Source organism: Bacillus sp. TH17 (genome assembly GCF_016651125.1).
GTDB lineage: Bacteria > Bacillota > Bacilli > Bacillales > Bacillaceae_G > Bacillus_A > Bacillus_A mycoides.
Map to the genome: position 1 here is coordinate 749,726 of NZ_JAEKEN010000001.1, position 57,671 is coordinate 807,396.

A 57,671-nucleotide genomic window follows, 5' to 3' on the forward strand; every position below is an offset into this window, starting at 1 on the left:
GTTAGTATCACAAGATAATTATTTGCAAGTTGAAACAAAATCTTTGCTAAAGCGTTTTTGCGGCGCAGCGTTTAAGCCATTACTTGTTAATTTTTTAAAAGAGGAAAAATTGTCTTCAGAAGATATTAACGAACTGAAACGCATTTTAGATGAAAAGACCGAGGAGAATAAGAGGAAGGATAGATAACAATGATAGACACGCTTATAAATGTATACCTTCCTCATTTTTTTGATTGGCTTATAGAAACGTCACTTATGGCTAGCATATTAGTTGGATTTATCTTATGTATAAAAGTTCTATTTAGAAATAAGTTAACGCCGAGATGGCAATATATGCTGTGGATCGTATTAATGATAAGACTTCTTTTACCATGGTCACCAGATAGCTCTTATAGTATTTATTCATTACTTTCCTATAGTTCTAGTGTATCGGAAGTTATTCCAAAAAATATGCCGTCTACTGAGAGTATAGTGAACATAGAAACCAATCATACAGTGGAATTGGAATCAAATTCTGAAACTGTGACAAAAAATGGTGAACCTGAAGTAAACGCGAGTGCGGAACAACAGACTACATTTTCTTTATACAAACTTGCTCTATATGTTTGGCTAGCTGGGGTAATCGTATTAGCAGTCATAACGTTTATTACAAATAGACGTTTATATTCTTACATAAAGAAACAAGCGGATATTACGGATGAACAGGTCGTTACAGTGTTTAATCGCTGTAAGCAGTCTATGAAAATGAAGAAGGCAGTTTCATTACGTCTAGCAGAAAAGATTGCGAGCCCAACTGTTTTCAGTTTCTTTCGGCCGAAAGTATTACTATCAAAAAAACATATGAAAGTATTAAATGAGCAACAATTACAATATGTCTTTTACCATGAGTTAGCTCATATTAAGAGAAACGACGTAGCTGTAAATTGGATTATGTACAGTTTGCTCCTATTAAATTGGTTCAATCCGATTCTTTGGTACGCCTATTTCTGTATGCGAGAAGATCAAGAATTAGCCTGTGATGCATATGCGCTTACTTTTATAGATAAAGAGGAGCAAATTGCATACGGTCATACAATTATTACTCTTTTAGAACATTATTCCTATCAAGCACCAAGCCTAGCAAATTTAAGTAGAAATAAACGAACACTGAAAAGGAGAATCGTTATGATTAAAAAGTTCCAAAAGAAATCTTATCGTCTTTCTTTACTTGGAATCATTGCTATAGCAGCTATAGCAGGCGGATTCTTATTAAATGCAAGGATAACTGAGGGGGATGAAAGACAGAAAGAAAAAGTTGTAGAAAAAAAGCAATCTAAAGCGGCTTTTGAAAAAGCGATAGAAACAGTATTAGGTACACCGGAGAATGCAAGTAGAGAATGGGGGATGTCAATAAAGTCATATAAAAGGAATACAGATTTTTTGTATTTGGCAGAAAAGAATTTTACAAAAGAAGAATTTGAGCAGTATGTTCAATTATTTAAGGAAGCGCAAGAAATTCATAAAAAAGCAATGGTTAAGAAAAATGTGCCTGAGAATTATGATGGAGATACAAAGGAATATAAACCTGAACGCTTGAAGAAAGCTGATCAAGAAAGACTAGCTACTATTGAGAAGACATTAAAACCGCTTAGAGATAAGCTGGAGAAGTCTTTAACATATACTATAGAAGAAGCGAAAGATCATGTACCATTTCAAATTAAGCAGCCGACTTATATGACTGAAGGTTATGAGTTAAAAAGAGAATGGGCTGATTCATATTTTGGAAGAGATGTAGAATTAGTTATTAAATCAGAATATACAAAAGGGAAATATGGTTTTACAATTTATCAGTCAAGAATGTATGTAGGTGGTAATAAGGATCCACTACACTACATGATGCCTGGAGAAGAGAATCTAGAAAGTTATAGTTTAGATGGGAAAGGAATGGTATATAATAAATCTTCTCATGGAGAGGGTAAGTTAAGAGGCCTCAAAATGTTTGTACCAGCACAAGGTAAGAATAGTGAGTATCAAATTGTCATAGTGAATGATATTTTTACAAGAGATACAAAGATATACGAAGAGATAATCGATGATGAGCTAACTAAGAAAGAGATGGAGAAAATATTACTTTCTATGTCAAAATAAAAGACAGTGTTCTTAAACTTTTGGTTTTAAGAACACTGTCTATTTAATTAGATTTCTAGTGTGATCTAGCCAGCAATTGTTATGAATATATTCTTGCTTTCCATACAAGTATACTTTTTGATACACTATGGACAGTATGATATAACTTGACTGGAATTTTTTTATACTGGGGATAATAAAAAAGAGAACTTGTATAGAATGTAAGCGTGTGGTAATATCAAAGATGTACTGATTGACTATATTATCCAATTGGTCATTTTTGGAGGTGAAGATGTGGCGATAGATCGAAAACGTTCTATTATTGAAGCTGCAACAAAGTCTTTTTCAGCGTTCGGTTATAAAGCAACAACGATGGATCAAGTAGCGAAGTTAGCGAATGTAGGAAAAGGAACGATTTATACTTTTTTCAAAAATAAAGAAGAGCTATTTGGTGAAATTATTTCTAATTTAATTACAGAAATGAAGCAAGTTGCAGAAAATGCAATTCGTTCAGATATTTCATTTTTTGAAAATGTACATAGAGCATTATATAGCATATTAGAATTTAGAAAAGAACATCAGCTCATGATTAAACTAATTCAAGAAGAGCGTGATATGGGAACGAAAGAAGTACAAGAAGTGATGCAACAAGTAGATGTGGAAATCGTTTCTGTTATTCAATCGTATTTAGAAATTGCGATTGAAAAGGGTGAAATTAGCAAATGTGATCCAGAAATTACAGCGTTTATTATGCTTCGCCTATACGTATCACTTATTTTTGATTGGGAAAAAAATCATGAACCGTTAGAAAAAGAAAAAATATCGGAATTATTCGAACTTTATTTACTAAAAGGATTGTCAAATTAAGATAATCCTTTTAATATTATAAAAAATGACTAATTGAACAAATTGGTCAATCGTATAAGGAGGATGGTTAAATATAATCATGTAGATGAAAATGTGCATAGTATAAATTCGGGGATAAGGCATATGTATGAACAGATATAGCCTTTTTATTTGGGTAAAAATGACTAAAAATACATTTTGGTCATTTTTGAAAAGGGGGATAAATTATGAAATGGCATAAGTTGCTTAGTAAAGAATTTGCAGAGATTATAAAAAGTAAAAAAATATTAATCCCAATCATTGCGGTTTTATTTGTACCGATTTTATATGCAGGTATGTTTTTATGGGCCTTTTGGGATCCGTATAAACAGTTAGATGATTTGCCAGTGGCGGTAGTCAATTTAGATAAAGGTGCAGTATTTGATGGGAAACCAATTGAGGTCGGAAAAGGGCTCGTTGATAACTTAAAAGATAATACAAGTTTCAAATGGGAATTTGTAAGTGAAAAAGAAGCGAAAGAGGGAATGGAAGGCAGAAAGTATTACATGTTAGTACGTATTCCAGATGACTTCTCAAGTAACGCTACAACGTTATTAAAAGACGATCCGAAACCATTGAACTTAGAATATATTCCAAATGAAAGTTTAAACTTCTTATCTTCACAAATTGGCGGAACAGCCATTGAAAAAATTAAAGGTGAAGTATCAAGTACGTTAACGAAAACATATGCAGAGAAAATGTTTGATTCCATTAAAGACGTCTCAAAAGGATTAGCAGATGGAGCGGACGGAGCGAATAAGTTACATGATGGAGCTAGTGAGTTGCATGATGGATCAGGTAAAGTGACGGATGGACTCCATACACTTCAAGGGAAATCTGGAGAGATGAAAGATGGAGTTGGGAAATTAGCAGATGGATCTAATAAATTACAAGATGGATCCGAGAAAGTAACAGCAGGTTTAAATACATTAAATAGCAAAACGGGTGAGATGCAGATAGGTATAGGGAAATTACAAGATGGATCCGAGAAAGTAACAGCAGGCTTAAATACGTTAAATAGTAAAACAGGTGAGATGCAGACAGGTATAGGGAAATTACAAGATGGATCTCAGAAAGTAACGGCAGGTTTGAATACATTAGTAAGTAAAACAGGTGAATTAAAAACAGGAACGAATGAATTATCAACTGGCATGGAAAAACTTGCCGAAGGACAAAGTAAATTAGAGGGAGTTTCTCAAAACATTGAAAAGGGTTTGCAAGAGTTAAATAGTACAGTGAAAAATTCTGTTGCAGGCTTAGAGGAAATGCAGTCGAAAGTTCCTACTATATTAAATACGGTAAATCAGAAAATAGATGGTGCTGGAGAAAATATAAGTCAGTTAAATGAAGTCGCTCAATCAACAGCAGGGGATGCAAAAACTGCAGCGCAAGATGTTGCAAATTTACAAAAACAAATCGAGAGTTTACCAAAAGAATATCAAGAGCAGTTACAACCATATATAACAAATGCGGCAAAAAGTACAGCGACGGTTCAGCAGAAAGCTGCCGGAGTAGCAGGTGGAACAAATAAATTAAATGAAGAAGTAAAACAATTAAAAGGCGAAATACATCAAACAACAAGTGATGCGCAAAACAAATTACCGAATACAGCGGGATTGAAATCTTTAACGGATGGTATTGAGAAATTAGCCAGTGGACAAAAAGGATTTGTTGAAAATTTCCAAGGATTTGGTAAGAATTTAAATGCAGCAAAAGAAGGCGCAAATAAATTTAAAAACGAATCCGGTCAATTAATTGATGCGATAAATCAATTAGCAGATGGCTCGGGTCAAGTAACAGGTGGCTTAGACACATTATCTGCAGGAGCAAATCAAATGTCAGGCGGAATAAATCAATTGGCAGATGGATCAAACCAAGTAACAGGCGGTTTAGGCACATTATCTGTAGGAGCAAGTCAAATGACAGGCGGAATAACGCAATTAGCAGATGGCTCAAGTCAAGTAACAACTGGCTTAGGTACTCTAAATGGTGGCCTAAATAAAATGTCCACTGGCTCAACCCAGCTAATCGACGGAGTAAATAAACTAGCAGATGGATCAGGAAAAGTGACAGATGGCCTCGTAAAAGTAAATGATGGTTCAGGTGAACTTGCTGAGAAACTTGGCGAAGGGGCAGAGAAAACTGGTGAAGTGAAAGGAACGGATAAAACGTATGATATGTTTGCAAGCCCTGTAAAAGTGAAGACGGAGAAAATGGCGGAAGTTCCAAACTACGGAACAGGATTCACACCGTATTTCTTATCACTCGGTTTATTCGTTGGGGCATTACTATTATCTATCGTATACCCATTACGCGATACAGTCGGCGTTCCGAAATCAGGATTCAGCTGGTTTATTAGTAAGTTTGGTGTTTTACTATCAGTCGGTATTATTCAAGCAATAGTAGCAGATGTCATATTACTGTTCTGGTTAGGTGTAGAAGTACAAAGTATTCCATACTTTATACTCTTTAGTATTGTTACGAGCTTAGCGTTTATTTCATTAATTCAATGTTTAGTAACAGCATTCGGTGATGCAGGGCGTTTCATCGCAATCATCACATTAATTATTCAGCTTACAACAAGTGCTGGAACATTCCCGCTAGAGTTGATTCCGAAGTATTTACAACCATTTAATGCTTGGTTACCGATGACATATTCTGTATCAGGATTGAAAGCAGTCGTATCAAGCGGAGACTTTAACTTCATGTGGCAAAATATTGGGATACTCATGATCTTTATCGTTGTATTATCACTTGGAACAATTGCTTCATTAACGTGGATGCACAAACGACAATTTAAAAATATTGCTGAAAATCAATCGATTGAAGCTTAAATAAGACCAATAAAAAAAGGCACCGAAATGGTGCCTTTTTTATTGGTCTTGTTTTATTGGTTGAGAAAATTCATTTGTTTTTCTATTTTTACGGAACAAGTATATAACAATACTTATAAGAATAATTGTAGCTACAATCCAAACAAATGGACCATATCTTTCAGCAAAAGTATATAGTTTCATGTTACTGGCAATGTCCTCTTTTGTTTTTCCTATTAGAATTTCTGAGCCACTATACCCTTCAAGTGTATCTCCTTTTTTTATACCAAAAATAAGAGTATCTGATTTGTTTTCTATTCCTGTATATCGGTATCCCTTACCTTTAATTGTTAATTGAGTATCATCCTTTTTTAGTGAGTAATCTTCGGTGGAAATATCTTTTCCTAACAGTGTAATTGGCTCCATTGAAAAACGGATTTCTTTTAATGCAGGAAGAGCCTCATTGTTTAGTAAGAGCTGCTTTGCAATATGCTGCTCGGTATCAATGTTTTTCCAATTTGCTTTTCGTCGTTTATATGTATTAATTTCAAGAAGTGCAAATTCTTTATTTTGAAGTTTTTCCTCTGTAATAGGTTGTGTAGTAGTTAATGTTCCTTTTAATAAAATCACACCGTCTTTTGCAGATTGAAATGAAGAGACTTCCTTCGTTTCTTTTAATGTATTGATAGCACCTCTATAATCTTCTTTTCCTAAAAGAACAGCTCCTGTATGTACGGTTAAAATAAGATATAGGATGCTTAATACTATAATAGCTTTTTTCACTATGTACCCTCCAAAGTATGTATAAATGGATTATAACATAATTTACCATATGGAATTGTTAATTTGAATAATAAGTTACAAATATAAGGGTGATAAATAAATTAAAAAAGTGTGGATGAGAGGAGTAAAAGTGAAAAGGAATTACAACAATTTGCAGAGAAACATAGAATAGAGGAGTTGATACGATGAAAGGAAATCTTACTTATTATTTTATCTTAAATCCGCTAATCATCTTTCTTGTTTACGCCCTTTCACCTATCTTGTTTCATAAAGAAAAATATATAAATATGAAAGATGCACTAGGAATACTTTTAGTTTACTATGTGCTAATTAGCGGGTATTACCTTATGGATGTTGTAAGTAAAAGAATGAAGAAAAATAGTAAGGACAAACAATAAAGTTTTATTACATAAAAACTGATGGAGGACAACAAAATGACCGAAAGCCAAATGAAATTTCGTGATACGACCATTCGCAATTTTTTCGATAAAGAGGATCGTTTAAAATCGATTCCAGGTCAAAAGAAGAAAAAACTAGTATTGTTAGAGTATTTAGTGAGCAAGTTAAACGCTGAAAATCAATATACAGAAAAAGAAATTAATACATTCATAAAACAATATCATGATGATTCTTGTACGATTAGACGAGAATTCATAGTGCATGGATTTATGGATCGTGAGGATAATATGTACCATATAAACGGGAGAGAAGTGTGGACGAAGTGGGAGGAGTTATAAGTGTAATAAGGAAGGGGAATTTTCTTGCAAGTTAGTAGTCTTATACAGGAAGAGATTTCGGGAAAACCATCGATTATTGGGATATTCACTTCACCAACACTACAATTCAAAAGGATGAAGAATCAAAGAAATATATTTTTCCCGTTAGCTCTTTTAATTGTGCTTATTATAATTTCAAGTGCCTTAATGTCTTGGAATTCTTTAAATAATCCTGCACTCAGTATGTTTCATGATAAAACGGGATTTACTGTTCCGAAATACATAACTTTCTTTACTACATTTGGATTTTCAGCAGTCAGCGGAATCATAGCTATACTTTTTGCACCTATATTCTATAAGAACATTATGATTTTCTTTGGAGTTGATATTAACTATAAAGAAACATTCCCGATAATCATTTATGCTTCGTTTGTATTAAGGATAGGGATGATTTTAAACGGATTAATTGCATTTTCTCTAAGTGGGTATGAGATATCTTATACAGGTTTAGGTGCAATAGCGACAGATAATATGATCTTGCATACAATTGCTCAAAGAATAGATATATTTAATATTTGGTATTACGTTTTATTAGGAATAGGTTTAAAAACGATAACGAATTTAAATAAAGACAAACTTATCCCTCTTATTATTGTACTTTTCGTTTTCACTAGTGTATTAGCGAGCATGGCTGGGTTTATGCAGGAAATAGCTAAACCGTAAGGATAGGTGGGAGTCGGGCTGCCCGTAAAAGCCCGATTGGTGAGGGCTAATAATCAGTGGGGGATGAATAAAATCCCCACTGATTATGAATCCGTGCTAGTTTTGCATTTTCTCTGTAGTAAGTCTATGAATTCTTCAATATTTGAACTTGTAATGTATCCCACCGTTATATATTCATCTTCATAATAAAATATTATTTTTTTATCAAAGATTCTTCTCTTCGTTTCTATAGATACAATTTTTTCATACTCAAATTCGAAAATTAATGTATTTTTATATTGGCTAAAAAAGAGAATTCTTCTATTAGTAGCAAGTAGCATGCCCGGATACGGAACTTTATGCGTAATAATATAGCCAGTAAGTGAACAATTTAAAGTAGATATAATAACTTCGTCTTTATGTAATAGTTGTTTTGCAGCTGTTAAAATTGGATTCATTTTATGCATTCCTTTTATATAGATGTAAGGATATTGTATCAAAAGTGAAAAGATTCTCAATATGTAATGTTGCATATTGAGCGTTTTAGAGATTCTTAGTTTGATAGTTCCAATATTATTTTTAAAAGAAAAAGGTACGAGGTGATTCGGTGATACGATTAGCAAAAGAGGTTGATGCGGAATCAATTATGGATATTAGAAAAGAAATTATATTATCAGAAACTACTACAAAGTTTTTTATATCATCTCCAAATAAATTACCAAATGATATTGATTCAGAAAGAGAAAAGATACAGACAAGTAGTGAAAAAGGCAACCTTTATATAGTTTACGAGGTAGATAGTAAGGTGGTTGGCTTTCTGGTTTTCAAACGATATGAACTAGAACGGTTACGACATGCAGGCACAATGGGAATGGGGATTAGGGAGGCGTATTGTAATCAAGGCATTGGTACGAAACTAATTGAATTTCTTATTAGCTGGGCTAAAGGGAAGAAAGGTTTAGAGAAAATTTGCTTAGGTGTAGTTTCTATTAATGATAGAGCAATTCAAGTGTACAAACGTATTGGCTTTGTAGAAGAAGGAAGGCAAAGAAAGCAAATTAAATATGAAGATGGATCATATGGAGACGACGTATTGATGGCTTTTTATATTGAATAGAATTCTTATTAATTAAGAAGGTATATATACGTTATGGTATGTAAACCTTTTTTTATATGCATATTGTGAAATTCTAAAAGTAGTGTGTAATTCCCTGCCATTAACAGACTTTTCCCTATGTATAATATTAATATAGTAAAATCATAAGAACCTATATTGCAGTTTCCAATAATATACTATATAATCAGGATAAGAAAACGTTTTCATGCAAAGGGGGAAATTTCGTGTCGACTATCGAGGACGTGGCGAAATTAGCGGGGTTATCAAGGACAACGGTTTCTAGGGTGATCAATAATCATCCATATGTTTCAGATGAGAAGAAGAAAAGGGTTCAATTAGCAATGAAGCATTTAGGCTTCGTTCCTAATTCTGCGGCGAGAAGGCTTCGTAAACAAAAAACAGAAACAATTGCGGTGCTTGTTCCAAGGATTACAAATCCTTTTTTTAGTAGATTTATTGAAGCAATTGAGATTGCTGCTTCTGAACATAAATATAAACTGATTATTTGTCAAACAAGATATTTACCGGAAAAAGAGATGGAGTATTTACAATTATTATCTACGAAACAAGTAGATGGGATTATTCTATGTTCACTAGAAAATCCATGGGAGAATGTGGAGCCATACTTGCAACACGGTCCAATCGTGTTATGTAATGAATATATTGAGGAAGCAAATGTTCCAACAGTGAAGTTCGATCATGCACAGGGTGCATACATAGCTGCCAATCATGTATTAGAACAAGGATATCGTAATCTGATTTTTTGCCGTGGCAACGAAACGAAAGTAGTGAGCCAACAGCGAAAAATGGGCTTTTTACGCGCTATTACTGAAAAGAGTAGAGAAGTGGAAGCGATCGATTTTCTTGAAAACGCTTTCTCTTGGGATGATGGAAAACGAATATTCAATGAAGTATTAAAGGACAAAAAAAATCCTACCGCGATTTTGGCAGGAGGCGACGAGGTTGCAGCTGGAATTATCTCAGAGGCGAAACGCCATGGTTGGAGTATTCCAGAAGATCTCGCTGTGATCGGTTTTGATAATCAAATTTTGGCGCAGATTACAGAGCCAGGTATTACGACAATTGAACAACCAATCGACGAGATGGCCCGAAAAGTTGTCGACTTAATGATGGATAAAATCCATACGAAAAATTATCGACAAAAAGAATTGTATGAGTTTGAACTGGAGCTCTTGGTGAAAGGTTCAACGATGAAGGATACGATGTTATTAGCCTAGTAGACTATGTCTGCTAGGTTTTTTTATGTTTACAAACTACTATTCTTCGTGAACGCAATCGTCACATTTGTTATGGTATGCTTCGTGCTGCTCATCAATTTCCTTCCCGCAATGAGCACAAGTTTTCGTCGGTAAATTTCGGAAAAACTCCATTGGTTGATCGATCATGTCAATCCCTCCATTTCCATTTCTTACTATCATTGTATTAGTACAAAAAACAAAAGTCAACAACTGTTTTATAACAAAAGTGAAAATTAATGAAAAAGTTTAGGAAATGGATTATAGTTAACAATGTAGGATGTAAGTAAAAAACTTTCTCAAGTACGGAAAAAAACGGCATTCCTACGCGGTTTTAGAAAGGATGGATACATATGAAGATGACTGTTGTCGGCTTTTGGGGCGGCTTTCCAGAAGCGGGAGAAGCAACGTCGGGGTATTTGTTTGAACACGATGGTTTTCGTTTACTTGTAGACTGTGGCAGTGGTGTACTAGCACAGCTTCAAAAATATATAACACCATCTCATATAGATGCAGTTGTACTGTCACACTATCATCATGATCATGTTGCAGACATTGGGGTGCTGCAATATGCAAGATTAATTACGAGTGTGACAAAAGGACAACTACCGGAGTTACCAATATACGGTCATTCGTTTGATGAGAATGGATTCCATTCTTTAACGCATGAACCGCATACGAAAGGAATCGCGTACAATCCAAAAGAAACACTTCAAATTGGACCGTTCTCCATTTCATTCTTAAAAACTGTTCATCCTGTTACATGCTTTGCGATGCGTATTATAGCTGGCGATGATGTTGTTGTATACAGTGCAGATTCAAGTTATATTCCTGAATTTATTCCGTTCACAAAAGATGCTGATCTTTTCATTTGTGAATGTAATATGTATGCACATCAAGAGGCTGCAAAAGCAGGGCATATGAATAGTACAGAAGTAGCAAGTATTGCGAAAGATGCAAATGTAAAAGAACTTTTATTAACGCACTTACCGCATACAGGCAACCCATCTGATTTAGTAACAGAAGCAAAACAAATTTTCAGTGGCCATATTACGCTAGCGCATAGTGGCTACGTATGGAATTCATGAGGTGATACGATGTTATTTATTGATAATAAAGGGATTACAGATCCTAGAATAAACTTAGCAATTGAAGAATATTGTGTGAAGAATTTAGATATTAACGAAACATATTTACTGTTCTACATTAACAAACCTTCCATTATCATTGGTAAAAACCAAAACACAGTAGAAGAAATTAATGCAGATTACGTAAAAGAACAAGGAATTCATGTCGTTCGTCGTCTATCAGGCGGAGGCGCAGTATATCATGATTTAGGAAACTTAAACTTCAGCTTTATTACGAAAGATGATGGAGATAGTTTCAGCAACTTTAAAAAATTCACAGAACCTGTAACGAAAGCGCTTGGTAAATTAGGCGTAAATGCAGAACTAAGTGGTCGTAACGACATTTTAGCTGAAGGTAGAAAAATTTCAGGTAACGCGCAGTTCTCAACGAAAGGTCGTATGTTCAGTCACGGTACGTTACTATTTGACTCTGAAATCGATCACGTCGTATCAGCACTAAAAGTGAAAATGGATAAAATTCAATCAAAAGGAATTAAATCAATCCGTAGCCGCGTTGCGAATATTACAGAGTTCTTAAACGAAAAAATGACGACAGAAGAGTTTAGACAACTTCTTCTAGAAACAATTTTCGAAGGTGAGACAGAAATTCCAACGTACGAATTAACAGAAAATGATTGGAAAGAAATCCATAAACTTTCTGAAGAGCGCTACCAAAATTGGGACTGGAACTACGGAAAATCTCCGAAGTTCAACTTACAACATTCACACCGCTTCCCAGTTGGACAAGTTGACGTTCGTCTTGAAGTGAAAAAAGGAACAGTAACAGAATGTAAAATTTACGGTGACTTCTTCGGATCACTAGATGTTCATGACATTGAAGAGCGTCTAACAGGCGTACAATTTGATAAAGATGCATTCACTGTAGCTTTAGAAGGCGTAGATATCGCGCGCTATTTCGGTAATATTACAACAGAAGATTTCTTACATTTATTCTTCTAAAGAAGAAGCCATCCCAAAATACCTTTTGGGATGGCTTTTTTTATTATGAATTCATTTACCGTTAAAAGCGTCCCTAAAAACATCTACTAGCAGGACATTCTTTTATTATAAAGGAAGTATATATAATTAAAGGAGGATGATCGAAATGAAAAGGATAATACACTTTATATTATTGATCAGCTTCGTTATTGGAATGACAGCTTGTAACGATGAAACTTCTTCAAACCGTACGACTTTGTCTATTGGAAAGCCAGCGAAGGATAATGTCATATATTATACGCATACAAATAACAAACAAAAAATAAATGATATACAAACTATGTTTCAAAATAAGAAATGGAGAAGAAATGAAACGTTTAGTAAAACGCCAGATTTCGTCTTGTCGATAGATGAGGACAATAAAGGATTGCCGACATTATATGTTACAGTCTACTTGCATGAAAATGGAGCGGACGCTCTCAATTTGTATGGAGAGTATACGGCTTTAAATAAAGAGGAAGTTGAAAAACTTAGAGAGAAGATGAGTGCATATTATCCTACAATGATTTTAGCTATGGTTTAACTATATGTTTGTACCTGTTTTTTTTACATATAATTCTCGTATCTTACTAAAGTATTCTGGAAGAAAGTGGTTTATGTATATTCGATTAATAGAATATCACTTGCTACTTTAATTTTCTTTTAATATAATTAATTTAGAATTTTTAAATATTCTAAATTTTATAAAGGTGGGGTTTGTGTGAATCTCGTTCAATCTTTGGCTGAAACGGCAAAAAAGAAGGGGGATAAACCGGCGTACATATTTATGGATCAGTCGGTCTCTTATGACCAATTAAACAAAGTGGTCACTAGGTTTTCTAGTAATTTAGCAAAAATGGGCGTTGGAAAAGGGGACAATGTCGCATTAGCTGTAGGCAATTCACCACATTTTTTAGTAGGTTTATACGGAACGATGAAAGCCGGAGCAACTGTCATTCCGATTAATCCAATTTATACAGCAGACGAAATACATTACATATTACAAAATGGAGATGTAAAAACAATCATTGTACTCGACGTCCTTCTACCTGTTATACAATCTCTTACAACAAGACTTCCTTCACTTGAAAATATCATCATATGCGAAACCTCATCAGATTTTACTCATACAGAAACGGAAAAAATGAAAACGTTTACTAGTTTTATAGGAACTGGAGATATAACTTACGAAGGTCCTGAACTAGATGAAGAAGATGTAGCTGTTATTTTATACACTTCAGGTACAACTGGAAAGCCAAAAGGCGCTATGTTAACACATAAAAACCTATATAGTAACGCAAGCGATGTTGCGTCATATTTACAATATACTGCGGATGATCGCGTCGTTGCGGCATTGCCGATGTTCCATGTGTTCTGTTTAACGGTTGCAGTAAATGCGCCGATTGTGAACGGGGCAACGATTTTAATGGTACCGAGGTTTAGTCCGAAAGAAGTATTCCGTATTTGTCGTACGTATGAACCAACGATTTTTGCAGGTGTGCCGACGATGTACAATTACTTATATTTATTTGAAGAAGCAAGCGCAGAAGATGTAAAGACGCTTCGTCTCTGTATTTCAGGTGGTGCGTCAATGCCTGTTGCCCTTCTGCAAAACTTTGAAAAACGTTTTGATGTGATTGTTTCAGAAGGATACGGCTTATCAGAAGCATCACCAGTTACTTGTTTTAATCCATTAGATCGTCCTCGTAAACCAGGTTCGATTGGTACAAATATTTGGCACGTAGAAAATAAAATTGTGAATGAACTTGGGGAAGAAGTACCTGTCGGTGCAGTTGGGGAGCTAATTGTTCGCGGACCTAACGTTATGAAGGGTTACTATAATGCGCCAGAAGATACAGCTGCGACACTTAAAGACGGCTGGCTATATACAGGTGACTTAGCGAAAATGGATGAAGAAGGTTACTTCTATATCGTCGATCGCAAAAAAGATATCGTCCTAGTTGGTGGTTATAACGTATACCCTCGTGAAGTAGAAGAAGTATTATATACTCACGAATCTGTGGCTGAAGTTGTCGTAATTGGTGTACCGGATGAAAACTTAGGAGAAGCAGTGCGAGCTTACGTCGTTCTGAAGCAAACGAACGTAACAGAAGAGGAGCTTACGCATTACTGCACGCTGCATTTAGCGAAATACAAAGTGCCAAAGAGCATTGAGTTTTTAACAGAATTGCCGAAGAATACAACTGGTAAGTTGTTACGAAGAGCTTTGAGAGAGAAGGCATTGCAAGTATAAAAATAAAGATATCCATCACTATGACTACATGTATAGAGATGGATATCTTTTTGTCCCAAAAAAGCTGGATTAGTTTGGATGGACAAAATTCTTACTTATTAAAGTTTCACGTTATTTTTTAGAATTGGTTAAGCTATAAGCCCATATATTTAAACCGTAATATGACTAATAAGGAGGAGATATACGTGGAGCAGAAGGAATTACGCTTACGGAAAGTGCAATATCTTATTTGTGACATTATGGATGAAATGAATATGGAGAGGGAAAAGAAGAACTTAGAAACATTGCAAAAGGTAATTGATTACCTTTCAGGGGCGATAGGTGATTTAGTTGATCCATCAAGCTCGTATTCTATTGATTATTTGGAAAGAAAAGTTCACACGGCGCATTATTTACTTTTTAAAAATGAGCGGAAGGCGTACTTATGTAGGAAATAGTATTATTAATTTTATTTGATATTGATAATCATTATCACTATGATAGTTATGTTGGGTATATTCATATAAAAAGAGATGTCGTATTGATAATGATTAAGAAAAAATATGTTAATGCGTTCGTTATAGCAGCAACTTTAGCAGTTCCACTAAGTGGTTTCAATGCGCCAATTGCAAAAGCAGATGTGATTGAAATGAAGGCAGCTAGTAAATTTGCAGATGGTACATATGACGTTATTTTAAAAACTTATAAAGATCAAACGAATGAAACATCTGTTGCTTCTACGTATTTAAAAAATGCAAAAGTAACAATTCAAGGTGATAAAAAAATCGTTACGTTAACAGTTCAAGATAGTAGCTATTTCCAGTATCTTAAAGTAGAAGATACTAATAAAGTGGGGACATTCCATGATGTGAAAGTGATCTCTGAAGATAAAACAAATAATGGTACGAAAGTTGTTCAATTTGAAATCGATGAGTTCTCGAAAAAATATAATATGCAAATGCATATATTAATTCCAGCAATTAAATATGATCATAAATATCAAGTGCAGTTTGAAATCGATGCGAGTGCAATTGAAAAGAAATCTAAGTTCTCAGATGTACCGACTTGGGCACAAGAGTCAGTTCAATATTTAGTAGACAAAGAGGCAGTACACGGTAAGCCAGATGGTACATTTGCACCAGCTGAAAATATCGATCGTGGTTCAGCAGCAAAAATATTAGCTACTGTTTTAGGATTAGAAATTAATAAAGATGCGAAGCCATCATTCCGCGATGCTCAAAATCATTGGGCTACACCTTACATCGCAGCAGTTGAAAAAGCGGGCATTGTAAAAGGTGATGATAAGGGTAACTTTAATCCGAGCGGGCTAATTAACCGTGCATCAATGGCTTCTATGCTTGTGAATGCATATAAATTAGAAAGAAATGAAAATATTAAACTACCAAAAGAATTTGCTGATTTAAAAGATCATTGGGGTACGAAGTATGCGAACATTTTAATCCAAGAAAATATTTCAGTTGGAACAGATAATGGATGGGCTCCAGATAAATCGGTAAGCCGCGCAGAAGCAGCTCAATTTATTGCAAAGACAGATAAGTTAAAGAAATAAATCGAAACTAAAATCAGTGGGATTCTATTCCCGCTGATTTTTAGCTTGTATGAAGTTTCTTATATAATAATTCCGAATTCCAAGTTGACACATGTGAATTACGGAATTAAAATGGAAAGAAATCAAACAGAATACAATAGAAGCTCATCAGAGAAACTGAAGGCGCACAACGTTCACTTTTGTGAATAGATTGTGTGCCTTTTTCTATTGTACAAACTAAGGGGGCTTTATATATGAAACAGTGGAGTAAGACAGCATTAATGAAAAGTACAGGTGTTTTATTATCAGCATTTGTCCTTTTGTCAGGGTGTGGTTCGGCAACATCCACTAACAATTCTGAAGGAAGTGCAGATAAGAAGACAGTCGAACTTTTAAATGTTTCATATGATCCAACGCGTGAGTTATATCAAGATTTCAATAAAGACTTTGCGAAGTATTGGAAAGAGAAGCATGGTCAAACAGTAAATGTAAAGCAATCACACGGGGGATCTGGAAGTCAGGCACGCTCCGTTATTGACGGCTTAGAAGCAGATGTTGTAACATTAGCGCTCGCTTATGATATTGACGCGATTAGTAAGAAGAAACAACTAGCAGAAGATTGGCAGAAGCGACTTGCGGATAATTCTACTCCGTATACATCAACGATTGTATTTCTTGTGAGAAAAGGAAACCCGAAAGGAATTAAAGATTGGGATGATTTAACGAAAAAAGGTGTGTCTGTCATTACACCAAACCCGAAAACATCTGGGGGAGCACGGTGGAACTATTTAGGGGCGTGGGGATATGCACTGAAGAAATATAACAATAGTGAAGATAAGGCGAAAGAGTTTGTTGGCCAAATTTATAAAAACGTAGAAGTACTAGATTCAGGAGCACGCGGGGCAACGACGACTTTCGTTGAAAAAGGAATTGGTGATGTGTTAATCGCTTGGGAAAATGAAGCGTTATTATCACAAAAAGAACTTGGAAAAGATAAATTCGAAATTGTAACACCTTCGATTAGTATACTTGCCGAGCCGCCAGTAGCAGTTGTAGACAAAGTCGTTGATAAAAAAGGAACGAAAAAAGTAGCAGAAGGATATCTTGAATATTTGTATTCAGAAAAAGGGCAAGAAATTGCGGCGAAAAACTTTTATCGCCCTCGTAATGAAAAAGTAGCAGAAAAGTACGCATCACAATTTCCGAAAGTTCAATTATTTACAGTTGATGAACTATTTGGAGGATGGAAAAAAGCACAAGAAAAGCATTTTAATGATGGCGGCGTATTCGATCAAATGTATAAAAAATAAGGGGGGATGAGGTGACGTTATATGAGGAAGAAGCGTGTCTTACCAGGGTTTGGATTATCTCTTGGATTTACAATGCTGTATATGAGCTTATTCGTACTTATACCACTTTCTATCGTATTTATTCAAACTTCGCAGCTAGGCTGGAAGAAGTTCGCACAAGTTATAACGAGTGAGCGTGTGTTGCATTCCTATCAAGTAAGTTTCACAACTTCACTTGCAGCGGCAATCGTAAATGCCATTTTTGGTTTATTAATTGCTTGGGTACTCGTTCGCTACACATTTCCAGGGAAACGGTTATTAGACGGACTAATCGATTTACCATTCGCTCTTCCGACTGCTGTAGCTGGTATTACACTTACGACGCTTTATGCGGAAAATGGCTGGGTTGGAAAAATATTTAGTGTGTTTCATATAAAAGTAGCTTTTACCCAGCTCGGAATTATTGTGGCGCTTACGTTTATTGGCTTACCCTTTGTCGTTCGAATGGTGCAACCAGTGCTGCAAAGTATTGATAAAGAAGTAGAAGAAGCAGCTTCTAGTTTAGGGGCGTCACGCTTTCAAATATTTGTGAAAATTATTTTGTCAGAAATATTCCCGGCTCTACTTGCTGGTTTTTCACTCGCCTTTGCTCGGGCGTTAGGGGAATATGGATCTGTCGTGTTCATTGCAGGTAATATGCCGATGAAAACAGAAATCGCACCGCTTATGATTATGACGAAACTAGAACAATATGATTATGCAGGCGCAACAGCTGTAGCGGCTGTGATGCTTATTATTTCTCTCCTTTTCCTACTATTTATTAATATGATTCAAACTTGGAGCAGAAGGCATGAACTGAAAAGTGAATAGGAGGGGAGAAAATGGAACCAACATTATTAGAAAAGAAAATAGTAAAAAGCGTATCAGTTAAAAAAGAATCTAAATTTGTACCAATTCTATTCATTACGATAACAATTTTATTTTTATCTCTCTTTCTATTACTGCCGCTCGTGACAATTTTTATGAAAGCGTTCGAACGAGGAATTGATGTATATATTGCCGCTGTAACAGATCAAGAAGCATTTTTGGCAATCAGGTTAACACTTCTCGTTGCATTAATTGTTGTACCGCTGAATACGATATTCGGAATAGCAGCAGCTTGGCTTATTACGAAGTTTCAGTTTAAAGGAAAGCAAGTATTATTATCTCTTATTGAACTGCCGTTTGCTGTATCACCAGTTATCGCAGGATTAGTATTCGTTTTACTTTTCACACCTCGTGCGGCTCTTGGCGGATGGTTATTGGAACACGGGATAAAGCTCATCTTCTCTGTCCCTGGCATTATCATTGCGACAATCTTTGTTACGTTTCCGTTCGTTGCACTTGAATTAATCCCGGTAATGCAGGCGCAAGGGAAGAGTGAAGAAGAAGCGGCTCTATCACTTGGCGCAAGCGGCTGGAAAATGTTTTGGCACGTTACGCTTCCGAATATAAAATGGGGCCTTTTATACGGCATGATTTTATGTAATGCCCGGGCCATTGGTGAATTCGGCGCCGTTTCCGTTGTATCTGGTCACGTGCGCGGCGTTACAAATACGATGCCGCTTCATATTGAAATTTTGTACAATGAATATCAATTTTCAGCAGCGTTCGCTGTGGCGACTTTAATGTCACTCATCGCAGTTTTTACGCTCGTTATAAAAAACTGGATTGAATGGAGAATGGAAAAACGACAATAAGGAGTGAGTGCGGTGAGTATTCAAATTCAAAATGTATCAAAACAATATGGTACATTTCAAGCGCTGACAGACATTCATTTAGATATTCCAAAAGGAGAACTTGTTGCCTTATTAGGCCCATCAGGTTCTGGGAAAACGACGTTATTACGAATTATTGCAGGACTAGAAGAAGCGGATGGAGGTTCGATTTCTTTTGATGGGGAAGATTTAACTGATATTCACGTGAAAAACCGGCAAGTCGGTTTCGTCTTCCAGCACTATGCACTTTTTAAACATATGAATGTATTTGAAAATATCGCTTTCGGTTTAAAAGTAAGAAAGAAAAACTTACGACCTTCAGCTGAAGTAATAAAAGAAAAAGTAACAGAACTATTGAAACTAGTAAAAATGGATGGTTTCGCAAAACGTTATCCAGCGCAATTATCTGGCGGACAACGCCAACGTATCGCACTAGCCCGGGCACTTGCAGTCGAACCGAAAATTTTATTGCTAGATGAACCGTTCGGTGCACTTGATGCGAAAGTACGGAAAGAATTGCGAAGATGGCTCCGGAAACTACATGACGAATTTCAAATTACGAGCGTATTCGTAACGCATGACCAAGAAGAAGCGTTAGACGTTGCGGACCGCATCGTTGTAATGAATGAAGGACGCATTGAACAAATGGGAACGCCGGAAGAAGTATATGAAAAACCAGCAAGTCCGTTCGTATATGACTTTTTAGGAAACGTGAATTTATTTCACGGCCGCGTTCATAAAGGTAAACTAAATGTAGGATCGGTGGAACTAGAAGCACCAGAGCATAAGCACGTTTCAAACGTAGACGGAGTGGGATACGTAAGACCACATCACTTATCAATCGATCGTACGAAACAAAGTATAGATGCCATCCCGGCGAAAGTAACATACTCACATGCAGTTGGCCCTGTCGTATATGTAGAATTGAAGCGCGACGGAACAGATGAGTATCTAGAAGCAGAAATTAGTAAAGAGCAGTTTAGACAGCTGAACATTCAAGCTGGTGACTTTGTATACGTACAGCCGAGAGAAGTGAAGGTGTTTATTCCGGAGGATTTTGTGATTTAATAGTGAAAAGCCACACCTATATGAGTATTTATAGGTGCGGCTTTTCTTTGTTTACGTGAATGTCTGATTTTTATATATTCCGCCTCATCAATTCCCCAACCTGCGTCGCAATAAACGCAACATCAATGTCAATTTCATCCAACACGTAAGATTCTAAAATGCCCATTACAGCCGTTCCTAAAAACTTTAAAACGATGTGTTTATCAATGTTTTTATTGTGAAGATTGATGTGCTTAATATTTACGTTAAACGTGCATAACAAGTTATAATAGAAGAAATCAATAAGGAGGCTGGCTGTGAAAAGTTTTCGTTATCTCAATATATTCACTATTTTAATTGTATACACACTACTCATGTTTTACATCGGCTGGAACGGATGGGTTTGGCTTCATGCGGTATTCGGCTGGGAATCTTGGGGATATTACGCTTTCATAGTCGGATTTATTTCATATGCGTATATTCTCGTACAAGTGTTTAAATTTCTTCCTTTCCTGCGAACGGTCGGTTCAATTTGGTTTGCGGTCATACAATACGCGCTTATGTTATTGCCGTTAGCCGATATTACAGTTTTCCTTCTACAGCTTTCAATGGAGAAAGAGACGGCAATTGTTTGGACAGGATCGGCCGTGTTACTTGCGTTCATCTTTATTTTTGCGTATGGAGTATTCAACGCATATAGTCCAGTAGTAAGAAAGTACGAAGTGCACATACCGAAAAAAGTAGAAGGGCGTAAAAGTTTACGCATTGCGATGGCCTCTGATATGCATTTCGGTAAACTGTCTGGTGTTTCGCATTTAAAGAGACTCGTTCGTCATGTAAATGAAATGGAGCCCGACATTATTTTACTGCCTGGTGATATTATCGACGATCATCCAGGTGTGTTCATTCAGAAAAATATGGGACCAATCATGAAACAGATGAAAGCTCCATTAGGCGTATATGGTGTGTTAGGAAACCACGAGTATTATGGAAGAGCGGTTCCTGAATTTTTACAAGAGATGGATAAGATTGATATTCGTATTCTGTTAGATGAAGTGATTACAATTGAAGATCATTTTTATCTCGTTGGAAGAAGAGATAAAACAGAGCGAGATCGCCAAAGTTTTGAAAATCTAATGAGTACGGTAGATAAATCTATGCCAGTTATCGCAATGGATCATCAACCATTCGAGTTAAAACAAGCAGCGGAGGCTGGCGTTGATTTATTATTATCCGGTCACACGCATCGCGGACAAATGGCTCCGAACCATATTGTGACGAGAAGAATGTACGAACTAGACTGGGGATACGCACAAAAAGGTGCATTCCACGCAATTGTTTCTTCTGGATTTGGATTCTGGGGACCACCGCTTAGACTGGGAAGTAGATCTGAGATTGTGCAGGTTGAAGTTACATTTGAATAGGGTTGTGAAATAGAGAGCTGAGTGCTCTCTATTTTTCTAATAAAAAAAGGCTCCATATAAGGAGCGCTCAATAAAAGTATAATAAATGAATTAAAACAAATAACAGACATTTATAATATAATTAAAAATAAACGTAAAATCAATATATTTTTAATTATAGATATACAAGAGCGGAATGTCCGTATTTACTCTACTTGGAAAAAGAGATACTATAAGAAGACTCTGCTTGAAAAGGGGGATTTTAAGTGATCATATTAGATGCCATATACGGTGAGTTTAAAGTAGATAAAGTGTTAGAAGAATTAATTTTAAGTAAACCTGTGCAAAGGCTGAAAGGGGTTCATCAAGCCGGAGCAAGTTACTTAATGAATGAGAAATGGAATGTAACGCGCTTTGATCATTCAGTTGGTGCTATGTTGTTAATTAAAAAGCTTGGTGGTTCAGTAGAAGAACAGATTGCTGCTTTACTGCATGATGTATCGCATACTGTTTTTTCCCATGTGATCGATTACGTTTTTGATAACGAAAATGAAAGTTATCATGAAGAAATATTTAGTGCTGTCGTGAAAAACTCGGAAATCCCGGCGATTCTTTCAAAACATGGTTATAACTATGAAGATATTTTGTTAGATGATTCGAAGTGGACATTACTTGAAAGATCTGCGCCAGAATTATGTGCAGACCGAGTGGATTACACATTACGGGATATGTTTACATATGGATATATTTCTTTAGAAGAAGTTCATAGTTTTTTAGAGGACTTAATCGAAGTAGATGGGAAAATGGTTCTTCAAAATATTGAAATTGCAGAATGGTTTACGAAGACGTATTACAAAGAAGTAATTTATTTCTTTATGAAACCAATGAATATTTATGGAAACGATATGTTAGCTAAGACGTTAAAATTAGCTCTTCATAAAAAGATAATCCATCCAGATGATTTTCTTCTTGAAGATCATGAGCTTATTACGAAATTGCGGCTATGTAAAGATCAAGAAGTAGATGCTTTATTAAGAAAAGTTCATCCAAGTATAGAAGTAAAAGAAGATAGAAATGAGTATGATCTACATCAGAAAAATAAAGTGCGTCTTATTGATCCTCCATTACTTCGTGAAGGTGAAGTTGTTCGATCGTCTGTTTTATCGGAAAAAATAAGACAGATGAGCGATATCGCTTATGAAAAGGCGATAAGAGGGATGTATGTGAAAGTGATTTCTAATTAGTTTATTTGTAATAGGAAAAGGTGTCATCAATTATGATGACACCTTTTCGCTTTAAAGGGTTGTTCGTATGGAAATGTGTTACATTTTTACGAGACTATAATATTTTACCAGAAAAATACCTTTTATAGTAAAAAATAAATTTTATAAAGTTTTCCATCAAAAATAATTTGTGAAAAAAGTACTAATTTTTAATGTGAAAAAAATAATATATTTTTCAATAATCGCTTTAGAATCTTTCGTTCTTTATATATGGATTGTTATATTTTTTAAGGTAATTTAAAGGTTTTTGTCGTTTTTTGTTGTAATTTTTATATTATGATAAACATAATGTTCGGAATAAGCGATTATAACAGAAAAATTTTAAAAAAACAGAATTGAATCATATTGCTTATTTTAATATAATTTATTTGTTAATTAATAACATATTTAGGGTATGATTCTTTATTGCGGTGAGAATTCTTTTTAGCATAGGAGGATTTACAGAATGATTAAAACGGCAAAACCTGAAATGATGAATGAATTAAAAGAAACAGTTTACAAATTCTTTCCGAAAAATATTGTGAAAGAAGAAGGATTGTACGAGGAGTCCAAAGAACATAAAAAGTTTGTAGACTTGAAAGAGAGTTTTATAAAAAACGAAAGCTCTCAAAAGGAAATTTTCTCTTTAATCGAGTCAACATTTTGTGATTATCACGTGTCAGACTATACAGATTTAAACCTATATAATTGTCTAGAATATAATGTGTTACTAAATGGAAAAGAACCGATGTTAAATGATGATATTGATTGGATAAGAAAATCAAGAGGCGAGCGCCTTGATTTAGGGGTTTTTGTTAGCTTACTTAATAAATATTATTATTACTATGTATTAAAAACAACGTATGATGAAGATGTAAGGGAATGGACTTTTGAAACAATCGATGTAGAAATGGATACCATTTGTGAATTTGAGAAACTAATGACTACAAAAGGGTTTGTAAGAGTAGAGCGAGAGGTTGCTAGAACTGCAATTCCTGATATAGAAACGGAATGTTTACGTATGGGGGAAGTTAACGTATTCCACGCTTTATTCACGGATTCTGTTAGTGAAATATAGGTTTTAAATTATTAAAAAGGTTGTGTAGAAAATAGCTGCTATTTTCTACACAACCTTTTCATTTTCACTAATCAAACCAATTCCAAACCTCAATATCTCCAAGAGTCGCATAACGTACGTGCGGGGAGTTTTGTAATTTTAATAATTCTTTCGACGGCCCCGTAATGACAATGCCGTATACTTTTACGCCGTTATCTTTTACATATTTATAACGTTTTTCTAAGTTGAGTTCTTTCTCAGGAAGTGCTGCTATTTTACTTACCGTTTTTTTATGGATAGAAAGGACGCGCATCATTTCGATTACTTGATCTTCTGGCGTTTTGTACTTGTCTGCGTTACTATCTAGAAATCTTACATGTTCTGGAAATCCTATAGATTCTCCGCCATGTAAGATATAGTCATCTACATTTTTTCTTTCTTGTCCTGTATCTAAAGCGTACCATACAGGAGTTGGAGGGAGTTCTTGTGCTTCGAATATGCTATATAAAAGCGGTTCTAATTCTTTTAAAGTGTAAGTTTTATCAAAAGAAATTGCTACTTCTGCAACGGTTCCATCATGTACTTTTGCAAGTGTATCCCATACTTTTTTTGAGGAATCCTTTAAATAATCACCCTGCTTTGTTTTGGGATGAACAAAGAAGAGTTTTGGTTGATAGAACGGATTCATCCAAGTTTGTTTCGTGACATCTACAGATGATAAGAAGCTTTTTGTTTCCACTGTACCGAGTGGCATTTCTTTTTTACCGACGGTTCTTACTAAATCGAAGCTGCTGTTCGTACGGAAAAAAGCTTCTACACTTGTTCCGCCCCCCATAACACGGCTATTTGGGATAGTTGCTTCAAGTGCAAGCGAAGGAACTTCTCTAATTTCTTCTAGCCTTTTATCATTATTAGCTTGAAAATAAAAGGCTGATAATACCCCACCGATTATATATATAACGATGCAAATGGATAACATAAAACCAAACGTTTGTAACCGATGTTTCCACTTAATTCTCCAAAAAGGAACTTTAAGATCTTTTGGTGGTAATTTTTTCTTTACGGGTTCACTCTTCGCAAGCAATTCATCTAAATGAGCTTCACATTCTGCACAAGTTTCTATATGACTTTCTAACTGTTCTTGTTCGTCATGTGTGAGCGTTCCTTTTTCGTATTTCGTCCACAGTTTTTTAAACTCTGCACAACCCATCTGTATCACTCCTTTATGCTTTTCGTTTCTTTTCGTCCTCGGTGTAATTCAATTTTTACTTTTGCTAACGAGAGACCAGTCATTTCTGCTATTTCCTTATAAGAGAATCCGTAGTAATCTCGTAGTAGTAACACATTTCGTCTTTCGAGCGGAAGAGAGGATATACTTTGTAACCAACTAGCAATCTCATGTTTTACGAAATAAGAGTGTTCTGTACTTGGCACGTTTGGTAAATGGAATTCTTCAATTTGCGTTGTTTTATACTTCTTTTCTTTTCGGTACCAATCGATAAAGGCGTTGTAGGCGATTGTAAATAACCACGGCCTAATTTCTTCTCCTTTATAATAGTCAATATGGACGAGCATTCGGTAAAATGTTTCTTGCATGAGATCTTCAGCACTATGAGAATCTCCGGTTAGGGAGAGAAGATAGCGAAATAAATCTTGCATATGCTCTGAGTAAATTTCTTCTAATGATTGTTTGCGTTTCACTACATTTCCCTCCCTTCATACATAACAACGAAATACATATAAAAAAGTTACAATTTTTATGGAATTATAGTAAAAAACGTCAAGAATTGGATAGGATTCTCTTTTATCATAATACATATAAGGCGGGTGAACAGAGATGGAAAGCTATGAAACACAAATTCAAAGGTCAATTGATTATATTGAGGAAGATGTAATGGAAAAACAAACGCTGCGTAATTTAGCGCGTATTGCAGGTTTTTCTGAGTCGCATTTTCATCGTGTATTCCAGGCGTTAGTAGGCGATACAGTAATGGAGTATGTTCGAAAGAGGAGGTTAGCCCGGGCAGCTTATCAACTTTCTCATACGGATGAAAAAGTTATTGATATCGCATTTGAGCATGGCTTTCAATCTCATGAAACGTTCACGAGAGCCTTTAAAAAATTATTTCAAATGACACCAAGTGAATATCGAAAACAAGAAATTGAAACACCAATGTATTATAGAGTGAATGTAAAGCAAAGAAAATTAAATCCATATTTAGGGGGCATACAAATGGAATATCGTATTGTAAATAAACCAGAATTTTTAATGGCGGGTTATGAGCTGAAGACGACAAGTAAAGAAGGAAAAAACCATCAAGACATTCCAGCATTTTGGCAAGAATATTTACAAAAAGATCTTGGAACGACGATTCCGAATCGTAAAGATACGAGCCAATGGGTAGAACTTGGATTATGTACTGATTTTAATTTAGAAACAGGGGACTTCACTTATATTATCGGAATGGAAGTTACAGACTTTGAAAATGTACCAAATGCAGTTGCAAAGCGTACATTCCCAGCGGCGACATATGCAGTATTTACAACGCCGAAAGTTCCTCATGAAGAAATGGTATCGTCTATTCACCAAACGTGGAATGCAGTATTCTCAGAATGGTTCCCGCATTCAGGATACGAACATTGCGGCGTTAATGAGTTTGAGCTATACGATGAACGTTCCCATGCAGACAAAAGTGAGTTCGCTCAAATTGAACTTTGGATACCGGTGAAGAAGAAATAATAGAAAGAAAGACCGTTCAAAAGGTATTTTTGGACGGTCTTCTTTTATTAATAGGTTGCTACTATTGTTGTATTTTATAGTTAAGTCGATATAATTTCATTTACTAGCGCGCTGCTCCGAAAAGAGAAACGTGCTTTATAAAAGCACCTTTTTCTACGAACTAAACGGAAACACAAGTATAATCGTCGTTCCTTTTCCAACTTCACTATCAATGAAAATCGTTCCGTTATGGGCATGAACGAGCTGTTTTGTAATGGCGAGACCAAGTCCAGTTCCGATGTTGCTTTCTTCTGTATTCGTTCCTCTGTAATATCGCTCGAATAGAAGTTCTTTCGTTTTATCATCCATACCTTTTCCATTATCTGAAATAGATAGTGTAAATGAATTTGCATTTTGCGAAAGCTTTACGATTACGTTTGTCGTTTCATTATTATGTTTTACAGCGTTTGCGAGTAAGTTTTCGATAATACGTTGGAACCATTTTTCTTCAATAAAATATTGGATTTTGCTTGAACTTGGCACGAATTCAATGTTTTGATTTTGTAGTGTCGGGTTATTAATAAATTGTAATAGTACTTTTCGGACGAACTGATTAATTTCAACATTTACGTGTTGCGCAGGCAGAGTATCATTTTTTAATTGATATGTTAAGCTTAAGTCGTCAATTAATGTAGTCATATATTGAGATTTTTCTTTCATTACATGGCCAAATTGTTGAATGTCTTGATCCGTCCAATTATATTGTTTCGATTCTAGTAATAATGCATAGCCGTATATAGAGCTAAGCGGTGTTTTTAGATCATGCGTCAGGCCGGTAATCCACTCTTCACGTGTTTGTTGCAGTACTTTTCTCATTGCATCGTTCTTTTTCAAAGTAATAGAAAGGTGCTCTAGTGAGTTTGTAACATCTTTAAATATGCGGAACGACCATTTTTCTTTACCGGAGCGCCGAAACCGAACAGGTTTGCCTTTTTTACTAACAGGTTCTTCATATTTTCCTCCGGCTATGTTTTTAAGCCAGCGCATCGTGTGTAATAAAGGCTTTCCAAACTTATTTCCATACCAAATTGAAAGAATGACTAAATAAGCAAACACAATAAGGAGGATTAAGCTGCATCCGATTAGAAGTTTCTTGGTAAATATATCATCTAATTCATCATCTGGATAATAATGAGCGTTTGGGGCGGATACAACGACGAGATGACCGCTATTTGAATCGTAAAAACTAGATGTATTTTCTTTATAATTCCACGGTTCTTTTTCATTAAGAGCCGTTTTTATAGCCGAAAATGTTTTTTTCTTCCCAGTTGGATAGGAAAAAACTTCTTCGCCATTGTTATTAAATATTTGCAGTGTTGCTTTTTCTTTAGAAAGTAATTGTTTTTCTTGTTCAGTTAATGCAAATTCATTTAATGATAAAGAAGGGTGTCCTTGTTGTATCGTTTTTAGTAATGCATTACTTTTTAGTTTGGCACCGTAAATAACGATCACTGGTTTCTTTTCTAATTTAATTTCCCAATAGTTAAATTTATAAATGTTGTTACTATTCTGTAAATACGTAAGTAAGGATGTCTTTGTATAAGAGGTCGGAACATCGTTAGGCGTATTAAAGTTGTAAAGGACCTTTCCATCTTCATCTACAATTTGAAGCCAATCACTCTTTTCTATTATTAAATCTTTTACCTCAGATTTTAAAGTAATGTTATTGTCTTCAGAAGAAATATATTCGGAGATTGTAAAGGTATCATAATCAGAAATATTAGGTTCATATAAAGTACTATTAAGAAGAAAAATTAAATAAGAAAAAGAAGCAATTACTGCGATAAGTAACGTAACTAAGACAAAAACGTGTTGTAAAATAAACTGGATTATAAGTCGTTTATTAAAATTCATATCTTTAACCTACTTTGTAATGAACTTATAGCCAAGTCCACGAACTGTTTTTATGTATTCTGGTTTACTTGGATCTTGTTCAATTTTTTCACGTAGTTTTCGAATGTGAACCATAACAGTATTATCATCTCCATTATAGGCAGGTGCTCCCCAAACTTTTTCATATAATTCTTCCTTCGAAAATACGTAGTTCGGATTCTCACAAAAGAATAGTAGTAGTTGAAAGAGTTGAGCGGAACATTCGACAACGTTTCCATCTACTGTTAGTTCCGCAGAATGTTGATCAATTTCAAATCTCCCAAAAGAAAAGGAGTATATTCTTTGTTCTTGTATGTTTTGTTTCATATGTCTTCGGAGTTGAGCTTTCATACGAGCGACTACTTCTAGTGGATTAAATGGTTTCGTAATGTAATCATCCGCACCGTATGAAAATCCGGAAATTTTATCTACATCAGATGTTTTTGCTGTTAGGAAGAAGATAGGGCAATCCGTTTTCTGGCGAATGATTGGACAAATGTCAAAACCGGATTGTCCAGGAAGCATTACATCTAAAATAATTAAATCATAATTGTTTTGCTCGGTGAGAGATAAGGCTATTTCCGCAGATGTTGCAGTTGTAATATGAGAAAAACCTTCTTTTTCAAGAATGGTAGTTAGTAATTGTAAAATTGCTGTTTCATCATCAATGAGTAGAATATTTGCGTGATACATATGAATCCCTCCTAATTTCCTCGAATATCATATCATCTTTTTGTAACTTATGGAATTTTTAAGGAAATTTTAAGGTTTTCTTTCACAAAAAATTAAGATTCAAATGATATGATAAAAGTAACATGGGGAGGAGATGAATGTGAATCCGTTTCAAACGATGCGAGCTAGATATTTTTTAATTGTATTTGCACTATTAATTTTAATAGCACGAAGCAGTAATGAATTGCTAGAAAGTACATTTCATATACAAAATTCATCTTTTATAAATATGCTTATATTTTATATCCTTCCAATAATATGGCTTTTTTACGGATATAGAAAGCATCGTGTTTCATTTTCATTATTTATTAATAGAAACGAAACATTTAACCTAGTGCAAGTTTTGTACATCGCGATTATACTTTGTATGTTTAGTTACGGCTATCTTATTTTATATATGTACAGCTTTGCATGGATTACACCAGATTTTATTATGAATGCCTTGCATGAACCGATTATAGATAGTACCGGGGGATATGTATTTCAATTTATTATGGTTGTATTTATCGCGCCTATTGTCGGAGAGTTTGTTTTTCGAGGGTTTTTACTGCAGCGTTTTGCAGCAAAATGGGGTACTAGTATAGCAATGGTCGTTGTAGCACTTTTATTTGCGATATTACATGTCGATTTTCTCGGTGCCGCCGTATTTAGTATCGTATTATCAATCGTATATATTCGTACGAAAAGCTTACTCATGCCAATTGCGATACATATGTTAAACAATACATTTGTACTCTGTGCATCTTTCCTAGTAAGTAGAGAAAAAATCATGAGTTTTGCAGATTTCTCAAACTATACGACGTTCTTTCCAGGACTTATTATTTTTATAACGGGATTAAACTTAGTACTCATCTTTTTATTTGTTAACCGCAAATATTGGAGTAAAGAAATGCCAGCTATATATGTAGAGCAGGAAAAAATCTTTTCAGACGTAGTGGGGAGTAAATGAGATGAAGAAAACGATTGAAAAAATATTGAAAGACATTATAGATTCTACGTCTATTACAGATATGTGTGATAGAAACGTTTGCCATTGGCTTCAACCTGTAGTAGATACGATTGTGTTTCCAGAGTATTACTTATTTTCTAGTACTCATTTAAAAGAAAATATTATTTCTCTTCTTATTGTGTTAGGGGTTTTACTAATATTTGGTCTAATTGTAGAAGAAATGATGAAGCGCATCTTCAGAAAAAATGAAGAGAAGTATATGTGGGTTCATAAAGTATTCGAGAAAGTAATAGTGGCTTTCCTTTTGTTTTATAGTATGAAAACAATCATTTACTTTATAGCTTTGAAACATCATTAATTCGAAATTTGAAAGGGATGTATAAAATTATATGAATGAAACGATATCATCAAATAAGTTTTTTTATTTGATTGTACTGAGTTTAGTATTGATTACGACAGTAAATGTTGTTCTTCGCTGGGAGGAAGCTTACTTTTTTATGTATTTAGCGCTCCATTTATTAGGGATTTTATGCATAACGGGCGGAGTAGTTGCTGAGAAAAAGCATGAAGAAAGTATTAATTATATGTGTGTGATGGGTCTTATTTTACTTTTAACTGTACAAGGTATTATGAAATATAGTTCTTTTTCTTTGCAAGATTTTAGTTTGTTAATAGATGTACTTCCTTAAGAAGGATTTTAAGGACTATGAATATATACGATATGTAAAAGGCACTGGTTTGTAAGTACATTTCTTATACCAGATTATGAGCCGGTGAAACTCTTCTTGTAATAGAAGAGTTTTTTTATGTAAATTGAACGAGCTAGAGCAATTATCACGATTAGCTTGTTCTAATTTTGAAAGTACGAACTTACAATAATAATAGACAGGCAGCATAGAGGAGGGAATAGCGTGAGGAAAGTTATTGGGTGTTCGCTTTTTTTGTACGTTGGGTTTGCGTTACTTATATATTGGTATTTATTTGGATGGAATCATGAACTCATTCCGGACATGTATAAAGGAACGAGTGCAGATCCAGAAACTTTTATGAATGCGAGGGAGCTTACGCTAAGTCAAGATTATTCGCGTGTGAAAAATTTACTGTTCTTTTTAGCGACGCCTCTTGAATGGATTATTTTATTATTTGTACTCGTGCTCGGTATTTCAAAAAAGTTTGAGAAATGGTCGAAGGAAACGACCAAAATAAATGTCTTACAAGTTGCGATTTATTTCTTTTATTTATCACTACTAACAACAGTTCTTGCATTACCGATGCAATGGATCGGGCGTAAAGTATCCGTTGATTACGGAATATCTACGCAAAGCACACAAAGCTGGATAAAAGATCATGTCATCGATTTTTGGGTGAACTATGCGACTATGTTACTCATTGTTACGGTTTTGTTATGGCTCATCCGTAAATTTCCGAAGAGATGGTGGCTAGCAGGATGGGCGCTCTCTGTTCCGTTTACGATTTTCTTAACGTTTGTGCAACCTGTTGTAATTGATCCACTTTATAATGATTTTTCAACGCTGAAAAATAAGGAATTAGAAACGAAAATTTTAGCGATCGCAGATAAAGCTGATATTCCAGCTAAACACGTATATGAAGTAAATATGTCGGAAAAAACGAATTCGTTAAATGCGTACGTAACGGGAATTGGCCCTAACGCCCGTATTGTAATGTGGGATACAACACTTAAGCAATTAAAAGATAAAGAGATTTTATTTATTATGGCCCATGAAATAGGGCATTATGTTATGAAACATATATATTGGGGCGTTGCGAGCTATGTGTTGCTATCGTTTATAGGTATGTATTTAATTAGTCGTATTATAAATATGTGTATTCGAAAATGGGGAGATACACTGCAAATTCCAAAATTAGCATGTTTCTCAATTTTACCTTTATTTTTCTTAATTTCCTCTTTATTATCTTTTGCAGCACAACCAGCAACAAACTACGTTTCTCGTATAGAGGAACGAGCGGCAGATCAATACGCTTTAGATATGACGAAAGATGGAAATTCAGGTGTGAAAACTTTTCAATATTTATCAAAAACAAGTTTAAGCCAAGTAAATCCACCTGCGTTAGTGAAGTTTTTCTTATATACACATCCACCGATTTTCGAAAGAATTCATACGTTTGAACAATATGAAAAACAAAAAAACAAGAAGTAGCGATTATGCTACTTCTTGTTTATAGAAATATAAGTTTGGTATTGGGAATATTTATCATTGCTTTTTATTGTGATTTTGTAAATAATAAGCTATAAAATTCTAAAAATCTATATATAAAGGAATAAAGGTGGAAATATGTATTTTTTACAAAATTTAAAAGTGAAACATAAATTATTCTTACTTATCTCATTAGCAGTTTTGGGCATGGCAATTATGAGTTGTGTAGCAATTAATTCTATTAATAAGATTAAGCACGATACAGAGGTTGTAGTAGATGATTATCAAAATTCTGCAGTTTTATTAGAAGGAATGCTTCGTACACAAAATTCACTAGAATATAACTTACTAGAATTAATTACAACGTCACAAAATGAGGGGACAAATAAAGAAGGGATTATTGGTAATGTTGAAAAGGATCTTAAAAAATATGATTCTTTATTAAAAGAATATGATGATGGCGTTAATTTAAGTAAGCAAGAGGATGAGCTGTTTCAGAAGATGAAGAAATCTTTGCCAAGTTATATGGAGACATATAAGAAGTTGTTTGACAAAGCAAAGGGAACAAATGAATCTCAAATGGTAAACGAATTTCAAAAGGACTTAAAACCGAAGGGAGTAGAGTTAGCTGCTTATGCTGTAGATTTAGAAGAGTATGTTTCAAATTTAGCTGACCAAGTATTTAAAGATTCTCAAAAAATGATAGATCGGTCCGTTATTACCTTTATCATTCTTGCAGTAGTTACTACAATCATTATATGTATAGTAAGTTATATTATTAGCAAACTTATAGTTGCTCCTTTACAAACGGTTAGTCGTATGATGGAAAGAGCAAAAGAGGGAGATTTAACTGTACATGGTGATTATAATGCTAAAGATGAATTAGGTATATTAGTAAGTGATTTTAACGAGATGATTGCAGGGCTAAGAACAAATATGCAAGAAGTAGAGAATAATATTCAGCTTTTATTCCAACATGCAGACGGAGTAGTATCTGCATCAGAAGTATCTAGCGGTGCAGCAAAGAAAATCACTATGGATATTGAAGAAGTTGCCAATGGCGCAGAGAGCCAAATGCAAGCAATGGAACAAACTGCGGGTGCGATGGAAGAGTTGACACAAGGAATGCAGAGCATAATGAATACATCATCCTCTGTAAATGAATTGTCTGCTCAATCAGCATTAGATGCAGAGAGTGGTAACAAATTAATGAAACAAATGATTCAACAGATGGATACAATCCAAAATTCAGTACATCGCGGTGTGAAACAAGTAGAGACTATGAAAGAACAATCAGAAGAAATTGTTAAAATCATTGATGTTATGCAAGGTATTACCTCTCAGATTAACTTATTAGCATTAAATGCCGCAATTGAGGCTGCACGTGCTGGAGAAAGTGGTAGAGGATTTGCAATTGTGGCAGATGAAGTAAGAAAATTAGCAGAACAATCTAGTGATTCTGCAAAACAAATTGAGAAACTTATTATTCAAGTTATGGGAACAACGAACCATACGGTAGACATGATGGGGAAAGTAGATAATGAGGTACAGGCAGGTACACAAGTAGTGATGAATACAGAAAAAGTATTTGGAAAAATCACTGAAAAAGTGCAGCAAGTATCTAATCAAATTCAAACTGTATCTATGTCTACAGATGAAATTGCAGCGAGTAGTGAGGAGATTTCTGCTTCTGCAGAAGACATGGCTCAAATTTCCCAAAGATCATCTGATCGAACTGATAGGGTAAAAGAGTCTATTCATCAGCAAGAAAAATCAGTTCAAGAAATCTCAGTTTCAATTGAGCATCTGCATAGCGTAGCAAGAGGATTAAAGCAGATTGTTTCACAATTTACTCTTCAAAAATAGTATATTTAAGTTTATATATAGTGAAATTCCTCTGAATAAATAGCAAAAAAATCATCCTTTATAAGAAATAAAGGATGATTTTTTTATTATGAAAATTTGGTGGGAACTCTACTTTTTACATTCTATTTTTTTACAGTTTTTCAATTGTGATATATAATGATATGTAATGTTTTTAGAATTTTTAGTTTATAAAGAGATGATTGTAGGGGAGGAGAAAATTGTTTCATTCAAAATCAATGCCGGCTATAAAAATGATCCTTTCGATGTCTATTTTCGGATCGATTGGATTTTTTTCTGTCCAAACGGGTTTACCATCTTTTGAATTAGTATTTATTCGTTGTATTTGTGCGACTTTATTTTTAACGCTATGTTGGTTTGCAACAGGACAATATAAAAATGAGAAATGGAATAAAAAAGAAATTGTGCAAATATTAGCGTGTGGCGTATTTCTCGTTTTTAACTGGGTGTTTTTATTTAAAGCGTTTGAAGTCATGTCGATTACCATTGCGATTTCTGTATATCATCTTGCACCGATCATCGTATTAATGATTGGTAGTATTGTATTTAAAGAGAGGTTAACAGCATTTGCGGTTCTGTCCATTACCATATGTTTCATCGGTACAGTTTTAGTAGCTGGGGTAGATGGAAGTATGTCGCTTGAGAAACTTATGTCGTCTGGAATGGTGTGGGCGCTTCTTGCAGCTTTATTTTATGCATTTACAACGTTGCTCGGAAAAGGAATTAAGCATACGAGTGCATATGCGATGACATTTTTACAAACTTTTTTGGGTATATTTTTATTGCTACCATTCGTAGATTTCGGGAAGTTTCAAGGATTAACAGAGATGAACTGGATGATGATTACTGCGACAGGACTTATACATACTGGGTTTGTATATTACTTATTTTTTGACAGTTTAAGAGATTTACCGACGAGACTTATTTCTATATTAGTGTTTTTAGATCCTGCTGTTGCAATACTATTAGATACAGTCTTTACTGGATTTAGACCGACTAGTATGCAAATTGTAGGGATTGCCTTAATATTTGTAGGAATGGCATTTACTTTCTGGAAGCCGAGGGATGAAAGAGTGAAAGTGTACTCAGAAGCATAATATTTACCGGGATTAAAAGTAGCTACGCCATTAACGTTAATAGGTGGAATGTTTTTTAGTGCAAATGGACAATATTTGCACTTTTTTTGTCTGAAAAATGAAGTTTTTATAAGCAAAGGATTTAATGAAAATCTTATAGAATATGTTAGTGTACAACATTGTAAATCCTTTGAAACTGAAGAAGGATTTACAGAGTATACGTCATAATAATTTGTCTATGATTCGGTATACCAATTGAAATGAGGACGGATTTGCTTCCCTTTAGTAGTAATCTTCAAAATAATAGATGTTAAAAATGAATGTATTACATGAGATTTGCAAATACAGCATATGTAATATGGAAAAAGAATGTAGTCTATTATTTTCCATTTTAATAAAATGGAAATGAAGGAGAGAGGGCAATGAAGAAAAGAATGTTGCGTATAATGACGGTAGCGACTATTATGGGTGGTTTATTATTAAATGTAAATGTTCCTAATATAAAAGCAGAAGAGTATCCAGAAATGATTGTATTTGATGATGTTCCAGTAGGCTATTGGGCATATGAATATATTATAGAGGTTGCATATAATAAAGTTATGCTAGGTTATGGAAATGGGAAATTTGGTGTTGGCGATAATGTAACGCGAGAACAAGTGGCGGCAGTACTGTATCGCGCACTTAATATAAAACATGAAGGACCGTTACATAATCCGTATAAAGATATTTCTGAAAGATCAACAATGTTTCCAAAGGAAATTTTAGCATTAACAGAACATGGTATTTTTAAAGGTGATGAGAAGGGGAATTTCAGACCGGGGGAAACGATAACACGTGCAGAAGTAGCACAAGTCCTTACACGAGCATTTTCATTTGAAGTGAAGAAGAAACATACATTTGCAGATGTACCAAATAATTATTGGGCAAAAAATGCAATTAGTGCATTGCAATCTAATAATGTCATAATAGGAACAGGGAATGGAAAATTTGAACCAAATAAATTTGTAACACGTGAGCAATATGCAGCATTTTTATATAAGGCTATTATTAATTTTCATTTGAAAGATGAGAAGTATTAAGCGGAAATTCAAAAGTTGTTTAATAGAAAGGTGAAAATATTTTAATTATAGTAATATGTTATTTTGAAAAAAGTGCAAAAGTTTTGCGCTTTTTTTATTTAATTCATGTATATTTATTCGCTTTAATACAAAACATGAATTTACCAAAAATGAAAAAACAGGTGTGTTAAAGTGACAATTCATAAGAAAAAGATATTATTTAGTAACTTTATTATCAACGAAGTGTAAAGGAAAGTATGTGAAAAGATGTTCGCAAATTAGACAAAACTTATATAAATAAGTATATTGATACTTTTTTATTAATTCTTTATAGTAGAAAAAAGTATGTTTTTAGGGGGAAATGCGGTGAAGAAAAAGTTTTTAAAAATAGCAACGGCTTTAACAATTATGGGTGGAGTTGTATTAAGTGCAGAAGGTACTAAAGTAAATGCTGAAGTAGTTGTGAAGCAACAACAACAAGCAAATTCTGTTGTATTTAAAGATGTACCAAAAGGTCATTGGTCTTTTGAAGCTATTCACACTCTAGCAGGCTGGGGAATCATTAATGGTTATGGAGATGGGAAGTTTGGTTTTGGTGATGATGTAACACGTGAGCAAGTAGCGGCTTTAATTTATCGTACGATTGATTTTAGCGAAGTGTTTGAGGAAGGCGACGTACTTGAGAATCCATACAAAGATATTAATGAAAACTCAACAATTTTCATAGAAGAAATTTTAGTATTAACAGAAGTAGGTATCTTAAAAGGTGATGGAACTGGGAACTTTAGACCGAAGGATACGCTAACACGTGCGGAAATGGCACAGGTTCTTACGAATGCTTTTGAATTAGAAGCAAAGGGACCTCATACTTTTAATGATGTTCTAACAGATTCATGGGCAAACAATGCAATTAGCGCAATACAAACAAATAATATTACAATTGGAATAGGAGAAAATAAATTTGGTCCGTCTATGAGCGTAAAGCGCGAACAATACGCACAGTTTTTATATAGAGCCATTTCGAATGATATGGCACAGCAATAAAAAATAATACATAAAGGCCACTGTTGTATAGCAGTGGCCTTTTTTTGCGCGAAAGAAAGGCGGTTTGAAAAAAACGAAGTGAATTTCCAAAAAAACTTCCTTTTCTGAAGATTTGTTATATAATATAAAACATAAAATAAAATCTGTTATAAGACAGTTTAAGAAGGGGATGCTAATATGTCGACGCAAACTTCACGGGTTACACTGGCCGGAGAAATGTTACCAGCGTACAACGAAATATTGACACCTGAGGCGCTTAGTTTTTTAAAGGAACTGCATGAAAATTTCAATGAACGCCGCACGGAACTTTTAAAAAAGCGTGTGGAGAAACAAAAAAGAATTGATGCAGGGGAGTTTCCTACGTTTTTAGAAGAAACAAAGCATATACGTGAAGGGGATTGGACAATTGCCCAGCTTCCGAAAGATTTAGAGGATCGCCGCGTGGAGATTACTGGGCCGGTGGATAGAAAGATGGTCATTAACGCTTTAAATTCAGGAGCACATCTTTTTATGGCAGACTTTGAAGATTCGAATGCACCAACTTGGAGAAATGCTGTCGAAGGTCAAATTAACTTACGAGATGCGAGTAAGGGAACGATTTCACATAAAAATGAAAACGGAAAAGAATATCGTTTAAATAGTAAAACAGCTGTATTAATTGTGCGTCCGAGAGGGTGGCATTTAGAAGAAAAACATATGCAAGTTGACGGCAAGAACATGTCTGGCAGTTTAGTAGATTTTGGTTTGTACTTTTTCCATAATGCGAAGACGCTTTTAGCAAAAGGAAGTGGCCCATACTTTTACTTACCGAAAATGGAAAGTTACTTAGAGGCAAGATTATGGAATGACGTTTTCGTATTCGCTCAAAAGTATATCGGTATTCCGAACGGAACGATTAAAGCGACTGTGTTAATAGAAACGATTCACGCTTCATTTGAAATGGATGAAATTTTGTATGAACTAAGAGATCATTCTGCTGGTTTAAACTGCGGACGATGGGATTATATATTTAGTTTCTTAAAGAGCTTCCGTAATCATAATGAATTTTTACTTCCGGATAGAGCGCAAGTCACGATGACAGCGCCGTTTATGCGCGCGTATTCTTTGAAAGTTATTCAAACGTGTCATCGCCGTAATGCGCCAGCAATCGGAGGGATGGCAGCGCAAATCCCAATTAAAAATGATCCAGAAGCAAATGAGGCGGCTTTTGAGAAAGTGCGTGCTGATAAGGAGCGCGAAGCTTTAGACGGTCATGACGGGACTTGGGTTGCCCACCCGGGACTTGTACCGGTTGCAATGGAAGTATTTAATCACATAATGAAAACGCCAAATCAAATTTTTAGAAAGCGTGAAGGAATACGTGTAACAGAAAAGGATTTATTAGAAGTACCGATGGGAACGATTACAGAAGGTGGTCTTCGCACGAATATTAACGTCGGTATTCAATATATTGCATCTTGGTTAAGCGGGCGGGGAGCAGCTCCAATTTATAACTTAATGGAAGATGCAGCAACAGCAGAAATATCAAGAGCACAAGTATGGCAGTGGATTCGTCATGAGGGTGGAAAGCTAAGTGATGGCCGTAATATCACTTTTAAATTAATGGAAGAATTGAAAGAAGAAGAACTAGCAAAAATAGAAAGAGAGATTGGTAAGGAAGAATTTAATAAGGGGAGATTTGAAGAAGCTACAAAACTGTTTACAAACCTTGTTCGTAATAACGAGTTCATGCCGTTTTTAACATTACCGGGTTATGAAATTTTATAAGAAACAAGAAAAGGGGATGGAACATATGAAAAACGAAAGAATTGATAAATTGCAGGAAAGCTGGGAATTAGATACGCGCTGGAAAGGGATAACACGTCCATATACAGCTGAAGATGTAATTCGTCTGCGCGGATCGATTGATATTGAACATACGTTAGCGCGCTGCGGTGCAGAGAAGCTTTGGAAATCACTTCATACAGAAGATTATATTAATGCACTTGGGGCATTAACAGGAAACCAAGCGATGCAACAAGTGAAGGCTGGATTAAAAGCAATTTATTTAAGCGGTTGGCAAGTAGCGGCAGATGCGAACCTTTCTGGACATATGTATCCTGACCAAAGCTTATACCCAGCGAACAGTGTGCCAGCTGTTGTAAAACGAATTAACCAAACACTTCAACGTGCTGATCAAATTCAGCATATGGAAGGTAACGGTGATACGGATTATTTCGTCCCAATTGTGGCGGATGCTGAAGCTGGGTTTGGTGGACAGTTAAACGTATTTGAATTAATGAAAGGGATGATTGAAGCGGGTGCATCTGGCGTGCACTTTGAAGACCAATTATCTTCAGAGAAAAAATGCGGGCATTTAGGCGGAAAAGTATTATTACCGACGCAAACAGCGGTGCGTAATTTAATTTCGGCACGTCTTGCTGCGGATGTAATGGGTGTACCAACAATTATCGTCGCTAGAACAGATGCAGATGCGGCAGATTTAATTACGAGCGATATCGATCCAGTTGATCAAGAGTTTATTACAGGTGAAAGAACACCAGAAGGGTTTTATCGTACGAAAGCAGGTCTTGATCAAGCAATTGCACGTGGTTTAGCGTATGCGCCGTATGCAGATCTCGTTTGGTGTGAAACGTCGGAGCCAAATTTAGAAGATGCAAAACGCTTTGCGGACGCAATTCATAAGAAATATCCAGGGAAGCTACTTGCTTACAACTGTTCCCCTTCTTTTAACTGGAAACAAAAATTAGATGAAAAAACAATTGCAAGCTTCCAAAAAGAAATTGCATCATACGGTTATAAATTCCAGTTCGTAACGCTTGCTGGATTCCATTCATTAAATTACGGCATGTTTGAATTAGCGCGTGGTTATAAAGAGCGCGGCATGGCAGCGTACTCTGAATTACAACAAGCAGAGTTCGCAGCAGAAAAAGATGGTTACTCTGCAACGCGCCATCAACGCGAAGTAGGAACAGGATACTTTGATGAAGTAGCACAAGTAATTACGGGCGGTACTTCATCAACGACTGCTTTAAAAGGATCTACGGAAGAAGAGCAGTTTACGAAATAAAGGTATAAGTAGGTGCCCCCAAAAATATTTTTGGGGCACTTTTCTTATTTATTATTACGTCGCTGACATTGTTAAACTTTGTCGGAAAGTTGATGTAATTTTATTTGTCGTCGTATTGTGGGACGTTCACTTCTATTTAAAATATCCAATCCAATATAGTGAATATACCAACGATAGCAGTAAAAAGAAGGAATGCGAATAATGATAGACAGCCCCATGTAAATAGTTTGTCTTTCCATGTTTCTTCATAATCATCAATTAGTTCCTCTATCACTTTTTTCTGCAATGGCTGTAAGGGACGTTCGGTGTGTAGTCCTGTAATAATGTTACGATCTCCTTTGAATTTTAAAGCACGTACAATATGATAAGAGTCGTTTCCCATCGATTTTTCAAATTGTAGACATGCCGCGTGCATAACATCTGTTTTCTCTTTTTCAAGATACCAATACCGTCCAGCCATTTCTGGGTATTGTAATGTAAAGTAAATGTCACCGAGTTTTTTCCTAAGTGCTAATTCATTCGGATAAGTAGTGATTAATCCGTGTAATCTATCTCTTGCTTTTCCAAGGTTGTTATTTTCAATATCTTTTTCAATTCTCTTTAATGTTTTTTTAGGGATTATTTCTGTCATACACGCCTCCTTATTAGAATAGGTATGGTTATATTTTATAAGAAATACTAAAATTTAGAAATTTTATTTTTAAAAAGATTGTACATTCTATTTTAAGTGTGTTATGATAATACCAGTTGAATAATTAAATTAAGCAATCCATATATTATCAAATGCCGAAAACAAACGGGAAAAAGTATGTGAGAACTAGTTTATGTTTCGAATTTGATAATGTGTGGATTCTTTTTTTATACATGAAGACTAAATAAAATGTATTTTCGTAGGAGGAAATAATTATGACAGTTACAGGACAAGTAAAATGGTTTAACAACGAAAAAGGCTTCGGTTTCATCGAAGTTCCAGGCGAAAACGATGTATTCGTACATTTCTCTGCAATCGAAACTGATGGTTTCAAATCTTTAGAAGAAGGCCAAAAAGTTAGCTTCGAAATCGAAGATGGCAACCGTGGACCTCAAGCTAAAAACGTAATCAAACTATAATTTTATAGTTTATTATAGAAAAAAGGATGGCTTATGCCATCCTTTTTTTGTTGTTGAGATATACGATATTTATATTAGTAATAAAGACAGCCTAAAAAGTACGATTGAAGAAATAAAGGCGTACTCGAAAACTTATGAAAATGATAAAGTGACGGTAATTGATTTGAGGAAGTCTCATTCTCGGTATTTAGATCAAGAACCATATATAATCATAGTACAGGTTGAAAGAGATACAGAGAATCTTGGAAGAAAAAATAGTAGGTTTTTTTGAGGGTGAAGAAGAATGAAGGAAATGGCAATCAGTATGTAAAAAGGGCTTTCCGTAAAGGAAGGCCTTTTAGTGTTCTTTCACAGCTTTTTTCTTTTCACGTTTCTTGCATTCTGGACATTTAGATTTACGAAAAGGCTTCGCGAAGAACAGTAAAATAAAAAATAAACCGAATATAATACTCGCTGAATTTTTTACGATAACAATGCTACTATTTTTCATTTGAATTGTTGGATGATCTTGCTTTTCTTCCATGAGAGACCTCCGTATATTTGATTTATATTTTAATTATAGCAAAATTAATTGCTGTAATTATATGAAAAGGGGAATGTGTTAAACATATTACAAATGATATAAATTCTTTTTTCGTATATAGAATCCTTTTTTTATACAGATTATTCTTTTGATATCCATATATTGTTATTAACATATTTGTATTATATTTGATTTATTATAAGTATTTGTAAAGAATCGCATAATGTAAACCATTTCCTTTTCGTAGGTGCTACTATAAAAGGGAAATGAAGAAGGGAAATTAAATAGCAATCGAAAATTTAAAAAAGAGAGGTGAAAAATCTGTTACTAACAAAAGAGCGAGTATAGATAAAAATATTCTTAGTGTGCAAAAACTACATACTCTAAGGATATACATTTGCCTATATTTGTAGTAGCAGACAGTAGACTATGGAAAGTAAAGTAGAACGTTATGTCGAAAACTATGTTGTAAGCAAAAATACAATGGCCTTACTTCCTGTTGTTCTAGGAGAAAAAAAGTTGTTACGCGAATTGTAGAAATGGAAGATTCTTTTTTCGTATTTCAAAAGCCTCTTGATATTATAGAGAGAAGTTGCCGGAAGCATGGTTCTAGTTTCTTTGGAAGAAAAGAAGGAACGAAGGAGTTAACTCGTATTACACATAAAGCTCCTATCGCAATTAGCCCGACAGATCAACTTTATTTTTTCCCTACGTATTCTTATTCTCGAAAAGAGTGTGCGTGGTTATCTCATTTTCATATTGAAGATAATAAAGAATTAAAAGATGGAAATCTTATTATTAGATTTATAAATGGTTTCGCTGTGAAACTAGAAATTTCAAAAAGTAGCTTTGAAAATCAGCAAAATCGTACAGCGAAATTACGGACAGAGTATGAAGATCGTAAGAAAAAACAAGGAAATCCTTGCTTTAAAGAGATTGATAAAAATGAAGAATCTAAATTAACACCAGCATATGAGAAAGTGTATTTTGTGAAGGAAGGCGAAGTGTGAGAGGGAAAGGATGGGGAGACTCATCCTTTTTGATTTTGTTATATATACTATTTGCACGGTAAGATTCATAAATAAAACAAGGTTAATTTCCTGAATTTTCGTTCTCTAATAACTTAAGGTGATATATAATTACAATATAAGGGTTATTTTCCTAAATATACTTAATGTAGTGTGATTATATATCGTTTTATATTCGCGGTATACAGGATAGTTCTTTCCTTATTATATAAAAAAGGGGGCTGTTATGTTGAAAAGGACCATGTTATTTTGGGCGCAATATATTCTTGTTTTGCCTATATTATTTCTTACCTTTATGTTTACTGGTTTCGTTGGCAGTCAGTTAATGATAGGTGCTGATAAACAACATTTTATTTTTACGCCTCAAAATGCAACAGAATATAGTCAAATTAGTGAAATTGATAAATTGCTATTTGCTTTTTCAATTCAACCAGTTGTCACCATAGTATTTCTTCTATCGATTGTGTACGTACTGACACTTATTGTCTTTCAAATTATTGAATGTAAGAAGGAAAAAAGATATTACATAGTTTACAATATATGGTTCTCATACCGATTTTTCTTTACTTGTGGTTAGGAATAATGCAATTTTCCGCAGTTGATTTAACTTGGATAGATAATTGGCAAGAGCACCTTATATTCACTCCTACTACTATAACGAATGAGCAAGATATATATATGATTGATAAGTTTTTATACAAATTTCGAATGTTACCTATTCCAAGTACAGTATTAATACTATCTTTCTTATATTTATTAATACTTATCGTGATTGATAGTATACGCTTACTAAAAAAGTTTCTTGTAAGAACTAGTCATTAGAAAAGGAGAATTGTTTGAAGGTATAACAATTATTTGTCATTACTCATTTCCATACAGGTAGAAATAACCTTACGCGTAGTAAGGTTTTTTTGAAACTACAGATTGACACTTTCTGTAGTTTCTTCTTTTTTATAATATGTAACAGTTAAGTTATAATCTGTGCGTGGTGTCTAAATTATTCTCATGTCTTGTCGAATATTGAAAGATTATCATAGCATAATAATGAAGGAATTCTAGCGAATGATATGGAAACTTTAATAAATACATCTCCATATGTCGTATCTACCATTTCCTCTTTCATTTAAGCAATGATACAGTAGAGGTAGTAATTAGAGTAAAGGGGTAAAGTGTAGAATGGATTTTCAAACGATCAAAGAGTATTTTTCACCAGAAAATATGGATCATATTGTTGAAAGTTATCGTGCGTTCGGACCGCTTCTCGGTATTGGCTTACCGATGATTGAGGCGCTTATTCCGGCATTGCCACTCATTGTGTTTGTGTTGGCGAATGCTGTTGCATTTGGTTTTTGGTTCGGTTTTCTTTATTCATGGATTGGGTCAGTAATTGGTGCAATGCTTGTATTTTTCATTATTCGTAGCTTTGGAAGAAGTCGTTTCTTTTCTTTTGTAAATAAGCATGAGAGAGTGCGAAAAGCGATGGGATGGATTGAAAGAAAAGGGTTCGCGCCAATCTTTGTTATATTTTGTTTTCCGTTCACACCATCTGCGCTTATAAATGTTGTAGCTGGTTTGTCTCGCATTAGCGTAAAACAGTTTGGACTAGCATTAGCATTTGGAAAGCTTGTTATGATCTTTATTTTAACGTATATCGGTCATGATTTAGTCTCATTTATTCATAAGCCGGTGAAATCGGTTATTGTGGGCGTTGTTATTTTTATTTTATGGTATGTTGGTAAAAAAATTGAAGTAAAGTTAGAACTACATTAGGAAAAGTCTTCTTTGTAAAGATAAGCTTCATCATTAAAGGGCGAAGGGAGAAGCGAATGAAGAAAACTTTGAAAAAAGAAGGGCTAGAGTGGGTAAGAACAATTTTAATTGGTGTACTATTAGCTGTATTTTTTCGAACGTTTTTCTTTTCAACGTACGTTGTAGAGGGGAAGTCAATGATGCCGACATTGCAAGATGGAAATATGCTCGTTGTGAATAAGGTGAGTTATCAAGTAGGGGACTTGAATCGATTTGATGTCGTCGTTTTTCATGCGAATAAAAAAGAGGACTATGTAAAGCGAATTATCGGTTTACCTGGGGATCATATCGAATATAAGCATGATAAATTATATATAAACGGACAATTCGTGGATGAACCTTATTTAGAGACGTATAAGAAAGAGATAAATGGACGGCAATTAACAGGTGATTTTAAATTAGAAGAATTAACGAAAGAAAAGTTTGTACCACCTGGTTCTATTTTTGTAGTTGGCGACAACCGCCTTGGTAGCTGGGATAGTAGGCACTTCGGTTTTGTGAAAGCTGATACAGTTGTCGGTAAAGTTGATTTACGATATTGGCCGATTCGAGAGGTGCAAACGAATTTTTCAAAAGGTTGATATAATAAAATGAAGTATAAGGAAAAGACAAACGAGTATGTTTGTCTTTTTTATCGTCCTATAATACAATTATGGTAGCAAACTAACGTTCGTTATGTAAGTGAAAGGTGGGGTTACATGTCACTTCGATTTGTGATTGGTAGAGCTGGAAGTGGAAAAAGTACACTTTGTTTACACGAAGTGCAAGAAGAGTTAAAACAGCGCCCAAGAGGGAAAACAATATTATATCTTGTGCCAGAACAGATGACATTCCAAACGCAGCAGGCGTTAATTGGGAGTGAAGAGGTAAGAGGTTCTATTCGGGCACAAGTTTTTAGTTTTTCGCGATTAGCGTGGAAGGTGCTGCAAGAAGTTGGCGGAGCGAGTCGTCTTCATATTGATGAAGCCGGTGTACATATGTTACTTCGTAAAATTGTAGAATCTCGTAAAGATGGATTATCGGTGTTTCAAAAAGCAGCGGAGCAAAACGGTTTCTTTGAACATCTTGGTAGTATGATTGCGGAGTTTAAACGTTATAATGTGACGCCATCTAACGTATATGAAATGTGGCAACAATTAGATGCGCATAGTAGTAGTGCAGAGCAAAAGCTACTAGCGAATAAAGTGTATGATTTACAGTTACTATATGATGATTTTGAACGTGCTTTAATCGGAAAGTATTTAGATTCAGAAGACTACTTACAATTATTAATTGAGAAGCTTTCAGACTCTGAGTATGTAAAAGGCGCGGAAATTTATATAGATGGATTCCATTCATTTTCTCCTCAAGAGCTAGAAATCGTTAGAGGGCTAATGAGATTAGGAACAAGAGTAACAATAACATTAACGATAGATGAAAAAACGTTAGCGCAGCCAGTGAATGAACTAGATTTATTTTATGAAACGACGTTAACGTATGAACGAATAAAACAAGTAGCGCGTGAAGAGAAAATAGAAATTGAAAAAACAATTCCACTTATGGAACAACCGCGTTTTCATTCTCCAGCATTAGCTCATTTAGAAACGCATTATGAAGCGCGTCCGAATGAAAAGTATCATGGTGAAGCGAGTGTAACAATTAGTACAGCAGCTAATTTACGAGCTGAAGTAGAAGGTGTAGCTCGTGAAATTAGAAGACTTGTGGCGGATGAAGACTATCGTTACCGAGATATCGCAGTCCTTCTTCGTAACGGAGAAAGTTATTACGACGTAATGCGAACGTTATTTACGGATTATAATATCCCGCATTTCATCGATGAAAAACGCCCAATGTCACATCATCCGCTAGTAGAATGTATTCGTTCTGCACTCGAGATTATTAGCGGGAATTGGCGTTATGATGCAGTATTTCGCTGCGTGAAAACAGAGCTTTTATATCCATTAGATGTAAGAAAAGAAGCGATGCGCGAAGAGATGGATGAGTTTGAAAACTACTGTTTAGCGTACGGTGTACAAGGGAAGAGATGGACTTCTGAAGATCCGTGGATGTATCGTCGTTATCGTTCTCTTGATGATGCGAGCGAAATGATAACAGACAGTGAGCGTGAAATGGAAGAGAGAATAAATCGACTTCGCGACGTTGTAAGAACGCCAGTTATTCGTATGCAAAAAAGACTGAAGCGTGCTGGAACAGTTATGCAAATGTGCGAAGCGGTATATTTATTTTTAGAGGAGCTTGACGTTCCGAAAAAACTAGAAGAATTACGTGTTCGTGCAGAAGAAAATGGAGATTTCTTATTTGCGACAGACCATGAGCAAGTATGGGAAGAAGTGATGAATCTTCTTGATACGTTCGTTGAGATGCTTGGCGAAGAGAAGATGTCCCTTTCAATGTTTACGGAGGTTATGTCGACAGGTCTTGAGGCACTTCAATTTGCGAACATTCCGCCGTCACTAGATCAAGTGTTAGTTGCTAACATTGATCATTCTAGATTATCAGATATTAAAGCGACGTTCATTATTGGAGTAAATGAAGGAGTGATTCCAGCAGCGCCTATGGATGAAGGTATGCTTTCTGATGAGGAAAGAAATGTTCTCACCGCTGCAGGTATCGAATTAGCACCAACGACGAGACAAACTTTATTAGAAGAACAGTTCGTTATGTATCAAATGGTGACGAGAGCATCTGAGAAGTTATACATTTCCTGTCCGCTTGCGGATGAAGAAGGAAAGACGTTACTTGCTTCTAGTTTTATTAAAAAAATAAAAAGAATGTTCCCTGATGTGAAAGAATCGTTTATTACGAATGATGTAAATGACTTATCGCGTTCGGAACAAATCTCATATGTAGCAACGCCAGAAGTAACGTTGTCTTATGTCATGCAGCAACTGCAAACGTGGAAGCGATACGGATTTGAAGGGAATTTAGACTTTTGGTGGGACGTATATAACTTCTACGTTACTTCAGATGAATGGAAGCAAAAAAGTAGCCGTGTGTTATCAAGTTTATTCTACCGAAATCGTGCACAGAAACTAAGTACAGATGTAAGTAGGGATTTATATGGAGATACAATTAAGGGAAGCGTTTCTCGTATGGAACTATTTAATCGCTGTGCGTACGCTCATTTTGCCCAGCACGGTTTATCGCTAAGAGAGCGTGATATTTTCAAACTTGATGCGCCAGATATCGGTGAATTATTCCATGCAGCGCTGAAGAGAATTGCAGACAAGCTATTACGTGAAAATCGGACTTGGGCGGATTTATCAATAAAAGAGTGTGAACACCTTTCTGCTTTAGTAATAGAAGAAATTGCACCGTTATTACAAAGACAAATTTTATTAAGTTCGAACCGTCATTTCTATTTAAAGCAAAAACTACAACAAATCATTTTCCGTACGTCACTTATTCTTCGTGAACACGCGAAGTCGAGTGGATTTGTACCAGTTGATTTAGAAGTACCGTTCGGTATGGGCGGGACTGGATCTCTTCCGCCAATGGAATTTGCGTTGCCAAATGGTGTGAAGATGGAAGTAGTTGGCCGTATTGACCGTGTTGATAAGGCGGAAGATGAGAGTGGTACGTTCCTTCGTATTATTGATTATAAATCAAGTTCGAAAGCGTTAGATTTAACAGAAGTGTATTACGGACTCGCACTTCAAATGTTAACGTATTTAGATGTTGTTACTTCAAATGCACATACGTGGATGAAAAAGGGCAGTACTGCATCACCGGCGGGTGTATTGTATTTCCATATTCATAACCCGATTGTTGAGATGAAAGGCGATGCATCTGAAGAAGAAATTGAGAAAGAAATTTTAAAGAAATTTAAAATGAAAGGTCTCGTACTAGGAGATGCTGACGTTGTGCGTTTAATGGATAATAAACTTTCAACAGGAAGCTCTGATATTATTTCTGCTGGTCTGAAAAAAGATGGTAGTTTTAGTGCGCGTTCTAGCATTGCAAGTGAACAAGAGTTTAACGTACTTCAAAAATATGTACACCACTCGTTTGAAAATATCGGAAAAGACATTACAGAAGGTGTTATCGATATTGCTCCTTACAAAAAGGGGAATAAAGCGGCATGTACGTTCTGTAACTTCAAATCTGTTTGTCAATTTGATGAATCACTTGAAGATAACCAATTCCGTACGTTAAAAGATATGAAAGATAGCGAAGCGATGGAGAAAATTAGAGAGGAGGTTGGCGGAGAATGATAGAAAATTGGCCTCAGAAACCAGAAGGTAGTCAATGGACAGATGACCAGTGGAAAGCGGTTGTAGCGAACGGACGTGATATTTTAGTCGCAGCGGCAGCTGGATCAGGGAAAACAGCGGTATTAGTTGAACGTATTATTAAAAAGATTATAAGTGAGGAAAATCCAGTCGATGTCGACCGCCTGCTCGTTGTAACATTTACGAATGCAGCGGCGCAAGAAATGAAAAATCGAATTGGGGAAGCGTTAGAAAAAGTATTAATTGATGGGCCAGGTTCACAGCATATAAGAAAGCAGCTTAGCTTATTAAATAAAGCTTCCATTTCTACAATTCATTCATTTTGTTTACAAGTTATTAGAGGATATTATTACATGCTTGATGTCGATCCTCGTTTTCGTATTGGGAACCAAACAGAAAATGAGTTATTAAAAGAAGAAGTGCTAGATGACATATTAGAAGAAGAATATGGAATCGAAGATAATAGTATTTTCTTTGAACTAGTTGATCGTTATACGAGTGACCGTAGTGACGATGACTTACAACGAATGATTTTAGCGCTTCATACAGAATCAAGAGCGCATCCAAACCCGGAGAAGTGGCTTGATAAATTAGTAGAAGCATACGACGTTGAAGGAAAGACGATTGAAGATTTAGTGTACGCTTCTTACTTATTAGAAGATGTGAAGTTTCAGCTTGAAACAGCGGAAAAGCATATTCGTAAGGCGACTGAACTCGCAATGCTTCCTGATGGTCCAGCGCCTCGCGTTGAAACTTTACAAGCGGATTTAGCTTTACTTGGAACGTTATCCTCAGCAGCTCGTGGATCGTGGACAAGCGTTTATGAAGCGATGCAAAATGTATCGTGGCAAACGTTAAAGCGTATTAAAAAAAGTGATTACAACGAAGATGTTGTAAAACAAGTAGATTCTCTTCGTAATAAAGCAAAAGATGAAGTGAAGAAATTACAAGAAGAGCTATTTAGCCGCAGACCCGAAAGTTTCTTACGAGATTTTCAAGATATGCATCCTGTATTAGAAAAACTCGTGAAGCTTGTAAAAGTATTTACAGAGCGTTTCCAAGCGATTAAGCAAGATAAAGGAATGGTCGATTTCACAGATTTAGAGCATTTCTGTTTGCAAATTTTAAGCGAGCAAAGTGAAGGCGGTGAAATGAAGCCGTCAGCAGTAGCACTTCAATATCGTAATAAATTTGCTGAAGTACTAGTTGATGAATATCAAGATACGAACTTCGTACAGGAATCAATTATTAAATTCGTAACGAAAGATTCTGAGAGTGAAGGAAACTTGTTCATGGTTGGTGACGTAAAACAGTCAATCTATCGTTTCCGACTAGCAGAGCCTGGTTTATTCTTAGGAAAATATAAACGTTTCACACAAGAAGGATCGGGCGGCGGAATGAAGATTGACTTAGCGAAAAACTTCCGTAGCCGTCATGAAGTGCTAGCAGGTACGAACTTTATTTTCAAACAAATTATGGGCGAAGAAGTCGGCGAAATCGATTATGATGCTGACGCTGAATTAAAGCTAGGTGCTAGCTATCCAGAAGGTGAAGATGTAGGGGCAGAGCTATTATGTATTCAGCAAACTGAGGAAGAAGTGCAAGACGGTGAAGAAGGTGCCGAAGTAGAAAAAGCGCAGCTTGAAGCTCGTCTTATGGCGCAGCGTATTAAAGCAATGGTCGATTCAGGCTATGCAGTGTATGATCGTAAAACTGATAGTATGCGCCCAGTGCAATATCGTGATTTCGTTATTTTACTTCGCTCCATGCCATGGGCGCCGCAAATTATGGAAGAGTTAAAACTACAAGGAATTCCGGTATATGCTGACCTTGCGACTGGTTACTTTGAAGCGACAGAAGTAAATATTATGATGAACGTATTCCGCGTCATTGATAACCCGATGCAAGATATTCCGCTTGCAGCTGTACTTCGTTCACCGATCGTTGGACTAAATGACGAAGAACTTGCGACGCTTCGTGCTCACGGAAAGAAAGGCTCGTTTTATGAAGTGATGAGCTCATTCTTAAAGGGAGCGCCGCTTGAAGAAGAACAAGAATTGCATGATAAATTAGAGTGGTTTTATAACTTACTGCAAGGGTGGCGTGAATTTGCGCGTCAACAATCTCTTTCTGATTTAATTTGGAAAGTGTACGGTGAGACAGGCTATTACGACTTTGTCGGCGGTTTACCAGCCGGAAAGCAAAGGCAGGCAAACTTACGCGTACTATATGATCGCGCAAGACAATATGAAGCAACATCGTTTAGAGGATTATTCCGCTTCTTGCGCTTTATTGAGCGTATTTTAGAACGCGGAGATGATATGGGAACGGCGAGAGCCCTCGGAGAACAAGAAGATGTTGTTCGCATTATGACGATTCATAAAAGTAAAGGGCTAGAGTTCCCAGTCGTATTTGTAGCTGGACTTGGTCGCCGTTTTAATACACAAGATTTAATGAAGCGTTTCTTACTTCATAAAGATTTCGGTTTCGGTTCACAATTTATCGATCCTCGTAAACGAATTAAATATACGACATTATCGCAACTAGCGATTAAGCGTAAAATGAAGATGGAATTAATTGCGGAAGAAATGCGCGTACTATACGTAGCGTTAACACGTGCAAAAGAGAAGTTAATTTTAATTGGAACAGTTAAAGATGCAAATAAAGAAATGGAAAAATGGCTCGATGCAAGAGAGCATAGTGAATGGTTATTACCAGACCATATACGCGCTGGAGCATCTTGCTACTTAGACTGGATTGCACCTTCCTTATATAGACACCGTGATAGTGAAAGGCTTCTTGAATTAGGACAAGGAAATATTCCAGGCGAAATTTATGAATATAGTGCTAGCTGGAAAGTAGAAGTTGTTGAAGGAAAAGATTTACTTGCGCCAGAACCAGTTCAAGAAGAGAAACAAGAGTTATTAGAAGCGCTTCGCGATAAAAAAGCTGTTCCGTTAGAAAGTGAACGGAAAGAAGAAGTGTACGACAGATTAATGTGGGAATACGGGTATGCGGACGCGACATCTCACCGTGCGAAACAGTCTGTTACAGAAATAAAGAGAAATTATCAATCTGAAGAAGGTAGCGATAACGCCTTTATTAAAAAACTTCGTGCACCAATTAAAACACGTCCGCGCTTTATGGAGAAAAAAGGGATAACATACGCAGAGCGAGGGACAGCAGTCCATGCCGTTATGCAGCATGTAGATTTGAAGAAACCAATTACGATCGAAGTTCTTCAAGAACAAATTGCAAGAATGGTAAATAAAGAACTATTAACATTTGAACAAGCTGAAGAAATAGCGATTGAAAAGGTAATTTCATTCTTTGACAGTGACTTAGGTAAAAGGGTATTAGCAGCAAAAAGTGTTGAGCGCGAAGTACCATTTACGATGATGCTTTCAGCAGAAGAAGCGTATCAAGATTGGCAAGGGAAGAAAGGCGAATCAATACTTGTCCAAGGGGTTATCGACTGCATGATCGAAGAGGAAGACGGAATTACTTTAATCGACTTTAAAACAGATACGATTGAAGGAAAGTTCACAGGCGGATTTGATCAAGCGAAACCAATTTTAGAAGACCGATACAAAGTACAGCTTTCACTATATGCAAAAGCACTCGAGAAAAGCTTAAAACATCCTGTGAAAGAGAAATGTTTATATTTCTTTGATGGAAATCATGTTGTAAATATTGACGAATAGAGCTTAGAAAGGGGCTATGGATTATGGCGACGTTAAGAACTTGTGATCAAGGACACGAGTACTACAAAAGTAGCGATTGTCCAACTTGCCCAACCTGTGAGAAAGAGAGAAAGCCAAAAGAAGGCTTTCTTTCTCTTCTTTCAGCACCAGCAAGGCGAGCGTTAGAGCACCATGGAATAACGACTGAAGCAGAACTTTCAAAGTATAGTGAAAAAGAAATTTTGAAACTGCACGGTATAGGGCCAGCATCTTTACCTAAATTGAGAGCGGCTTTAGAAGATAAGGGATTATCATTTAAATAAAAAAACTAATCATTAGCGGGGAGTAGCATCTTCATTAATGATTAGTTTTTATAATCGGTATTAATTAGCTAGATAAACGCGTATAACGAAATCCCATTTTGAAAATCGTAAATCGATGGACAAAACGCTTTAAAAGATGGAGTTATGAAGTATAGAGAACTTGATAAAGAAGATAAGCGAATTGATTATAATATTGAGGAAGGAAGTGCAACACGATGGATTTTGAAACAGTAATGCAAGAGCTTGAAACTCTCAGCAAGGAACGAACTAAAAAAATATACATATCCAATGGTGCAAAGGAGCCACTTTTTGGAGTAGCTACAGGTGCTATGAAACCAATCGCGAAGAAAATAAAAATCAATCAAAGTTTAGCTGAAGAGCTTTATGCTACAGGTAACTATGATGCGATGTACTTTGCAGGCATTATTGCAAATCCAAAAACTATGAACGAATCGGATTTTGATCGTTGGATGGATGGGGCGTACTTTTATATGCTGTCCGATTATGTGGTGGCAGTAACTTTATCAGAATCAGATTTTGCACAAGACGTTGCTGATAAATGGATTGCAAGTGGTGACGAACTAAGAATGTCAGCGGGCTGGAGTTGCTACTGCTGGCTTTTAGGGAATCGAAAAGACCATGAATTTTCCGAAAGTAAGATTACCAATATGCTAGAAGTTGTGAAAAATACAATTCACGATGCGCCAGAACGAACGAAATCCGCTATGAATAATTTTCTAAACACTGTGGGGATTTCATATGTGCCGCTACATGAAAAGGCAGTTGAAACTGCAAAGGAAGTAGGCATAGTGGAGCTAAAACGGGACAACAAAAAAAGCAGTTTTCTAAATGCTTACGAAAGTATTCATAAAGAACTTGATAGAGGAAGACTCGGGTTCAAACGTAAATATGTAAGATGTTAAAATTAAAAGAAACAGCCCTAGCTCTACACAAAATAGAGCTAAAGCTGTTTCTTTTTTACGCTGTTCCAATTTGATCTTGGTCTGCAACGTCCGAATCAAATGTATTTGTTGCGCTAACGCCGCTAAAAGTGTTGACGACAAATCCGACATTGGAAGCCCCGGATCCGTTATAAGCTTTCGTATTTTCTTTCGGAGACACGTTATAAAAATCTCCTAAGTTGAAAGAGCCGTTACTGTTTTGAACGACAAGATTTCCTACAACCGAAGGCATACCATCCACCTACTTTACTAAGCTTTTTAATTACTATATGAATTATTTAGAGGAAGGTTCATCAGTAATAAATTGGCGGATTTGTAGCGTGCGAGAATTATTAAAAACATAGTCAACATTGCCGATTTGGAAGCACGCGGAATTTAAAAGCGTTCGCAAGTGAACATCATTTACTTCAATAAAAGGGCACTCATTTACAATATTTAGTTTTACATCTGTTGTTCGCTTTGGAATTGTAATGTACTCATCTGTAAAGATTTCAAACGCATCAAAACGACCTTCACCTTTTATATAACAAGGGATTTCTCGATGAACGATAAGCGCTCTATTTTTTAATTCTATTTGATTAGCATCCCCGGCCTGGAAGACAGCTGCAACCCCCATAGAAATGATAGAAACATTTTGTACAACTGAAGTATGACGGAGCATAATTTTTCCTCTCCTCAACCTGGAGTCGGAGGGACATCTGTTACTAATGGTACAAATGGTCCCTCTGTAACGGATTCGAATGGCGTATCAAGAATAGAAGAAAGGATGAGAAGGTTAGCATCTCCAATTAAAAATAATGCGGAAGAAGAAACCCCGGTCATTTTAATCTGCCCTACTTTTAACTCGCGGTTCACAACATTTAAATTCATACATACTTACTCCTTTCGGAAATTACCCGGTATGTGTTGAATAAAGGAAAGGAACGCCTTGTCAATATCTTGTTTCATCGCTTGAATAATGACGTCTCGTAAATAATCGGGATCTGAGGAAATACCCTCATACGATTGAACTTGTGATAAATAATATGGAAGTCTATGTTCCATCTGTTTTTTTATGTCATCCACCATCATTTGTCGATACATCTCATCAAGCGGCGTTCTCTCTTCTTGTTCAAAATGGAGAATTCGACTATATGCTTCTTCATCTAAATAGCGATGCATTTCTTGAAGGATACCTTGATAAAAATCTGGATTTGTTTCTGTTTCAGGATTTACTTTTAATGTTTCTGTATCCACTTGAAAATCTTCAATTTGTTGCCCTTTTGTTGAAAATGGATTCAAGCCAATATTTAAAGTGCCGTTTAAATTTTCTACTTTTAATTGATCGAATTTATATTCCACTTTTCCTATAGAAGAGGAGGGACGACTTTTTAACTCATTAAGCTCTTCTTGTAGTAGGCGAACTTGCTCTTCAAGATTTAGAATAGTTTGCTGCTGTATTTGGAGAGCTTGTTGAAGTTGGTGTAGGTAAGTATATATATCTTGATTCATTTGTGAAACCTCCTTTTCAATAGGGAGGGGAAATATATTCCTGCTATATATTTATGACAAGGATACCTTAAGAAGAACTAGTTGATGGTTTGATGGAAATAATTTGTCCTTTCGCCTGTAATGGACGAAGAGGTTCTGTAAATCCGCCAGAATTTGAGAATTTAGAAAGAGCTTTAATACTACCTGCAGTTCCAATTTGAAAAACGGAAGAGGTCGTAATGCTATCGATTTTAATGCTGTTAATGATGATACTTTGGTTCACATAAAAATTCAATGCAATCGCCCCCTTTAGTTCGAACCAATTATTGCTTGATCAATTACATCTGAATCATTGACGGTCGTTGAGCTTTGATAATTGTAAACAGAGACGTTATCCCCAACATTAAATGAACCGGCTCCCGCAAAAGCGCGTGAATAACTAATAGGCCTAATCGCAAATACATCTCCAATATGAAAAATACCACTTGATCCAATGTTAACGATACGAATATGTCCGACCATAGCTGGCATACAAAACACCTTTCGTTTTTAAAATTTTCTTTTCTACTATTGTATGGGCGTTTTCAATAAAATGTGTATTTTTTCGAAATAAAAGAAACACATACGTTATTGCGTATGTGTTTCGAACATTTGAGTATGTGTGCAATCTGTATGTATAGGCCAAACAACATTTAAGAGCCTGTCCAATTCCTGGCTACAATCTACTGTTTTTTGAGAAGTCATTCCGTAGCGTTCAGCAAAATAGATCATTTTTTCGCGTTTTTTTCGATAGCTTGCTCAAACATTGAAATCGGCTCCATCTCTCAATAAATTTTATGTATATATGTAGTACATATTATACAAAAATCCCATAAAAAAGAAACATCTTCGCTAAAAAAAGTATAATTTCTACATTTTATGTCAAATAACGGATGAGGAACAAATGTAAGAATGGTTGAATATTGTAAAAATTAGCGTGTGTAAGAAGGTTTTTTTCTTAAGGATGCGAATACAATTATAGGGTATGAGTTTTAGGATGGAGAGTGGAAATGTTGCGTTTTGTAACGGCGAAGAAAGAAGAAAAAGTATTTGTAGGTATTGTGGATGAAGAGGAAGAAAAGGTATTACATTTAAGAGAAGCGCAAAGACAAAAAGGGGAAAAGGTTACTATCCCAATTACCATGTTAGAGTGTATTGAAAGAGGAAGCGAATGTCTTGAGAAAGTGTACGATATTGTAAATTGGGCGAAGGAAAATGCGGGATCGGCGTATTATCCGTTAGCAGAGGTGAAAATATTAGCACCGATTCCAAGGCCGAGAAAAAATATTCTTTGTGTTGGAAAGAACTATCGTGAGCATGCGGTAGAAATGGGCGGAGTAGAGTCTATCCCTGAAAATATAATGATTTTTACAAAGGCGCCAACAACAGTGATTGGAATTGATGAGCAAATTAATGGTCACCCTCACGCGACGAATGAACTTGATTACGAAGGTGAACTAGCAATCGTTATCGGTAAGCGAGGGAAACAAATAAAAATAGAAAAAGCTCTTGATCATGTTTTTGGATATACAGTTATAAATGATGTAACTGCTCGGGATATTCAAAGAAAACATAAACAATTTTTCCTAGGGAAAAGTTTCGATACATTTTGTCCGATGGGACCGTATTTAATTCATAAATCGATGGTTAGAACGCCGAATGCATTACACATTGAAACGGTGGTAAATGGAGAAGTAAGGCAAACTTCAAATACGAGAGAAATGATTTTTTCAGTAGAAGAAATTATTTCAACTATAAGTAAAGGCATGAC

At 35.5% G+C, this 57,671-nt stretch carries 57 protein-coding genes and 6 pseudogenes (2 of these 63 running past the window's edge); 46 read left to right on the forward strand and 17 right to left on the reverse strand.

All coding sequences use genetic code 11. From position 1 onward, the window contains the following. From JFT95_RS03660 to JFT95_RS03675, 4 genes are all read left to right on the forward strand, one after another. Positions 1-187: the final stretch of a BlaI/MecI/CopY family transcriptional regulator gene (locus JFT95_RS03660; RefSeq protein WP_088292318.1), read on the forward strand. 215 nt of this gene lie to the left of the window's left edge; the window shows 187 of its 402 coding nt (coding positions 216-402); its start codon lies off the left edge, out of view; its stop codon occupies positions 185-187. A 2-nt stretch (positions 188-189) separates the two neighbouring features. After that, on the forward strand, positions 190-2,127 hold the full coding sequence (locus JFT95_RS03665) for a M56 family metallopeptidase (RefSeq protein WP_201051456.1): 1,938 nt from the start codon (positions 190-192) through the stop codon (positions 2,125-2,127). 273 nt (positions 2,128-2,400) lie between these two features. Then, positions 2,401-2,973 carry a TetR/AcrR family transcriptional regulator gene (locus JFT95_RS03670; protein ID WP_000963368.1) on the forward strand — a complete coding sequence of 191 codons (573 nt, stop codon included), beginning with the start codon at positions 2,401-2,403 and terminating at the stop codon, positions 2,971-2,973. A 206-nt stretch (positions 2,974-3,179) separates the two neighbouring features. Continuing rightward, positions 3,180-5,825: a YhgE/Pip domain-containing protein gene (locus tag JFT95_RS03675; protein WP_201051458.1), complete on the forward strand. Its 2,646-nt coding sequence runs from the start codon at positions 3,180-3,182 to the stop codon at positions 5,823-5,825. Between the two features lie 39 nt (positions 5,826-5,864). Here the strand turns inward: JFT95_RS03675 and JFT95_RS03680 are convergent, their stop codons facing one another. Beyond that, positions 5,865-6,587, reverse strand: coding sequence for a hypothetical protein (locus tag JFT95_RS03680; RefSeq protein WP_201051460.1), 723 nt, complete (start codon positions 6,585-6,587; stop codon positions 5,865-5,867). 185 nt (positions 6,588-6,772) lie between these two features. On the opposite strand from JFT95_RS03680, the gene JFT95_RS03685 reads away from it, so the two are divergent. Genes JFT95_RS03685 through yknW form a run of 3 tightly spaced genes read left to right on the forward strand, consistent with a single transcriptional unit; the run spans position 6,773 to position 8,026 of the window. After that, positions 6,773-6,985 carry a hypothetical protein gene (locus tag JFT95_RS03685; RefSeq protein WP_201051462.1) on the forward strand — a complete coding sequence of 71 codons (213 nt, stop codon included), beginning with the start codon at positions 6,773-6,775 and terminating at the stop codon, positions 6,983-6,985. A gap of 36 nt (positions 6,986-7,021) precedes the next feature. Continuing rightward, a complete protein-coding gene (locus JFT95_RS03690; protein ID WP_201051464.1) occupies positions 7,022-7,324 on the forward strand; it encodes a DUF2087 domain-containing protein in 303 nt (100 codons plus the stop codon). Positions 7,325-7,348: 24 nt separating this feature from the next. Next, entirely contained in the window at positions 7,349-8,026 is a 678-nt protein-coding gene (yknW, locus tag JFT95_RS03695; protein ID WP_201051466.1) for a YknW family membrane protein, read from the forward strand. A gap of 83 nt (positions 8,027-8,109) precedes the next feature. Here the strand turns inward: yknW and JFT95_RS03700 are convergent, their stop codons facing one another. Continuing rightward, positions 8,110-8,463, reverse strand: coding sequence for a PH domain-containing protein (locus tag JFT95_RS03700; RefSeq protein ID WP_201051468.1), 354 nt, complete (start codon positions 8,461-8,463; stop codon positions 8,110-8,112). A gap of 149 nt (positions 8,464-8,612) precedes the next feature. On the opposite strand from JFT95_RS03700, the gene JFT95_RS03705 reads away from it, so the two are divergent. Further along, on the forward strand, positions 8,613-9,122 hold the full coding sequence (locus tag JFT95_RS03705) for a GNAT family N-acetyltransferase (RefSeq protein ID WP_201051470.1): 510 nt from the start codon (positions 8,613-8,615) through the stop codon (positions 9,120-9,122). A gap of 224 nt (positions 9,123-9,346) precedes the next feature. Continuing rightward, complete coding sequence (locus JFT95_RS03710) at positions 9,347-10,360, forward strand: LacI family DNA-binding transcriptional regulator (protein ID WP_002087115.1); 1,014 nt, start codon at positions 9,347-9,349, stop codon at positions 10,358-10,360. Positions 10,361-10,399: 39 nt separating this feature from the next. On the opposite strand, the gene yhfH is transcribed toward JFT95_RS03710, so the two are convergent. Beyond that, positions 10,400-10,528: a protein YhfH gene (yhfH, locus tag JFT95_RS03715; protein ID WP_000567010.1), complete on the reverse strand. Its 129-nt coding sequence runs from the start codon at positions 10,526-10,528 to the stop codon at positions 10,400-10,402. Between the two features lie 203 nt (positions 10,529-10,731). On the opposite strand from yhfH, the gene JFT95_RS03720 reads away from it, so the two are divergent. The 10 genes from JFT95_RS03720 to JFT95_RS03765 all read left to right on the forward strand — a co-directional run bounded on the left by JFT95_RS03720 (position 10,732) and on the right by JFT95_RS03765 (position 20,379). Further along, positions 10,732-11,466, forward strand: coding sequence for an MBL fold metallo-hydrolase (locus JFT95_RS03720; RefSeq protein ID WP_201051471.1), 735 nt, complete (start codon positions 10,732-10,734; stop codon positions 11,464-11,466). 9 nt (positions 11,467-11,475) lie between these two features. Further along, complete coding sequence (lplA, locus tag JFT95_RS03725; protein WP_000897293.1) at positions 11,476-12,465, forward strand: lipoate--protein ligase; 990 nt, start codon at positions 11,476-11,478, stop codon at positions 12,463-12,465. A gap of 145 nt (positions 12,466-12,610) precedes the next feature. Beyond that, on the forward strand, positions 12,611-13,027 hold the full coding sequence (locus JFT95_RS03730) for a hypothetical protein (RefSeq protein ID WP_201051473.1): 417 nt from the start codon (positions 12,611-12,613) through the stop codon (positions 13,025-13,027). Positions 13,028-13,204: 177 nt separating this feature from the next. Continuing rightward, entirely contained in the window at positions 13,205-14,737 is a 1,533-nt protein-coding gene (locus tag JFT95_RS03735; RefSeq protein WP_061688990.1) for a fatty acid--CoA ligase family protein, read from the forward strand. Between the two features lie 185 nt (positions 14,738-14,922). Then, entirely contained in the window at positions 14,923-15,174 is a 252-nt protein-coding gene (locus JFT95_RS03740; RefSeq protein WP_201051475.1) for a hypothetical protein, read from the forward strand. An 89-nt stretch (positions 15,175-15,263) separates the two neighbouring features. Beyond that, positions 15,264-16,286, forward strand: coding sequence for an S-layer homology domain-containing protein (locus JFT95_RS03745; RefSeq protein ID WP_201051477.1), 1,023 nt, complete (start codon positions 15,264-15,266; stop codon positions 16,284-16,286). 233 nt (positions 16,287-16,519) lie between these two features. After that, a complete protein-coding gene (locus tag JFT95_RS03750; RefSeq protein WP_002011197.1) occupies positions 16,520-17,575 on the forward strand; it encodes a sulfate ABC transporter substrate-binding protein in 1,056 nt (351 codons plus the stop codon). 21 nt (positions 17,576-17,596) lie between these two features. Then, positions 17,597-18,424, forward strand: a complete 828-nt coding sequence (gene cysT, locus JFT95_RS03755; protein ID WP_201051478.1) for a sulfate ABC transporter permease subunit CysT — start codon at positions 17,597-17,599, stop codon at positions 18,422-18,424. A gap of 11 nt (positions 18,425-18,435) precedes the next feature. Beyond that, entirely contained in the window at positions 18,436-19,293 is an 858-nt protein-coding gene (cysW, locus tag JFT95_RS03760; RefSeq protein ID WP_201051479.1) for a sulfate ABC transporter permease subunit CysW, read from the forward strand. A 12-nt stretch (positions 19,294-19,305) separates the two neighbouring features. Beyond that, the gene (locus JFT95_RS03765; RefSeq protein ID WP_078178113.1) at positions 19,306-20,379 is read left to right on the forward strand and encodes a sulfate/molybdate ABC transporter ATP-binding protein; all 1,074 of its coding nucleotides are present in this window, start codon (positions 19,306-19,308) and stop codon (positions 20,377-20,379) included. Between the two features lie 70 nt (positions 20,380-20,449). Here the strand turns inward: JFT95_RS03765 and JFT95_RS03770 are convergent, their stop codons facing one another. Next, a complete protein-coding gene (locus tag JFT95_RS03770) occupies positions 20,450-20,641 on the reverse strand; it encodes a hypothetical protein (protein ID WP_044741124.1) in 192 nt (63 codons plus the stop codon). Between the two features lie 34 nt (positions 20,642-20,675). Between JFT95_RS03770 and JFT95_RS03775 the strand changes: the two genes are divergently transcribed. The 3 genes from JFT95_RS03775 (at position 20,676) to JFT95_RS03785 (ending at position 24,101) form a co-directional block, all read left to right on the forward strand. Continuing rightward, complete coding sequence (locus JFT95_RS03775; RefSeq protein ID WP_201051480.1) at positions 20,676-21,782, forward strand: metallophosphoesterase; 1,107 nt, start codon at positions 20,676-20,678, stop codon at positions 21,780-21,782. A 245-nt stretch (positions 21,783-22,027) separates the two neighbouring features. After that, on the forward strand, positions 22,028-23,005 hold the full coding sequence (locus tag JFT95_RS03780; protein WP_201051481.1) for an HD domain-containing protein: 978 nt from the start codon (positions 22,028-22,030) through the stop codon (positions 23,003-23,005). A gap of 484 nt (positions 23,006-23,489) precedes the next feature. Further along, positions 23,490-24,101 (forward strand): hypothetical protein, encoded by a 612-nt coding sequence (locus JFT95_RS03785; RefSeq protein WP_201051482.1) that lies wholly within the window; start codon positions 23,490-23,492, stop codon positions 24,099-24,101. Between the two features lie 67 nt (positions 24,102-24,168). On the opposite strand, the gene JFT95_RS03790 is transcribed toward JFT95_RS03785, so the two are convergent. Together JFT95_RS03790 and JFT95_RS03795 are read right to left on the reverse strand one after the other, a co-directional pair. Further along, positions 24,169-25,290 carry an anti-sigma factor gene (locus tag JFT95_RS03790; protein ID WP_201051484.1) on the reverse strand — a complete coding sequence of 374 codons (1,122 nt, stop codon included), beginning with the start codon at positions 25,288-25,290 and terminating at the stop codon, positions 24,169-24,171. 5 nt (positions 25,291-25,295) lie between these two features. Next, positions 25,296-25,781, reverse strand: coding sequence for an RNA polymerase sigma factor (locus tag JFT95_RS03795; RefSeq protein ID WP_002125854.1), 486 nt, complete (start codon positions 25,779-25,781; stop codon positions 25,296-25,298). 136 nt (positions 25,782-25,917) lie between these two features. Here JFT95_RS03795 and JFT95_RS03800 point away from each other — a divergent pair, with 136 nt between their 5' ends. Further along, positions 25,918-26,820: an AraC family transcriptional regulator gene (locus tag JFT95_RS03800; RefSeq protein ID WP_144512585.1), complete on the forward strand. Its 903-nt coding sequence runs from the start codon at positions 25,918-25,920 to the stop codon at positions 26,818-26,820. A gap of 153 nt (positions 26,821-26,973) precedes the next feature. Here the strand turns inward: JFT95_RS03800 and JFT95_RS03805 are convergent, their stop codons facing one another. Next, positions 26,974-28,713 (reverse strand): ATP-binding response regulator, encoded by a 1,740-nt coding sequence (locus tag JFT95_RS03805; RefSeq protein WP_201051486.1) that lies wholly within the window; start codon positions 28,711-28,713, stop codon positions 26,974-26,976. Positions 28,714-28,722: 9 nt separating this feature from the next. Then, positions 28,723-29,424: a response regulator transcription factor gene (locus JFT95_RS03810; RefSeq protein ID WP_002064182.1), complete on the reverse strand. Its 702-nt coding sequence runs from the start codon at positions 29,422-29,424 to the stop codon at positions 28,723-28,725. 139 nt (positions 29,425-29,563) lie between these two features. Here JFT95_RS03810 and JFT95_RS03815 point away from each other — a divergent pair, with 139 nt between their 5' ends. The 11 genes and pseudogenes from JFT95_RS03815 (at position 29,564) to aceA (ending at position 40,721) form a co-directional block, all read left to right on the forward strand. Then, the gene (locus tag JFT95_RS03815) at positions 29,564-30,412 is read left to right on the forward strand and encodes a CPBP family intramembrane glutamic endopeptidase (RefSeq protein WP_201051488.1); all 849 of its coding nucleotides are present in this window, start codon (positions 29,564-29,566) and stop codon (positions 30,410-30,412) included. A gap of 1 nt (position 30,413) precedes the next feature. Then, positions 30,414-30,770 (forward strand): hypothetical protein, encoded by a 357-nt coding sequence (locus tag JFT95_RS03820; RefSeq protein ID WP_201051489.1) that lies wholly within the window; start codon positions 30,414-30,416, stop codon positions 30,768-30,770. A 31-nt stretch (positions 30,771-30,801) separates the two neighbouring features. Further along, positions 30,802-31,101 carry a hypothetical protein gene (locus JFT95_RS03825; RefSeq protein WP_001006056.1) on the forward strand — a complete coding sequence of 100 codons (300 nt, stop codon included), beginning with the start codon at positions 30,802-30,804 and terminating at the stop codon, positions 31,099-31,101. 222 nt (positions 31,102-31,323) lie between these two features. After that, positions 31,324-32,592: a M48 family metallopeptidase gene (locus JFT95_RS03830; protein WP_201051490.1), complete on the forward strand. Its 1,269-nt coding sequence runs from the start codon at positions 31,324-31,326 to the stop codon at positions 32,590-32,592. A gap of 135 nt (positions 32,593-32,727) precedes the next feature. Further along, a pseudogene (locus tag JFT95_RS30210) lies at positions 32,728-33,507 on the forward strand (MCP four helix bundle domain-containing protein); the annotation flags it as partial. Positions 33,508-33,663: 156 nt separating this feature from the next. After that, entirely contained in the window at positions 33,664-34,455 is a 792-nt protein-coding gene (locus tag JFT95_RS30215) for a methyl-accepting chemotaxis protein (protein ID WP_483862092.1), read from the forward strand. Between the two features lie 218 nt (positions 34,456-34,673). After that, a complete protein-coding gene (locus JFT95_RS03840) occupies positions 34,674-35,570 on the forward strand; it encodes a DMT family transporter (RefSeq protein ID WP_201051493.1) in 897 nt (298 codons plus the stop codon). 401 nt (positions 35,571-35,971) lie between these two features. After that, positions 35,972-36,628 carry an S-layer homology domain-containing protein gene (locus tag JFT95_RS03845; RefSeq protein WP_088030986.1) on the forward strand — a complete coding sequence of 219 codons (657 nt, stop codon included), beginning with the start codon at positions 35,972-35,974 and terminating at the stop codon, positions 36,626-36,628. Positions 36,629-36,973: 345 nt separating this feature from the next. Beyond that, entirely contained in the window at positions 36,974-37,651 is a 678-nt protein-coding gene (locus JFT95_RS03850) for an S-layer homology domain-containing protein (RefSeq protein WP_201051495.1), read from the forward strand. Positions 37,652-37,828: 177 nt separating this feature from the next. After that, positions 37,829-39,418 (forward strand): malate synthase A, encoded by a 1,590-nt coding sequence (gene aceB, locus JFT95_RS03855; RefSeq protein ID WP_201051497.1) that lies wholly within the window; start codon positions 37,829-37,831, stop codon positions 39,416-39,418. A 25-nt stretch (positions 39,419-39,443) separates the two neighbouring features. Beyond that, the gene (gene aceA, locus JFT95_RS03860) at positions 39,444-40,721 is read left to right on the forward strand and encodes an isocitrate lyase (protein WP_063218745.1); all 1,278 of its coding nucleotides are present in this window, start codon (positions 39,444-39,446) and stop codon (positions 40,719-40,721) included. 136 nt (positions 40,722-40,857) lie between these two features. Here aceA and JFT95_RS03865 read toward each other — a convergent pair whose 3' ends face one another. Next, a complete protein-coding gene (locus JFT95_RS03865) occupies positions 40,858-41,352 on the reverse strand; it encodes a DUF6584 family protein (RefSeq protein WP_002011284.1) in 495 nt (164 codons plus the stop codon). A gap of 275 nt (positions 41,353-41,627) precedes the next feature. Between JFT95_RS03865 and cspA the strand changes: the two genes are divergently transcribed. Together cspA and JFT95_RS29440 are read left to right on the forward strand one after the other, a co-directional pair. Continuing rightward, complete coding sequence (cspA, locus tag JFT95_RS03870) at positions 41,628-41,831, forward strand: RNA chaperone/antiterminator CspA (protein ID WP_002011282.1); 204 nt, start codon at positions 41,628-41,630, stop codon at positions 41,829-41,831. 58 nt (positions 41,832-41,889) lie between these two features. Then, positions 41,890-42,118: pseudogene (locus JFT95_RS29440) on the forward strand (hypothetical protein). A 50-nt stretch (positions 42,119-42,168) separates the two neighbouring features. On the opposite strand, the gene JFT95_RS03875 reads toward JFT95_RS29440, so the two are convergent. Then, positions 42,169-42,354 (reverse strand): hypothetical protein, encoded by a 186-nt coding sequence (locus JFT95_RS03875; RefSeq protein WP_002011281.1) that lies wholly within the window; start codon positions 42,352-42,354, stop codon positions 42,169-42,171. A 293-nt stretch (positions 42,355-42,647) separates the two neighbouring features. On the opposite strand from JFT95_RS03875, the pseudogene JFT95_RS03880 reads away from it, so the two are divergent. The 9 genes and pseudogenes from JFT95_RS03880 to JFT95_RS03920 form a co-directional block, all read left to right on the forward strand. Further along, a pseudogene (locus JFT95_RS03880) lies at positions 42,648-42,734 on the forward strand (RNA-guided endonuclease TnpB family protein); the annotation flags it as partial. A gap of 49 nt (positions 42,735-42,783) precedes the next feature. Then, positions 42,784-43,364: pseudogene (locus JFT95_RS03885) on the forward strand (competence protein ComK). 244 nt (positions 43,365-43,608) lie between these two features. After that, a pseudogene (locus JFT95_RS03890) lies at positions 43,609-44,204 on the forward strand (DUF4306 domain-containing protein). A 354-nt stretch (positions 44,205-44,558) separates the two neighbouring features. Further along, a complete protein-coding gene (locus JFT95_RS03895) occupies positions 44,559-45,152 on the forward strand; it encodes a TVP38/TMEM64 family protein (protein WP_002011278.1) in 594 nt (197 codons plus the stop codon). A 56-nt stretch (positions 45,153-45,208) separates the two neighbouring features. Further along, complete coding sequence (lepB, locus tag JFT95_RS03900; RefSeq protein ID WP_201051499.1) at positions 45,209-45,772, forward strand: signal peptidase I; 564 nt, start codon at positions 45,209-45,211, stop codon at positions 45,770-45,772. A gap of 117 nt (positions 45,773-45,889) precedes the next feature. Further along, positions 45,890-49,405 carry a helicase-exonuclease AddAB subunit AddB gene (gene addB / locus JFT95_RS03905; RefSeq protein WP_201051501.1) on the forward strand — a complete coding sequence of 1,172 codons (3,516 nt, stop codon included), beginning with the start codon at positions 45,890-45,892 and terminating at the stop codon, positions 49,403-49,405. After that, positions 49,402-53,127 carry a helicase-exonuclease AddAB subunit AddA gene (gene addA, locus JFT95_RS03910; RefSeq protein WP_201051503.1) on the forward strand — a complete coding sequence of 1,242 codons (3,726 nt, stop codon included), beginning with the start codon at positions 49,402-49,404 and terminating at the stop codon, positions 53,125-53,127. Before addB ends, addA begins: the two co-directional genes overlap by 4 nt. A gap of 23 nt (positions 53,128-53,150) precedes the next feature. Continuing rightward, entirely contained in the window at positions 53,151-53,429 is a 279-nt protein-coding gene (locus JFT95_RS03915; protein WP_002011271.1) for an RNA polymerase alpha subunit C-terminal domain-containing protein, read from the forward strand. Positions 53,430-53,644: 215 nt separating this feature from the next. Further along, positions 53,645-54,352: a DNA alkylation repair protein gene (locus JFT95_RS03920; protein ID WP_201051505.1), complete on the forward strand. Its 708-nt coding sequence runs from the start codon at positions 53,645-53,647 to the stop codon at positions 54,350-54,352. Positions 54,353-54,407: 55 nt separating this feature from the next. Here the strand turns inward: JFT95_RS03920 and gerPF are convergent, their stop codons facing one another. From gerPF to JFT95_RS03955, 7 genes and pseudogenes are all read right to left on the reverse strand, one after another. Next, the gene (gene gerPF / locus JFT95_RS03925; protein ID WP_001141570.1) at positions 54,408-54,623 is read right to left on the reverse strand and encodes a spore germination protein GerPF; all 216 of its coding nucleotides are present in this window, start codon (positions 54,621-54,623) and stop codon (positions 54,408-54,410) included. 42 nt (positions 54,624-54,665) lie between these two features. After that, positions 54,666-55,052: a spore germination protein GerPE gene (locus JFT95_RS03930; protein WP_002087037.1), complete on the reverse strand. Its 387-nt coding sequence runs from the start codon at positions 55,050-55,052 to the stop codon at positions 54,666-54,668. Positions 55,053-55,066: 14 nt separating this feature from the next. Beyond that, a complete protein-coding gene (gerPD, locus tag JFT95_RS03935; RefSeq protein ID WP_002087035.1) occupies positions 55,067-55,261 on the reverse strand; it encodes a spore germination protein GerPD in 195 nt (64 codons plus the stop codon). 6 nt (positions 55,262-55,267) lie between these two features. Next, complete coding sequence (gene gerPC / locus JFT95_RS03940; RefSeq protein WP_002087034.1) at positions 55,268-55,882, reverse strand: spore germination protein GerPC; 615 nt, start codon at positions 55,880-55,882, stop codon at positions 55,268-55,270. Between the two features lie 67 nt (positions 55,883-55,949). Beyond that, positions 55,950-56,156, reverse strand: a complete 207-nt coding sequence (gerPB, locus tag JFT95_RS03945) for a spore germination protein GerPB (RefSeq protein WP_001012506.1) — start codon at positions 56,154-56,156, stop codon at positions 55,950-55,952. Between the two features lie 14 nt (positions 56,157-56,170). After that, a complete protein-coding gene (gene gerPA, locus JFT95_RS03950; RefSeq protein WP_001111190.1) occupies positions 56,171-56,392 on the reverse strand; it encodes a spore germination protein GerPA in 222 nt (73 codons plus the stop codon). A 96-nt stretch (positions 56,393-56,488) separates the two neighbouring features. Then, positions 56,489-56,667 (reverse strand): annotated as a pseudogene (locus JFT95_RS03955) (aspartyl-phosphate phosphatase Spo0E family protein). A gap of 243 nt (positions 56,668-56,910) precedes the next feature. Here JFT95_RS03955 and JFT95_RS03960 point away from each other — a divergent pair. After that, positions 56,911-57,671, forward strand: partial view of a fumarylacetoacetate hydrolase family protein gene (locus tag JFT95_RS03960; RefSeq protein WP_002125896.1) — the 5' portion only. Its footprint extends 142 nt past the window's final position; the window shows 761 of its 903 coding nt (coding positions 1-761); the start codon lies at positions 56,911-56,913; its stop codon lies beyond the right edge, outside the window.

Coding starts and splice junctions, on each gene's coding strand:
- JFT95_RS03915 (WP_002011271.1), top strand. CDS start 53,151: ATGGCGACGTTAAGAACTTGTGATCAAGGACACGAGTACTACAAAAGT.
- lepB (WP_201051499.1), top strand. CDS start 45,209: ATGAAGAAAACTTTGAAAAAAGAAGGGCTAGAGTGGGTAAGAACAATT.
- JFT95_RS03790 (WP_201051484.1), bottom strand. CDS start 25,290: ATGGGTTGTGCAGAGTTTAAAAAACTGTGGACGAAATACGAAAAAGGA.
- cysT (WP_201051478.1), top strand. CDS start 17,597: ATGAGGAAGAAGCGTGTCTTACCAGGGTTTGGATTATCTCTTGGATTT.
- JFT95_RS03895 (WP_002011278.1), top strand. CDS start 44,559: ATGGATTTTCAAACGATCAAAGAGTATTTTTCACCAGAAAATATGGAT.
- aceB (WP_201051497.1), top strand. CDS start 37,829: ATGTCGACGCAAACTTCACGGGTTACACTGGCCGGAGAAATGTTACCA.
- addA (WP_201051503.1), top strand. CDS start 49,402: ATGATAGAAAATTGGCCTCAGAAACCAGAAGGTAGTCAATGGACAGAT.
- yhfH (WP_000567010.1), bottom strand. CDS start 10,528: ATGATCGATCAACCAATGGAGTTTTTCCGAAATTTACCGACGAAAACT.
- JFT95_RS03675 (WP_201051458.1), top strand. CDS start 3,180: ATGAAATGGCATAAGTTGCTTAGTAAAGAATTTGCAGAGATTATAAAA.
- JFT95_RS03785 (WP_201051482.1), top strand. CDS start 23,490: ATGATTAAAACGGCAAAACCTGAAATGATGAATGAATTAAAAGAAACA.
- gerPA (WP_001111190.1), bottom strand. CDS start 56,392: ATGCCAGCTATGGTCGGACATATTCGTATCGTTAACATTGGATCAAGT.
- JFT95_RS03690 (WP_201051464.1), top strand. CDS start 7,022: ATGACCGAAAGCCAAATGAAATTTCGTGATACGACCATTCGCAATTTT.
- JFT95_RS03920 (WP_201051505.1), top strand. CDS start 53,645: ATGGATTTTGAAACAGTAATGCAAGAGCTTGAAACTCTCAGCAAGGAA.
- gerPD (WP_002087035.1), bottom strand. CDS start 55,261: ATGAATTTAAATGTTGTGAACCGCGAGTTAAAAGTAGGGCAGATTAAA.
- JFT95_RS03865 (WP_002011284.1), bottom strand. CDS start 41,352: ATGACAGAAATAATCCCTAAAAAAACATTAAAGAGAATTGAAAAAGAT.
- JFT95_RS03720 (WP_201051471.1), top strand. CDS start 10,732: ATGAAGATGACTGTTGTCGGCTTTTGGGGCGGCTTTCCAGAAGCGGGA.
- JFT95_RS03685 (WP_201051462.1), top strand. CDS start 6,773: ATGAAAGGAAATCTTACTTATTATTTTATCTTAAATCCGCTAATCATC.
- JFT95_RS03825 (WP_001006056.1), top strand. CDS start 30,802: ATGAATGAAACGATATCATCAAATAAGTTTTTTTATTTGATTGTACTG.
- JFT95_RS03875 (WP_002011281.1), bottom strand. CDS start 42,354: ATGGAAGAAAAGCAAGATCATCCAACAATTCAAATGAAAAATAGTAGC.
- JFT95_RS03665 (WP_201051456.1), top strand. CDS start 190: ATGATAGACACGCTTATAAATGTATACCTTCCTCATTTTTTTGATTGG.
- JFT95_RS03820 (WP_201051489.1), top strand. CDS start 30,414: ATGAAGAAAACGATTGAAAAAATATTGAAAGACATTATAGATTCTACG.
- gerPF (WP_001141570.1), bottom strand. CDS start 54,623: ATGCCTTCGGTTGTAGGAAATCTTGTCGTTCAAAACAGTAACGGCTCT.
- JFT95_RS30215 (WP_483862092.1), top strand. CDS start 33,664: ATGCAAGCAATGGAACAAACTGCGGGTGCGATGGAAGAGTTGACACAA.
- cspA (WP_002011282.1), top strand. CDS start 41,628: ATGACAGTTACAGGACAAGTAAAATGGTTTAACAACGAAAAAGGCTTC.
- addB (WP_201051501.1), top strand. CDS start 45,890: ATGTCACTTCGATTTGTGATTGGTAGAGCTGGAAGTGGAAAAAGTACA.
- JFT95_RS03700 (WP_201051468.1), bottom strand. CDS start 8,463: ATGAATCCAATTTTAACAGCTGCAAAACAACTATTACATAAAGACGAA.
- JFT95_RS03805 (WP_201051486.1), bottom strand. CDS start 28,713: ATGAATTTTAATAAACGACTTATAATCCAGTTTATTTTACAACACGTT.
- JFT95_RS03930 (WP_002087037.1), bottom strand. CDS start 55,052: ATGCTCCGTCATACTTCAGTTGTACAAAATGTTTCTATCATTTCTATG.
- aceA (WP_063218745.1), top strand. CDS start 39,444: ATGAAAAACGAAAGAATTGATAAATTGCAGGAAAGCTGGGAATTAGAT.
- JFT95_RS03810 (WP_002064182.1), bottom strand. CDS start 29,424: ATGTATCACGCAAATATTCTACTCATTGATGATGAAACAGCAATTTTA.
- JFT95_RS03745 (WP_201051477.1), top strand. CDS start 15,264: ATGATTAAGAAAAAATATGTTAATGCGTTCGTTATAGCAGCAACTTTA.
- lplA (WP_000897293.1), top strand. CDS start 11,476: ATGTTATTTATTGATAATAAAGGGATTACAGATCCTAGAATAAACTTA.
- gerPC (WP_002087034.1), bottom strand. CDS start 55,882: ATGAATCAAGATATATATACTTACCTACACCAACTTCAACAAGCTCTC.
- JFT95_RS03730 (WP_201051473.1), top strand. CDS start 12,611: ATGAAAAGGATAATACACTTTATATTATTGATCAGCTTCGTTATTGGA.
- cysW (WP_201051479.1), top strand. CDS start 18,436: ATGGAACCAACATTATTAGAAAAGAAAATAGTAAAAAGCGTATCAGTT.
- JFT95_RS03800 (WP_144512585.1), top strand. CDS start 25,918: ATGGAAAGCTATGAAACACAAATTCAAAGGTCAATTGATTATATTGAG.
- JFT95_RS03750 (WP_002011197.1), top strand. CDS start 16,520: ATGAAACAGTGGAGTAAGACAGCATTAATGAAAAGTACAGGTGTTTTA.
- JFT95_RS03845 (WP_088030986.1), top strand. CDS start 35,972: ATGAAGAAAAGAATGTTGCGTATAATGACGGTAGCGACTATTATGGGT.